General features: G+C 37.9%; 50 protein-coding genes and 16 tRNA genes (1 of these 66 running past the window's edge). 52 read left to right on the forward strand and 14 right to left on the reverse strand.

The window, feature by feature from the left end:
* The first annotated feature begins 7 nt into the window (after window positions 1-7).
* The 20 genes from TY15_RS09065 (at window position 8) to TY15_RS09160 (ending at window position 6,380) form a co-directional block, all read left to right on the forward strand.
* Window positions 8-99, forward strand: a tRNA-Ser gene (locus tag TY15_RS09065).
* Window positions 100-115: 16 nt separating this feature from the next.
* Window positions 116-190: transfer RNA gene (locus TY15_RS09070), tRNA-Glu, on the forward strand.
* A 4-nt stretch (window positions 191-194) separates the two neighbouring features.
* Window positions 195-270, forward strand: a tRNA-Val gene (locus tag TY15_RS09075).
* Window positions 271-427: 157 nt separating this feature from the next.
* Window positions 428-501 (forward strand) — tRNA-Met (locus TY15_RS09080).
* 3 nt (window positions 502-504) lie between these two features.
* A tRNA-Asp gene (locus TY15_RS09085) sits at window positions 505-581 on the forward strand.
* Between the two features lie 144 nt (window positions 582-725).
* Window positions 726-801, forward strand: a tRNA-Phe gene (locus TY15_RS09090).
* A 16-nt stretch (window positions 802-817) separates the two neighbouring features.
* Window positions 818-890, forward strand: a tRNA-Thr gene (locus TY15_RS09095).
* Between the two features lie 30 nt (window positions 891-920).
* A tRNA-Tyr gene (locus TY15_RS09100) sits at window positions 921-1,005 on the forward strand.
* Window positions 1,006-1,010: 5 nt separating this feature from the next.
* Window positions 1,011-1,084: transfer RNA gene (locus TY15_RS09105), tRNA-Trp, on the forward strand.
* Between the two features lie 18 nt (window positions 1,085-1,102).
* Window positions 1,103-1,178: transfer RNA gene (locus TY15_RS09110), tRNA-His, on the forward strand.
* A gap of 38 nt (window positions 1,179-1,216) precedes the next feature.
* Window positions 1,217-1,291, forward strand: a tRNA-Gln gene (locus TY15_RS09115).
* A gap of 4 nt (window positions 1,292-1,295) precedes the next feature.
* Window positions 1,296-1,370 (forward strand) — tRNA-Gly (locus tag TY15_RS09120).
* Between the two features lie 6 nt (window positions 1,371-1,376).
* Window positions 1,377-1,450, forward strand: a tRNA-Cys gene (locus TY15_RS09125).
* Between the two features lie 37 nt (window positions 1,451-1,487).
* Window positions 1,488-1,573, forward strand: a tRNA-Leu gene (locus TY15_RS09130).
* Between the two features lie 23 nt (window positions 1,574-1,596).
* Window positions 1,597-1,677 (forward strand) — tRNA-Leu (locus tag TY15_RS09135).
* A gap of 150 nt (window positions 1,678-1,827) precedes the next feature.
* Window positions 1,828-2,802, forward strand: a complete 975-nt coding sequence (locus tag TY15_RS09140; protein WP_040204307.1) for a tyrosine-type recombinase/integrase — start codon at window positions 1,828-1,830, stop codon at window positions 2,800-2,802.
* A 167-nt stretch (window positions 2,803-2,969) separates the two neighbouring features.
* Window positions 2,970-3,548, forward strand: coding sequence for an HAD family hydrolase (locus TY15_RS09145; RefSeq protein WP_040204309.1), 579 nt, complete (start codon window positions 2,970-2,972; stop codon window positions 3,546-3,548).
* A gap of 183 nt (window positions 3,549-3,731) precedes the next feature.
* Window positions 3,732-4,307, forward strand: coding sequence for a recombinase family protein (locus tag TY15_RS09150; protein WP_040204310.1), 576 nt, complete (start codon window positions 3,732-3,734; stop codon window positions 4,305-4,307).
* 123 nt (window positions 4,308-4,430) lie between these two features.
* Window positions 4,431-4,667, forward strand: a complete 237-nt coding sequence (locus TY15_RS09155) for a DUF3977 family protein (protein ID WP_040204311.1) — start codon at window positions 4,431-4,433, stop codon at window positions 4,665-4,667.
* Between the two features lie 546 nt (window positions 4,668-5,213).
* The gene (locus TY15_RS09160; RefSeq protein WP_040204313.1) at window positions 5,214-6,380 is read left to right on the forward strand and encodes a hypothetical protein; all 1,167 of its coding nucleotides are present in this window, start codon (window positions 5,214-5,216) and stop codon (window positions 6,378-6,380) included.
* A 696-nt stretch (window positions 6,381-7,076) separates the two neighbouring features.
* On the opposite strand, the gene TY15_RS09165 is transcribed toward TY15_RS09160, so the two are convergent.
* Window positions 7,077-10,430, reverse strand: a complete 3,354-nt coding sequence (locus TY15_RS09165) for a DUF5107 domain-containing protein (RefSeq protein WP_040204315.1) — start codon at window positions 10,428-10,430, stop codon at window positions 7,077-7,079.
* Between the two features lie 32 nt (window positions 10,431-10,462).
* Window positions 10,463-11,707, reverse strand: coding sequence for an ROK family transcriptional regulator (locus tag TY15_RS09170; protein WP_040204316.1), 1,245 nt, complete (start codon window positions 11,705-11,707; stop codon window positions 10,463-10,465).
* A 313-nt stretch (window positions 11,708-12,020) separates the two neighbouring features.
* Here TY15_RS09170 and TY15_RS09175 point away from each other — a divergent pair, with 313 nt between their 5' ends.
* The 7 genes from TY15_RS09175 (at window position 12,021) to TY15_RS09205 (ending at window position 22,036) form a co-directional block, all read left to right on the forward strand.
* Complete coding sequence (locus TY15_RS09175) at window positions 12,021-13,316, forward strand: ABC transporter substrate-binding protein (protein ID WP_040204317.1); 1,296 nt, start codon at window positions 12,021-12,023, stop codon at window positions 13,314-13,316.
* 69 nt (window positions 13,317-13,385) lie between these two features.
* Window positions 13,386-14,342 (forward strand): carbohydrate ABC transporter permease, encoded by a 957-nt coding sequence (locus TY15_RS09180; protein WP_052353735.1) that lies wholly within the window; start codon window positions 13,386-13,388, stop codon window positions 14,340-14,342.
* 16 nt (window positions 14,343-14,358) lie between these two features.
* Window positions 14,359-15,195, forward strand: coding sequence for a carbohydrate ABC transporter permease (locus TY15_RS09185; RefSeq protein WP_040204318.1), 837 nt, complete (start codon window positions 14,359-14,361; stop codon window positions 15,193-15,195).
* Between the two features lie 96 nt (window positions 15,196-15,291).
* Complete coding sequence (locus tag TY15_RS09190) at window positions 15,292-18,111, forward strand: glycoside hydrolase family 2 protein (protein ID WP_040204320.1); 2,820 nt, start codon at window positions 15,292-15,294, stop codon at window positions 18,109-18,111.
* Window positions 18,112-18,215: 104 nt separating this feature from the next.
* Window positions 18,216-19,091, forward strand: a complete 876-nt coding sequence (locus tag TY15_RS09195; protein WP_040204321.1) for an N-acetylneuraminate lyase — start codon at window positions 18,216-18,218, stop codon at window positions 19,089-19,091.
* Window positions 19,092-19,331: 240 nt separating this feature from the next.
* Entirely contained in the window at window positions 19,332-20,078 is a 747-nt protein-coding gene (locus tag TY15_RS09200; RefSeq protein ID WP_040204322.1) for an ABC transporter ATP-binding protein, read from the forward strand.
* Window positions 20,075-22,036: an ABC transporter permease gene (locus TY15_RS09205; RefSeq protein ID WP_040204323.1), complete on the forward strand. Its 1,962-nt coding sequence runs from the start codon at window positions 20,075-20,077 to the stop codon at window positions 22,034-22,036. Before TY15_RS09200 ends, TY15_RS09205 begins: the two co-directional genes overlap by 4 nt.
* Window positions 22,037-22,046: 10 nt before the next feature.
* On the opposite strand, the gene TY15_RS09210 is transcribed toward TY15_RS09205, so the two are convergent.
* Together TY15_RS09210 and TY15_RS09215 are read right to left on the reverse strand one after the other, a co-directional pair.
* A complete protein-coding gene (locus TY15_RS09210) occupies window positions 22,047-23,039 on the reverse strand; it encodes a sensor histidine kinase (protein ID WP_040204325.1) in 993 nt (330 codons plus the stop codon).
* The gene (locus TY15_RS09215; protein ID WP_040204326.1) at window positions 23,036-23,710 is read right to left on the reverse strand and encodes a response regulator transcription factor; all 675 of its coding nucleotides are present in this window, start codon (window positions 23,708-23,710) and stop codon (window positions 23,036-23,038) included. The genes TY15_RS09210 and TY15_RS09215 overlap by 4 nt, the downstream gene beginning before the upstream one ends.
* A 241-nt stretch (window positions 23,711-23,951) precedes the next feature.
* Here TY15_RS09215 and TY15_RS09220 point away from each other — a divergent pair.
* Window positions 23,952-24,025, forward strand: a tRNA-Gly gene (locus TY15_RS09220).
* A gap of 118 nt (window positions 24,026-24,143) precedes the next feature.
* On the opposite strand, the gene TY15_RS09225 is transcribed toward TY15_RS09220, so the two are convergent.
* Window positions 24,144-24,809 (reverse strand): B3/B4 domain-containing protein, encoded by a 666-nt coding sequence (locus tag TY15_RS09225; protein ID WP_040204328.1) that lies wholly within the window; start codon window positions 24,807-24,809, stop codon window positions 24,144-24,146.
* Between the two features lie 108 nt (window positions 24,810-24,917).
* Here TY15_RS09225 and queG point away from each other — a divergent pair, with 108 nt between their 5' ends.
* The 10 genes from queG (at window position 24,918) to TY15_RS09275 (ending at window position 36,236) form a co-directional block, all read left to right on the forward strand.
* Window positions 24,918-26,051, forward strand: a complete 1,134-nt coding sequence (queG, locus tag TY15_RS09230; RefSeq protein WP_040204329.1) for a tRNA epoxyqueuosine(34) reductase QueG — start codon at window positions 24,918-24,920, stop codon at window positions 26,049-26,051.
* An 85-nt stretch (window positions 26,052-26,136) separates the two neighbouring features.
* The gene (locus TY15_RS09235) at window positions 26,137-27,015 is read left to right on the forward strand and encodes an amidase domain-containing protein (RefSeq protein ID WP_040204330.1); all 879 of its coding nucleotides are present in this window, start codon (window positions 26,137-26,139) and stop codon (window positions 27,013-27,015) included.
* A gap of 71 nt (window positions 27,016-27,086) precedes the next feature.
* The gene (trmL, locus tag TY15_RS09240) at window positions 27,087-27,560 is read left to right on the forward strand and encodes a tRNA (uridine(34)/cytosine(34)/5-carboxymethylaminomethyluridine(34)-2'-O)-methyltransferase TrmL (RefSeq protein WP_040204331.1); all 474 of its coding nucleotides are present in this window, start codon (window positions 27,087-27,089) and stop codon (window positions 27,558-27,560) included.
* Between the two features lie 54 nt (window positions 27,561-27,614).
* Window positions 27,615-28,364: an oxygen-insensitive NADPH nitroreductase gene (gene nfsA / locus TY15_RS09245; RefSeq protein WP_040204332.1), complete on the forward strand. Its 750-nt coding sequence runs from the start codon at window positions 27,615-27,617 to the stop codon at window positions 28,362-28,364.
* Window positions 28,365-28,726: 362 nt separating this feature from the next.
* A complete protein-coding gene (locus tag TY15_RS09250) occupies window positions 28,727-30,622 on the forward strand; it encodes a PrkA family serine protein kinase (RefSeq protein WP_040204333.1) in 1,896 nt (631 codons plus the stop codon).
* Window positions 30,623-30,916: 294 nt separating this feature from the next.
* On the forward strand, window positions 30,917-32,083 hold the full coding sequence (yhbH, locus tag TY15_RS09255) for a sporulation protein YhbH (protein ID WP_187373550.1): 1,167 nt from the start codon (window positions 30,917-30,919) through the stop codon (window positions 32,081-32,083).
* A gap of 236 nt (window positions 32,084-32,319) precedes the next feature.
* On the forward strand, window positions 32,320-33,513 hold the full coding sequence (gene nagA, locus TY15_RS09260) for an N-acetylglucosamine-6-phosphate deacetylase (RefSeq protein ID WP_040204335.1): 1,194 nt from the start codon (window positions 32,320-32,322) through the stop codon (window positions 33,511-33,513).
* Window position 33,514: 1 nt separating this feature from the next.
* Window positions 33,515-34,252 carry a glucosamine-6-phosphate deaminase gene (nagB, locus tag TY15_RS09265; protein WP_040204336.1) on the forward strand — a complete coding sequence of 246 codons (738 nt, stop codon included), beginning with the start codon at window positions 33,515-33,517 and terminating at the stop codon, window positions 34,250-34,252.
* A gap of 160 nt (window positions 34,253-34,412) precedes the next feature.
* Window positions 34,413-35,135, forward strand: coding sequence for a GntR family transcriptional regulator (locus tag TY15_RS09270; RefSeq protein ID WP_040204399.1), 723 nt, complete (start codon window positions 34,413-34,415; stop codon window positions 35,133-35,135).
* A gap of 165 nt (window positions 35,136-35,300) precedes the next feature.
* Window positions 35,301-36,236: a CAP domain-containing protein gene (locus TY15_RS09275; RefSeq protein ID WP_392391393.1), complete on the forward strand. Its 936-nt coding sequence runs from the start codon at window positions 35,301-35,303 to the stop codon at window positions 36,234-36,236.
* 54 nt (window positions 36,237-36,290) lie between these two features.
* Here the strand turns inward: TY15_RS09275 and TY15_RS09280 are convergent, their stop codons facing one another.
* Window positions 36,291-37,565, reverse strand: coding sequence for a sensor histidine kinase (locus TY15_RS09280; protein WP_040204337.1), 1,275 nt, complete (start codon window positions 37,563-37,565; stop codon window positions 36,291-36,293).
* A gap of 207 nt (window positions 37,566-37,772) precedes the next feature.
* Window positions 37,773-39,278, reverse strand: coding sequence for a sensor domain-containing diguanylate cyclase (locus TY15_RS23130; protein ID WP_052353736.1), 1,506 nt, complete (start codon window positions 39,276-39,278; stop codon window positions 37,773-37,775).
* Between the two features lie 383 nt (window positions 39,279-39,661).
* Here TY15_RS23130 and gndA point away from each other — a divergent pair, with 383 nt between their 5' ends.
* Window positions 39,662-41,074, forward strand: a complete 1,413-nt coding sequence (gndA, locus tag TY15_RS09290) for an NADP-dependent phosphogluconate dehydrogenase (protein ID WP_040204339.1) — start codon at window positions 39,662-39,664, stop codon at window positions 41,072-41,074.
* A gap of 106 nt (window positions 41,075-41,180) precedes the next feature.
* Here gndA and TY15_RS09295 read toward each other — a convergent pair whose 3' ends face one another.
* The 3 genes from TY15_RS09295 to TY15_RS09305 form a co-directional block, all read right to left on the reverse strand.
* Window positions 41,181-41,459, reverse strand: coding sequence for a hypothetical protein (locus TY15_RS09295; RefSeq protein WP_040204340.1), 279 nt, complete (start codon window positions 41,457-41,459; stop codon window positions 41,181-41,183).
* 11 nt (window positions 41,460-41,470) lie between these two features.
* A complete protein-coding gene (locus tag TY15_RS09300) occupies window positions 41,471-42,751 on the reverse strand; it encodes an ArsB/NhaD family transporter (protein WP_040204342.1) in 1,281 nt (426 codons plus the stop codon).
* Between the two features lie 157 nt (window positions 42,752-42,908).
* Window positions 42,909-44,021, reverse strand: a complete 1,113-nt coding sequence (locus tag TY15_RS09305; protein WP_052353737.1) for a metallophosphoesterase — start codon at window positions 44,019-44,021, stop codon at window positions 42,909-42,911.
* Between the two features lie 248 nt (window positions 44,022-44,269).
* Here TY15_RS09305 and TY15_RS09310 point away from each other — a divergent pair, with 248 nt between their 5' ends.
* From TY15_RS09310 to proC, 9 genes are all read left to right on the forward strand, one after another.
* Entirely contained in the window at window positions 44,270-44,983 is a 714-nt protein-coding gene (locus tag TY15_RS09310; RefSeq protein ID WP_042374353.1) for a CpaE/TadZ family protein, read from the forward strand.
* Window positions 44,961-45,191: a 4Fe-4S binding protein gene (locus TY15_RS09315; protein WP_040204343.1), complete on the forward strand. Its 231-nt coding sequence runs from the start codon at window positions 44,961-44,963 to the stop codon at window positions 45,189-45,191. The genes TY15_RS09310 and TY15_RS09315 overlap by 23 nt, the downstream gene beginning before the upstream one ends.
* Window positions 45,192-45,210: 19 nt before the next feature.
* On the forward strand, window positions 45,211-46,275 hold the full coding sequence (locus TY15_RS09320; RefSeq protein WP_040204344.1) for a 3-methyl-2-oxobutanoate dehydrogenase subunit VorB: 1,065 nt from the start codon (window positions 45,211-45,213) through the stop codon (window positions 46,273-46,275).
* Entirely contained in the window at window positions 46,272-47,024 is a 753-nt protein-coding gene (locus tag TY15_RS09325; RefSeq protein ID WP_040204346.1) for a thiamine pyrophosphate-dependent enzyme, read from the forward strand. The genes TY15_RS09320 and TY15_RS09325 overlap by 4 nt, the downstream gene beginning before the upstream one ends.
* 2 nt (window positions 47,025-47,026) lie before the next feature.
* Window positions 47,027-47,575: a 2-oxoacid:acceptor oxidoreductase family protein gene (locus TY15_RS09330; protein WP_040204347.1), complete on the forward strand. Its 549-nt coding sequence runs from the start codon at window positions 47,027-47,029 to the stop codon at window positions 47,573-47,575.
* Between the two features lie 216 nt (window positions 47,576-47,791).
* Window positions 47,792-48,736, forward strand: coding sequence for a sugar-binding transcriptional regulator (locus TY15_RS09335; protein WP_179301713.1), 945 nt, complete (start codon window positions 47,792-47,794; stop codon window positions 48,734-48,736).
* Between the two features lie 143 nt (window positions 48,737-48,879).
* Complete coding sequence (deoC, locus tag TY15_RS09340) at window positions 48,880-49,554, forward strand: deoxyribose-phosphate aldolase (RefSeq protein ID WP_040204349.1); 675 nt, start codon at window positions 48,880-48,882, stop codon at window positions 49,552-49,554.
* A gap of 42 nt (window positions 49,555-49,596) precedes the next feature.
* Complete coding sequence (locus TY15_RS09345; protein ID WP_040204350.1) at window positions 49,597-49,992, forward strand: cytidine deaminase; 396 nt, start codon at window positions 49,597-49,599, stop codon at window positions 49,990-49,992.
* A gap of 130 nt (window positions 49,993-50,122) precedes the next feature.
* Window positions 50,123-50,926: a pyrroline-5-carboxylate reductase gene (proC, locus tag TY15_RS09350; RefSeq protein ID WP_040204351.1), complete on the forward strand. Its 804-nt coding sequence runs from the start codon at window positions 50,123-50,125 to the stop codon at window positions 50,924-50,926.
* A 113-nt stretch (window positions 50,927-51,039) separates the two neighbouring features.
* On the opposite strand, the gene TY15_RS09355 is transcribed toward proC, so the two are convergent.
* Both TY15_RS09355 and TY15_RS09360 read right to left on the reverse strand, forming a co-directional pair.
* Window positions 51,040-52,041: an inorganic phosphate transporter gene (locus TY15_RS09355; RefSeq protein ID WP_040204352.1), complete on the reverse strand. Its 1,002-nt coding sequence runs from the start codon at window positions 52,039-52,041 to the stop codon at window positions 51,040-51,042.
* A gap of 11 nt (window positions 52,042-52,052) precedes the next feature.
* Window positions 52,053-52,670, reverse strand: coding sequence for a DUF47 domain-containing protein (locus TY15_RS09360; RefSeq protein ID WP_040204353.1), 618 nt, complete (start codon window positions 52,668-52,670; stop codon window positions 52,053-52,055).
* A gap of 432 nt (window positions 52,671-53,102) precedes the next feature.
* Here TY15_RS09360 and TY15_RS09365 point away from each other — a divergent pair, with 432 nt between their 5' ends.
* On the forward strand, window positions 53,103-53,357 hold the full coding sequence (locus tag TY15_RS09365) for a GlsB/YeaQ/YmgE family stress response membrane protein (protein ID WP_040204354.1): 255 nt from the start codon (window positions 53,103-53,105) through the stop codon (window positions 53,355-53,357).
* Between the two features lie 171 nt (window positions 53,358-53,528).
* Here TY15_RS09365 and TY15_RS09370 read toward each other — a convergent pair whose 3' ends face one another.
* Window positions 53,529-54,446 (reverse strand): RluA family pseudouridine synthase, encoded by a 918-nt coding sequence (locus TY15_RS09370; RefSeq protein WP_040204355.1) that lies wholly within the window; start codon window positions 54,444-54,446, stop codon window positions 53,529-53,531.
* Between the two features lie 119 nt (window positions 54,447-54,565).
* Between TY15_RS09370 and TY15_RS09375 the strand changes: the two genes are divergently transcribed.
* Window positions 54,566-54,952 carry a YhcU family protein gene (locus tag TY15_RS09375; protein WP_040204356.1) on the forward strand — a complete coding sequence of 129 codons (387 nt, stop codon included), beginning with the start codon at window positions 54,566-54,568 and terminating at the stop codon, window positions 54,950-54,952.
* Window positions 54,953-55,147: 195 nt separating this feature from the next.
* On the forward strand, window positions 55,148-56,896 hold the full coding sequence (locus TY15_RS09380) for a phospho-sugar mutase (protein WP_040204357.1): 1,749 nt from the start codon (window positions 55,148-55,150) through the stop codon (window positions 56,894-56,896).
* 105 nt (window positions 56,897-57,001) lie between these two features.
* On the opposite strand, the gene TY15_RS09385 is transcribed toward TY15_RS09380, so the two are convergent.
* Window positions 57,002-57,256 carry a YhdB family protein gene (locus tag TY15_RS09385; RefSeq protein WP_040204358.1) on the reverse strand — a complete coding sequence of 85 codons (255 nt, stop codon included), beginning with the start codon at window positions 57,254-57,256 and terminating at the stop codon, window positions 57,002-57,004.
* A 147-nt stretch (window positions 57,257-57,403) separates the two neighbouring features.
* Between TY15_RS09385 and TY15_RS09390 the strand changes: the two genes are divergently transcribed.
* On the forward strand, window positions 57,404-57,671 hold the 5' end (the start) of the coding sequence (locus tag TY15_RS09390) for a M14 family zinc carboxypeptidase (RefSeq protein WP_040204359.1). It continues 752 nt past the right edge of the window; 268 of the gene's 1,020 nt are visible here — the first part of the coding sequence; the start codon lies at window positions 57,404-57,406; its stop codon lies off the right edge, out of view.

Consider the following 57,671-nt stretch of genomic DNA (forward strand, 5'->3'; position numbering starts at 1 on the left):
TTTATATGGAGAGCTGTCCGAGTGGCCGAAGGAGCACGATTGGAAATCGTGTAGGCGGGTAACCCTGTCTCAAGGGTTCAAATCCCTTGCTCTCCGCCATTATTTTATACAATATGGCCCCTTGGTCAAGCGGTTAAGACACCTCCCTTTCACGGAGGTAACACGGGTTCGAGTCCCGTAGGGGTCACCATTTTGGAGGATTAGCTCAGCTGGGAGAGCATCTGCCTTACAAGCAGAGGGTCGGCGGTTCGATCCCGTCATCCTCCACCATTATAATGTTTTTATTGTCGCGGGGTGGAGCAACGAGCGTTGCTACAAAGAATTATCTGCGAGTTGTACCGACTGAGCTGCTACTTGAGTAAGCTTTCTGAAGTCGGGACAGTCCTTAGAAACTAAGGGCATCGTTAAATTTTATATTTCTTATTGTCGCGGGGTGGAGCAGTCCGGTAGCTCGTCGGGCTCATAACCCGAAGGTCGCAGGTTCAAATCCTGTCCCCGCAATATGGTCTGGTAGTTCAGTTGGTTAGAATGCCTGCCTGTCACGCAGGAGGTCGCGGGTTCGAGTCCCGTCCAGACCGCCATTTAAATATGGCTCAGTAGCTCAGTCGGTAGAGCAGATTGCTCACATCACTGAATAGCTTCTGCGGCAATCTGCGAGAAAGAACGAAGTTCTTTTGAGCAAAGGACTTGTCGCAATTTATTTGTAGGGTACAATTTTATTTTTTGGCTCAGTAGCTCAGTCGGTAGAGCAAAGGACTGAAAATCCTTGTGTCGGCGGTTCGATTCCGTCCTGAGCCACCATTTATTCAAAGCTTTTGCCGATGTAGCTCAATTGGTAGAGCAACTGAATCGTAATCAGTAGGTTGGGGGTTCGATTCCTCTCGTCGGCACTTGTTGCTGGCAAAATGAATAATATATGTGGAGGGGTAGCGAAGTGGCTAAACGCGGCGGACTGTAAATCCGCTCCCTCCGGGTTCGGCGGTTCGAATCCGTCCCCCTCCACCATTTTTAGGGGTATAGTTTAAAGGTAGAACGAAGGTCTCCAAAACCTTTGGTGTGGGTTCAATTCCTACTACCCCTGCCAATTTATTTTATTATTATGGCGGTTGTGGCGAAGTGGTTAACGCACCTGATTGTGGTTCAGGCATTCGTGGGTTCGATTCCCATCAGCCGCCCCATAAATTTAACTTGAATAAAAGTCTAATTCAAAATACATTGGGCTATAGCCAAGCGGTAAGGCATCGCACTTTGACTGCGACATGCGTTGGTTCAAATCCAGCTAGCCCAGCCAATTTGCGGAAGTAGTTCAGTGGTAGAACACCACCTTGCCAAGGTGGGGGTCGCGGGTTCGAATCCCGTCTTCCGCTCCAATATATGGCGGCATAGCCAAGTGGTAAGGCAGAGGTCTGCAAAACCTTTACCACCGGTTCGAATCCGGTTGCCGCCTCCATAAATTACTTTTAATGAATTAGAAATAGTATTATTTTGCCGGGGTGGCGGAACTGGCAGACGCACAGGACTTAAAATCCTGCGGTAGGTGACTACCGTACCGGTTCGATTCCGGTCCTCGGCATTGCTCTAAAAAAATATTAATACGCCGGTGTGGCGGAATTGGCAGACGCGCACGACTCAAAATCGTGTTCCTCTGGAGTGTCGGTTCGACCCCGACCACCGGTATCATTTCATCGATTGTCAAAGCGATGAAGAAAACGTCTCTTACACATAGTAAGAAACGTTTTTTATTTATCTAAAATACGATTATTTGAAAAATATCGTGTACATAAAATCGTGTGCGTACCTTGTCATTAAACAGGGAGGAATTAATAAATGGCAAGACGTACAAACGAATTATCTATTGAGGAATTATCAATTATTAACACAACAAAGGTTGTAAAGGAAATTGATTTTAAAACAGCTTTATCCTTATTTATTGACGATTGTGAAATAAGAAATCTTAGACCACAAACAATCCAATATTATAAAAATGAGATGTCTGTATTTTATAAGATGCTAAGGGAAAAAGAGTATAATCCTGCTCCTGCAAACATAACGAAAGACCAAGTAAAAAGTATAATCCTGTACATGAAAGAAAAAGGATTAAAAACAGTAACCATTAACACACGGTTAAGAGCCATTAGAGCATTTTTCAATTTCCTCCATCGTGAACGGCACATTAAAGATAATCCATTAAGTGATATTAAACTACTAAAAGACCGTAGAAAGGTTGTTGAAACTTTTACTAATGAACAGCTTCAAACGCTTTTTAATCAGCCAAATTTACGCTCTTTTGTCGGAGTAAGGGATTATACTTTTATGCTATTACTGCTTGAAACAGGCGTGCGTGTGAGCGAATTAGAAGGAATTTGTGTTCAAGATATTTTATGGAATGAATCTAAACTTCATATTAGAAATACTAAGACGTATAAAGAACGGATCGTTCCTATACAATCAAAAATGAAAAATCAGTTACAGAAGTATATTCAAATACGAGGGGTAATGGAAACGGATGCTTTGTTTGTCACGCTAGACGGTGAGAAGATGTCAAAAAGGCAATTCCAGAACAGAGTGACATTTTACGGTAAACTAGCAGATATAAAAGGGGTTAGATGCTCCTGCCATACTTTTAGACATACCTTTGCAAAATTGAGCGTAAAGAACGGTGCAGGGATTTTTGAATTACAACAGATATTAGGTCATACAAGCATGGAAATGGTAAGAGTATATGTTAATTTGTTTAGTGACGATGTTTTAGATAAGCATAAAACTTTTTCACCATTAGTTAATCTTAAAATCAGAATGTAGACACTATAATTATTTTCTATTTGAATAAACAGACGGCTTTACTTCAAAAGGAGTAAAGCTTTTTCTTCTTTCTTTAAGTATCGGTCAGTTTCATTTAAAAAGCAGGAAATCTATTTAAGATAACGAAAATAATTAAGAAAATATATTTTGGAAAGGTGCAAAAAATAATGTCTACAAAACCTGATTTAGTTTTAGATATTGCAGGAGTGATTGCAACTAACTTTTCACCAATGTTCTGGAATGATTTATCCTCAAAATTTGAGATATCTTATGGAAATCTAATTAAGTTTAAAAAAGTAGTTCGGGAGGAACTATGGACAGGAAAGATAGAAGAAAAGGAATTTTGGTTTAGGTTAAAAAAAGAGTTCCCAACTATTGATATTGAATATGCAAAGTCTAAATTACAATTTTTAATACAACCTCTACCAGCCATCGAAGAAATACCTAAATGGAGTAAATATGCAAATATTCATTTATTGAGTAATCATCGTATTGAATGGGTGAAACACATAATTGCTCCTTTTCGACACTATATAAAAAGTATTACTATTTCTGGGGAGGTAGGGTGTTGTAAACCGGAAGGTGATATTTATTTAATAGTGAAATCACATATTGATAACGAGAAAAATGTTTTATTTGTTGATGACCAAGAGAAAAATCATAAGGAAGCAATTAATTTGGGTTGGAAAACGCTACTTGCAGATGAAAAAGGAGAATGGACTAAAAAGGTTGTTCAATATTTATAGTCCTTGTTTTGTTTAACTAATTGTAAATATAGACCATGACCTAAATGAACGTTTTAGCAACTCCTTATTCATGTTTAAATAGAATTATTTTTCTACTTTATGAACAATTTGTTCACTACATTATAGACTTCAAATGAACAATTTGGTAATATATAGTTAATACCAAATAAGGAGCGTTTAAAAATGAGTAAGGGGAAATTTTTAAGTTATGTTAGGGTATCAACAGTTGACCAGAACGAGCAAAGACAGGTAAAAGCTATTGAAGAAAGAGCGAGCATTGACAAATGGTTTATTGAGAAAGTAAGTGGAAAAGATACGAAAAGACCACAATTACAAGCCATGCTTGAGTATATGCGTGAAGGCGATACAGTTATCATCAATGACTTCTCACGGCTGGCTAGAAGTACAAAGGATTTACTTGAATTAGTGGAGTTAATGCAAGAAAAAAACGTTACTTTGATTTCTCTAAAAGAAAACATCGATACTTCAACGCCACAGGGAAAACTAATGCTTACAATGTTAGGGGCAATAAACGAATTTGAAAGAATGAACATGCTAGAACGACAGCGTGAAGGAATCGCAATCGCCAAAGCAAATGGCAAGTACAAGGGAAGAAAGGCGATTGAAATAGACGAGAAATTCAAAGAATTATATCAAAAATATATGGCACGTAAAATCAACAAAACCCAATTTTCCGATGAACTTGGAGTAAGCAGAACAACCTTGTACAAGCTGATTGAAGAATATGAAGCAAGTTAAATAATTTTTTATAAAAGTTTTCTTTTATCAAGGTTGTTTTCGTATGTTTATTGCTTTCTTGACCAAAAAATATTGAGTATTGATATAATGTTGGTCAGAAGGCAAGAAAAAGGGGATGTAGATTTGAAATTCATTGAACTTGGTATTGGAAACAGATGGTTAATAAGAACGGAAACAGAATTAAGTGATGGTACTGAATTTGAAGAAAAAGGAATAATATACCCAATTAAATTTCAATCTTTATATTTAAGGTTTTGGATTGGAAAAACAGTTTTAATCTTGGATTCAAAGGATGGTTTTAAAAGGACAACAAAGAACCGAAACGAAGTCAAAATAATATTAGGAATTAAGAGTCTATGATTTACATAATGAAAAACAACAAAGTGTACGAAAACAGTCTTTATCAAAGAATAAATAAAAGTCGCTCTAATGACATACTTTTGAAGGGTTCTAATTAAAAAAGACCAATCGAAAAATATCCTTTATAGAGCGATTTTTTTGATACCACATTTTATTTAATAAGTCAATAATATCGTAAGAGGAAAATTCGACAAATTCACTAAAAAGTGCTATAATATAAGAGTAATTAGTTGACAGATTGATATTTTTAGTATCAATCTGTTTGTTTTTTGAGAGGTGAGGGATGGCATAGAATAAAGGTTAATAATGAAATAATGAAATACATACATAATAAATTGTTGGTTATGTACTTTGACCAGCAATGCAAAACTGCTGTCGCAGATTTCGCATTGTTGCGACCAAAGTACCAAAGTCGCTGAACATACTTTGATGTTGTTGGAGTTTTAGGGGAATGTCTTAGGATAGGAACTTGGGTATTAATATATATTTCTTTTTATACTACCCTAGTTCCTATCCTAAATGAAATAAGAAAGGGTAATTGGAAAAATGACAAGTTATAACGATGAAATGATTTTAACAGTTGCAGAATTTGCAGAAATGTTTGGAACAGAAAAATGTAAGGAATACTTTGCAAAATATAAAAAGCTAGGGGGTCATAAAGATACAACTATAACAACAGCTAAACAGAAATGGCATATTGTTGAAGTTGTGAAGATTGATAAGAAAAATTTGTACAGACTAGCAGGTGAAAGAGATGAAGAAGTTGAAAGGAAACATTTACAAAACTATTCTAATTGTGGTCAAGAGCAGATGCCATATAAGGAAATTCTACAAAATATAATCTTGATTTATTTGAAAAATCCTAATAGGAAACCATCGACAACTTATAGGGTGCTTGCCCGTGATTTAGAAGTCATGAGTGATGTATTATTTTTTGCATCTGAAAAAATAACTATTGATGAACAGAAAGGTTATTATAAAAATCTTGACGATAAATATAAAAAATATGGATATGTGATGTTTTGGGATGCAGTTAATAAAGAAACACAAAGAATTAGGAAACATATAGAATCAGTGGTGAAAGACATGAAAGAAAAAGGAATCATAAGACATATGGATGTTGTAAATGCTGTCAGTCTAGATAAATTCGGTAGGGAAATCCATGACCCTATAATTGTTAGTGAAGTTTGTAAGATTGACAAAATGCTAAAAAGTTTACGTGAAAAACATGAGGTTACAGCTACAGATATTAGATATAAACCTAAAAACTTATCTGTATTAGCTTATAAAGAAGATGAATACAAGTATTTGCAATCACTTGGATATGAGTATGTTTATGATGCTGTTTACATTGATTTAATTGCAACAGATAAAGAGATTCAGAACTATATGAAAGATTCACTTGTGATGGATTTTAAAAAGGAACATTTAGCATTTGCTTACCAAAAAGCCGTGGCAAGAGAAAATTCATTTTTTAATGATGTTGTTAGAGTAAAAGACAATCATAAACTTCAAAAGATACTAGGAGGTAAAAAGAAATCGGAAGTTATAAAGGGAACATTAACAGCGTATGATTCCATTCTTATAGATGATTTATTGAATGATGGTATCAAACAAGAAAAATTGAGTAAAACATATGCAACCAACTACAAAGAATCACTAAAAACAATACAAGATGTTTCTGACGAGAAAGAAAACGCAAGCAATAATTAAGGTTTTTGGAATTTTTGATTAACCTTATATAAACACAAAAACATAAAAACATATAACGTTAATCAAGTATTTCAAACACAAGGCAAGGTGTCGGGGTGCTTATAACCAAAGGTAGTAAGTCAATATTAGTAAATGGTTATAGCACTCCTAATCCTGCAATCAGAGTTAAAAATACAGCCGTATGAAACATAAGAAAATGTCCTTATTAGACAGTATTTTACGTGTGATTTTCTTGCTATATTTGCTATAATAGGAACATAAATTGACAGGTCGTATGACATGATTTTAAGAAATAGTTGATAAATAGCTTAATACAAGTGGTTCAAGGGTTCAGACGTTCAAGCACGACTCAAAATCGTGTTCCTTCTGGAGTGTCGGTTCGACCCCGACCACCGGTATCTTTAAAAAAACGAATACATATTTTTAAAAAAAAGTACTTCCAGGTGTTGTTAAATCAATGTCTTGGAGGTGCTTTTTGTTTTGATAATAGAGTAGAGCAGGCCGGGATAATATTTATATATTTTTCACAGAAGTTCGGCTAGCGCTGCCAACAGTTCAAATACTGTCTGCCCTTCCAACCTTCCCTTTTAATGACGATGAATAATGTTTACCTGTTAGGGTGATGAATATTTTGTAATGAATAAAAAGACATCCCATTTCAAAGTGAGAAAAGAAATGGAATGCCAATTTTATTCATTAGATTTGTACAAATTCATTATAGTATTTACATAATCTTTTATGAAGAAGAGCACCTTGATGATTAGTATCTTGGACTAATACCTCATCGAAAAAATTCAGAGCCTTTTTATATTGGGATAGCCCTAGATGTCCAAGTCCCATCATATATTTGCAATGAATTCTGTTTCTTCTACTCAGATCATCTTCGAAAACAAGGAAATCAGGTAGTGACACTGCAAAATAATCTATTTTTATCTTATCAAAAATATGAGATTCACCATAATCAATTAGCTTATTAAATCTTCTCTTGGCTTCTTTCTCATTATTTAATTTGATCCAAGCGAGTCCTTGATAGAAAATCATTTCAGGTGGTTGGTCGTTATAATACATAGCACTTTTTGGTTCATGTAACCCCAATGATGCAATCTGGAAGCATTCTTTTGCTTGCAATGATTGACTTGCTTTTTCATATGCACAACCAAGGTAGTAAAAAATATCATTTTCTTGGGCACCGGCAAGCTTTCCTTCTCCCAGATTTAAGGGATACTTAAGGGCTGACGTTAAATAATCTATGGCTTTATCATAATCGCCTGCTTTGAGGTGTTCTTTACCCAATTCCACATTGGCAAAAACGTATTGTCTTGTAACCTTCCCTTCGCCGCCTTCCCAGGGGTGGAATATCCGTGATTGTAAAGCGATCAAAGCATTTTCATATCTTCCAAGGATATTTAGAAGAGATACGTATTCAATATAAAGATCATCCCTTGTTAGAACTAATTCCATATAGTTTTCTAAATTTACTAATCGCTGTTCCGGCTTGTAATTTAGCCTTTTACATAATTGGTCTAATTCATAAAAGACTCTTGCATCTTTTAAATTAAGTTGAAAAGCAACTTCTAATTCTTGTAGTGCTTGTTTTGCGTTGCCGAGTTTATTATAGTATCCAAGAGCCAAATTTCTGTGGACTGTTGGAAATTCATGATAAATATCTCTTGATATTTCCCAATGTTCAATGGCTTCAGTATGTCTTTTCTTATCATAAAGCAGATTGCCTAAATAATAGTGTGCACGATGATCTTTCGGGTTTTCTCTTATTATGTCTTCCAATACAAGTAATTCAAAAAGGCAATTAGGGAAGCAGTAGTCTGGTTTTGCCCTCATACCGGATGCTCGATGAGCTTCTGCTCTCTCTGATTGTCTAAGTTGACTAAATAAGTAGCTTAAGGCATAATGCAGCATTGGGTAGCCTTCCACAGTTTCATCTGGAACCAAACGTAAAAGGACATCAATTGCTTCTTCAAGAAGTCCAGAGCTTTGATAATCATCAGCTAGTGCTAAATGGTTGAATACGTCCTTTCTCATTAAAGAATTGATCTCAGATTGTGACTGTTTGGCTTGTTCTACTTCTCCGCTTTCTCTTTCTAATAATAATACTTCATTATGTGAACCAAAGTCCAAACGGTCAAATTGGAGGGTTTCTTTAGCAAAAACTTTAGCCTCTTCAATGTAGCCTAGCCTTCTCAAAATTGCAGTCTTTAATACCCGTGCTCTAAAGTTATGATTATTGCGGATCAAGGATCGATTGATAAGCTCCAAAGCTTCCTCATAATCACCTTTTCTAGTAGCAATTTGTGCAAGGGAGAAGTACCCGCTTTCTTGCCACGCGGCCGACCATGTCGCTTTATAAAAGGCGGCAAAAGCTTCATTAAGCTTGCCTTGCATTTTTAAAGCAACGCCTAATTGATAAAAAGCTTCTCCATCGTATGGATTTGGATTCCTAGTTTTCAATGATCTGATGGCCGTTAAAAAGTACGATTCACTTTCTTTGAATTTCCCCCTTCTTAACCATAATTTTCCGTAAGCCACATTGATTCTTATATCATTTGGGTTACGTTTTAGCCCTTCTAAATAATAGTTTTCTGGTTCAAATGTAGCATGGCGATATTGCTCAAGATGTAGGCCCGCCAAATATAGCTCTTCAATAGTCTTTAACTCTTCAGGGGTAGGGATGGCTTCCGCCGCCTCGGGTACCTTTTCGATATCAGGCTTTTTAGGCTGATAGGAAACAAGTACCTTTCCTTTATCATTTTTTACAGTAAGCCTTAAATCATGTGCCTTTTCAAGATCCTCTATTTTTATGACAGATGTATACGTATTGTTAGGGGATAAATTGATAGTTTCATTGATATAATTATTCTGTTTCCCCTTTAATTCGACAACTGCTCCTTTAAAATCAGATGTTGCATAAACCTGGACGTTTGCCTTTTGCGTTTTTTCATCCACTTCCAAGTTCACTGCAGCATCGATCGTAGCATTTTTGACGATACCGATCTCTTTATAAGGCATAAAATATTGCTTGAAAGATTTTTCTTCATAAGGCTGAAGCCAAGTGAAATCGGGTTGGTTATCTGTATACACCCCAGTCATCAATTCAATATATGGACCATCTACATCCGTAAGCTGTCGGTCCCATGCCTGACCAAAATCTCCATTTCCCCAAGTCCATTGTTTTTTGCCAGGTGATACATGGTGGTTGGCCACATGTAATAAGCCAGCTTCCACTTTATTGTCATAGGCCCCCACAAAATTATAGTCTGATCTATAAGCCATATAGGATGTAGGTACAGGGATATTTTTATATCTGGAAATATCTACGCCTTCAGAATAATCTATTTTGTAATAAGTTCCAGTTGCAATTGGAAATTTAGAAACATCCCGTTTTCCATGGTCGAAAACGGCATTAACATCAGGAGGGAAGACAGATTGGGTGTAGTCGTTTGCTGGAATAGCAGGGTTTGCCCACCATAAAAAGGTTTGGGTTTCTGCTGTTCTATTGTACAAGATCACTTCAATTTCTAGGTAGGCTCTTTCTGGAAACAGCCGGAATCCGGTTGTCACTTTCGTTCCATACATCCGATCGATTTCGCCTACCCAAACTGTGCAGCTTCCATCTAGATCTGTTTCCATCCTGTATTCGACAGGACCAAAGGTGTTTGGGCGATGGTGCTGCGGCCAGTTAAACTCTATGCCACCAGAAATCCAAGGTCCTGTGAGTCCAACCAGTGCAGGTTTAATAACTTGGTTATGGTAGACAAAATCATAATCATTGGTTTTATCCAATGCTCTGTAAATTCTCCCACCTAACTCCGGTAAAACTTCAATCCGAATGTAATCGTTTTCTAAAATGATCAGCTTGTAGGGCTGTGATTTTTTGTCATTCTCTATTTTGTCAATAACAGGATGAGGGTAAACTCGTCCAGAGCTTCCTTGGTAAACACGTTTTTCAAGAAACATCGGATTTTTATCTGGTTCACCAACTCCATAGGTTGGAATATCTCTTATTTCTTCCCAAACCTTTACGTGATCCTTCATGTTTATCACTCCTCATTGAGTTTGTATCAATTTTAGTTATTAATGCTAGCAAGATTTAATAAATCGGTCAGAGTCGTGTCTCCTTTGAATATTTCATTGATCCATAATGTTCCTGCACCTAGTACATCTGCTTTTTGGCCTAATTTAGATGTAACAAGCTCAAAATGTTTAACATTAGTTTTTAATGCATGCATATTAAATGTTTCATTTAAAGTGTCTAAAACAATATCTTTGGATCTTATTACACCGCCAGTCACAATTACCTTTTCAGGATTGAACAAATTAACGAGCATCGAGATACCGATACCTAAATAATGAGCGGCATGATTTAAAGTGTTTAAGGTTAGTTCATCACCTGTAGCAGCTGCTTTATAGATGTGATGAATATTGATTTTATCGGGATCAGATTCAATATGGGTGATAGAAGAATGGTATCCTTGTTTGACTTTCCTTTGGATATTCTCCACAATAGAATTTTCACTCGACATAGCCTCCAAGCACCCATACTTACCACAAGAACATAATGGACCATTATCTGAAACCACTGTATGTCCTATCTGTCCGGCACCGAAGTCTCTTCCATGAAAAATATTTCCATCCACAATGATACCAGCACCAATTCCATAATCTACATTCAATGTAATAAAGGAATTTAGGCTCCTGCCACCTCCGTACCAGTATTCAGCAAGTGCCAACGTGTTACAATCGTTATCTACCAAGACAGGAAAATGAATCCGTTCTTCAAGCAAATCCCTAATGGCAACATTTTCCCATTTCAAATGAGGAGGGTAGATAGATATTCCATTGACTGCATCTACAATGCCATGCATTCCCAAACCGATTCCACGCACCTCATGTCTTTGTGTCTTTGTTTCATGCAAGACACGATCCACTATTGATGAAACTGCATCTGCCATGACTTCTGGTTTTGTATTGGATGACTGGTATTGTTCCTCGTAGTAGAGAATATCTCCTACTAAATTAATAAGACCGACTCTTATAGAATGAGAGCGGATGGTTACCCCGATTACCTTAAAGGCATCACCATTTAATTGATACATGGATGGGAATCTTCCACGAGTTATTCGCGTTTCCCCAATGTTGTTAATTAAATAGAGGGACTCAAGCTCTTTTGTAATTTCTGAAATGGCTGGGAGCGTAAGACCTGTTATTTTAGAAAGATCAGATCTTGAAATAGGTCCTTTCTCTTTAATAATTCTTAAGAGCAATTTTTGATTATATAGTTTCATTAAATCTTTACTGATTTTTTGTTTCATAGATGTTCCTCCTGAATTATAAATCCAATTTTCACACTATCGACATAGTTGTTCTTTAACAGATTGCTTCACCACCAATTAGAGAATGAGAATAGCTGGTATCGATTAATCCAGTTTTATTTTATTAACTGAGTTTAGTATATATAAAGAATTCAGATAAGTCAAAATGGTTTTTGCTTGAATTTACTAATAAAACGTATGAGTATTGGTTGAAATAAATTAAAAGTTCTGAAAAATAAATTGACTATGTAAAGTGAGTTTAATATAATAAGGGCAAATGAAAGCAAGCGCTTTCAAGAAGGGGGAGGTATTTTTGAAAAAGTATGTTTCTAGTTTTCTAGTTTTAATGATCGTTTTGTTCTTATTTACAGCGTGTTCAACTAACCAGAAATCTGGGGGAGAAGCTAAGGGGAAAGATGGGAAAACGGAAATTACGGTGTGGACTTGGCCAAACAATGATCAAACTTTTGAAGAAATCACAATTCCTTTATTTGAGAAAAAATATCCAGATATTAAAGTTACTGTACAGGCATTTTCACAAGACAAATATCATGATAAATTAGCTACTGCTGCTGTTTCTGGTAAAGGGCCAGATGTGGCTATGGTTGAAATTAATAATGTTATTAAGTTTAAAGAATTGGGAGCATTTGAAGATTTAAGTAAAGATCCATATAACGCAGATGAATTTGATGGTAAATATGTTGACTTTTTTTGGAATTATGTAAAGGGGAAGGATGGTTACATATTTGCTCTGCCAAAGAATTCAGCCCCCGCTGCGATGTTCTATAATAAAACTCTATTTAAGGAAGCTGGACTACCATCTGAACCAGCAGAGGTCCATGAGCTGTTGAAAACTTGGGATGATTATGTTGAAGTGGCAAAACAACTATCTAAATCAGGAAAGCAGTGGATGATAGATACTCCTGGAGGAATCGTAGATACGATTATGCAGCAAGGAGGTACTTCTTATTTTGATAAAAATGGAAAATTGCTGATCGGTAATGAGCATTTCAAGTTTGGGTATGATTTAGTGGACAAATTAAATGATATAGAAGCTGTTTCTCCATATGAAGCATGGTCTCCAGAATGGAATGCTTCCATGCAAAATGGTACAGTCGCTACCTTCTTCTCAGGTAATTGGTTTGGGAAATATTTGAAAAATAACGCAGTTGGTACAGAAGGTGAATGGGGTGTAACGTATGCTCCTGAATATAATGGACAAAGTTCCTTCAATAACGGTGGAGACTTCATTGGTATTTTGAAGGATAGTAAAAACAAAGAAGCTGCGTGGAAATTTACTCAATTCGTTTCTCAAGATATGGAAAACTTAAAAGGGATGTACGAAAAAGATGAATTATACCCTGCCTTTTTAGCGGGAATGGAAGCGGATTGGATGAATCAAGAAAATGAATTCTTTGGTGGTCAAGTAACGAATGAAATCTTCAAAAACGTCCAAGAAAAAATGGGGATTCCATACCCTACTAAAAATGACCAAATTGCAAAAGATGCTGTAGGTAAAATGTTGACAAATATTACTTTTGGCGGTAAGACGATAAACGATTCTTTGGAGCAGGCAATCAAAGAGGTAGAATCTAGGGTGAAAAAATAATAGATTTTAGTATTAAGTGTGGAGGGCCCAATAATAATGCTCTCCGCACATTTATAGGGGGTGGATAAAATGGACAGAAATGTAATTGTCGACAAAAATGTGATAACTCAAGCTAGTACAATTGACACGACGAAAAAAATATCCCTTCTCAGAAGAATGAAAAAGTATAAAATGTTTTATTTTTTTATTGCTCCATTTTTTATTCTTTTTGCGATATTCAGTCTTTTTCCGATTATCGCCTCCTTTTTCATAGGGTTTACGGAATGGAATGGGATGGGGACGCCAGAATGGGTAGGGTTCGAAAATTATATACGTTTGTATCATGACCCCGTTTTTATAAAGTCACTCCTCAACACCCTTTATATTTGGTTTTTCTCCACTGTGTTGACACTTGGTCTAGCTTTTATTTTAGCATTCATGGTGAATTACTATATTCGACGTGCTAAAGGGTTTTATCGTGTTGTATTTTTATTTCCATTACTAGTTGCTCCCGCACTTACTGCTGTCATGATCAGTGTTATTTTTTCTACAAACTCAGGGATCATGAATATGTTTTTGAGCTTTTTTGTAGAAGGTACTGTAAAAATAGAATGGTTGCGCTCCGAAACATGGATTAAACCCTTAATTGTATTAATCATAATTTGGAGATGGACTGGTTACCATTTTATTCTTTTCTTGGCAGGATTACAGACCATCTCTAGTGATGTATATGAAGCTGCAAAGATTGATGGGGCAAGTGGAGGACAAATCATACGAAAAATTACGTTGCCTCTTATGTTGCCAATCATTATGGTGAGCGTTTTAACGGCGACCGTTGGAGGAATCCAAATATTTGACGAACCTTACGTATTGACTCAAGGCAGTGGTGGAACGAATGATGCAGGATTAAGCATGGCGATGTATCTTTATCAAAATGCCTTCGAATATTTTGATTTTGGTATTGCTTCAGCGCAGTCCTACATATTATTTGCTCTCATCTTGATCTTTACATTGATCAATTCGAGATTTTTACGAAATAGAACATGATAAGGGAGGTAAAGGGATGATGAAAAAAGCATCAATGAACATTCGTAAACTAATTCCTCAGATTTTCATGGTAATCTTATCGGTCATTTTTGTATTCCCGATTATTTGGATGTTTATTTTATCCACAAACTCTCGGGAAGATGTTTTTCGATTTCCTCCTCCTCTATTGCCGGGAGATGAATTACTAAATAATTTTAATAGATTGCTTGAAACTATTCCATATTTCTCCAACCTTTGGAATAGTGTTTATGTATCCATTCTATCAACCTTGCTCATATTATTTGTGTGTTCCTTTGCAGCATATGGATTTGCAAGGTTCACTGATGCACCGGGTTATAAATGGTTCTTTTATATTGTAGTTGGATCCATCATGGTCCCGCCTCTGGCTGGTATTGTCCCTTGGTTTATGGAAATAAAATCGCTTGGCTGGATCGATACCCACTGGGCTCTGATTATTCCTGCTGCGGCTTATCCTTTTGGGGTGTTTTGGATGATTCAATATTCAAAGCAGGCCGTTCCGGCGGAATTGTATGAATCAGCCAAATTAGATGGGGCATCCGAATTGAGAATTTATTGGCAAATTGTCATTCCTTTGATTCGCCCAGGGTTGGGTGCGCTGGCAATTTTATCCTTTTTAAATTCATGGCAAAGCTTCCAAACTCCGTTGATTGTTTTGAATAGTGAAGAGAAATTCACAGTTCCCTTGGGGTTGACAAATCTTACAACCCAGTTTGGGACCGATGTATCGGGGGTCATGTTAGGAACATCAATTAGTATTTTACCAATATTCATAGCATTCATTTTTGCAAGTAAGCATTTTATCGAGGGTTTAACAAATGGATCTGTTAAATAAATATGTGATCCTACTCCGTTTGGTCATTATATATGAAGTTAACTTTCTTACATTAAATAAATTAATTTTTTATAAAAATGGAAATGGGTGAAATGAATGGATATTCGAACCTTGAAAGAGAATAAAGTGGTTGAGAGTCTGAATGGGAAATGGTTATTTTCTATAGACCATGAGGATAATCAAGATTGGCACAATCGATTAGCAGAAGCGCCAGAAAATATCATTCAAGTTCCTGGTTCCTGGGAGGAACAAGGGTATGGTACCAATTCTTCCCATTACCCAATTGGAACATGGAAGAAAGATTTGGAGTATGAAGGAGCTGCTTGGTATATCAATGACATCCTTATTCCGGATTCTTTGAAAGGACTTAAAACGAAACTTATTTTAAAAGGTGTCAGATGGCATACTGAATTATGGATTGATGGAAAATTAGTTGGCAAGGGTGAGAGCTTGGTTGCTCCGCATTCCTTTGATATCACCTCGCATGTTGAATCTGGGAAGAAGCACCATTTTGCCATCAAAGTGGATAACAGGATGGATTTAGCTTTGCATGAAAGTCATATTCATTCCTATCACACGGCAACAAATTGGGGTGGAATAACAGGAGGCATAGAAATTGAGGGTGTGATCCCTCATACGATTACTGATATTAAAATTCAATCCAATACGGTGGACAAAAGCATCGATTTACAAGTCCAACTCAATCATGAAGGACTTAAGCAATGTAAACGATCCTTATCAGTAAAAGTAATAAGTGCAGAGGGTCATGTCGTTACAGTAGAAGAAAGAGAGATCCTAAATCATTCAACATTATTAGATGAATTATTCTTGCTGCGATTGGGAGAGAATGCACAAGTTTGGTCACCTGAAAATCCATATTTGTATCAACTAGAGTTAACGACTTATCATGATGGTGAAATCTATGATACAAGAACAGAATCATTCGGTTTAAGAACATTTAAAGCTGACAAAAATCAATTTCTGCTGAATGAAGAACCAGTCTTTTTGTCTGGTTATGTAGATTGTTGTATCTTTCCTCAAACAGGCTATCCGGTATGGGATAAAGAGTATTACCAAGAGAATTTTAAAATTGTCAAAAGCTATGGGTTTAACCATGTGCGCTTACACGGTTGGACTGCTCCTGAACCATTTTGGCAAGCGGCGGATGAGGAAGGGATGCTTGTCCAAACAGAATTGCCTCATTGGAGCGTTTTTTATAGAGAAAGAGAAAATGATGCACCTGAAGAAGTAAATTTATTCTTGAAACGTGAATTGGAGCGGATCATACATAACCTGCATCTGCATCCATCATTTGTATTATTGTCGATGGGAAATGAGTTGACCAATCAAGAAGGCCATCCGCAATTAAATCAATTTGTGCAATTTGCAAGGGAATTGGATTCCACTCGTCTTTTTACAGATAATACTGGGTTTGGTGAATTGCCAGCGAATGATCGTGCAGGTGACTTTTATATACCTACATTAAATTGGCATCCGCCATACCATATCAATCAGGCAGCATTACCAGATACAACATCTGATTTTAGAGAAGTTACTAGATTGGAAGAAAAACCTCTAATTGCACACGAGCATGGCCAATTTACGATGTACGTTAGACCGCAAGAAGCTGAACTATACAAAGGAGTCATCAAACCAAGTTGGTTGGATTCTATTCAAGAAACGTTACAAATAAAAGGACTGGAACATCGTGTGGATGAATTTATTGAAGCTACCGGGGTTCATATGGTACGTACGTTAAAAGAGGGAATGGAAAAAGCGAGACGTACTCCAAACTTGGCTGGCATTCAACTCCTGGATATTCGTGACTTCCCTGGGCAAGGTCATGCGACGGTAGGGATCTTGGATGTTTTTTGGAACTCGAAACGGGTCATCACTCCCGAAGTTTTTAGCCAATTTAACAGTCAAACTATCCTGTTGATGAGAAGTTGCAAACGCACTTACTTCGTTGGTGAAACATTGAAGGCAAGTCTCGAAGTATCCCATTTTGGCAAACCAGCTACAAGTGCGAAGCTAAAATGGACCTTATCATCAGAGGATACGACGATAGCTGAAGGAATTCAAACTATTCATAATCTAGTGAGCGGTCATAACACGGAACTAACCCAGCTTGAGGTTATACTTCCTGAAGGGAGTTCCCGAAAATTGCAATTAGCTGCAGCCATTGAAATTGATGGAACGATTTATCAAAATCAATGGGATTTCTGGTCAATGAGCCGTGGAAAGCTGCCGGACAATCAGTCGCGCATCTGGTCTAATGAAAATTCACTTAGATCAATTATGTATGGAGCTAAATTCGAAAAGCTGATCGGGATTAAACAACACAGTCATGTACAGGTGAATGGAGTCGACCTTGCCATTACCAACCGAATCTCAAGAGATGTGCTTCAATATTTAATTGACGGTGGATCGGTATGGCTGATGGCTCAACCGAATGAGGCATATGATGAAATTCCTACGAAATACTTGCCGATCTTCTGGAACTATCTCTGGTTCTCAGGCCAGGCAGGAACAACAATGGGGATGATTATTGATGAACATCCTGCATTAAAGCACTTCCCACATGATCGTTTTACAGATTGGCAATGGTATCATATCGTGAACGATACAGTGGCATTGAACCTTGATTCCCTGCCACAAGTAAAACCAATTGTGGAAGTAATTGATAACTTCAATCGTGCAAAACGATTAGCCTATGCTTTTGAAACGAAGGTTGGAAACGGAAAACTGTTTGTCTCTACATTTAACTTTTTGGAGAAAAATACAATGAAACAACCGGAAATTCATACACTATACTTAGAATTATTAAATTATCTAAACAGCGAAGAATTCAATCCAACTAGTTCAATAAGCGTTGGGGAATTACTTAATGTCTTTAAGCTTCGTTCCTTATATTAAATTTACTATTATTTTTCTTATAGTAGGAGAATCATATAGAGGCTGTATAAATGAATCCGGCCTCTCATTCCCTTCCATCCTATTGCAGAAAAGGAGATTTAGTTATGGATAAGTATAAAGGAATATTTCCAGCATTGGTCACTCCTTACACTAATAAGGGTGAAATCCATGAGGCTTCATTAAGAAAAATTGTTAGAATGAATCTTGAAAAAGGTGTAAAGGGTTTCTATGTGAACGGAAGTACTGCTGAAACCTTTCTTTTACATATGGAGGAAAGAAAAAGATTGATTGACATTGTTACTGATGAGGCGAAAGGAAAGGCCACTATCATTTATCATGTTGGATCCATTCGGACAGATGACTCAGTAGAAATGGCGCAATATGGTGAAAAAGTAGGAGTGGATGCCATTTCAGCCATTCCGCCTTTTTACTATCAATTTGGTTTTGAGGAAATTACAAAATATTATCAGACGATTATCGAAAGTGTAAAAGTGCCAATGATCTTATACAATTTTCCTACTAATTCTGGTGTTAAAATTTCAATGGATCATTTTTATCAATTGTTAGAAAACGAGAGAATTATCGGGGTCAAACACACATCCATGAACCTGTTTGAATTAGAACGATTTAAGAATAAAGGGAAAATTTTGTTTAATGGTCATGATGAAATATTTTTAGCCGGGTTAACCATGGGAGCTGATGGAGGTATCGGTAGTACGTATAATTTAATGTCTGAAAAGTTCATTCAAATCTATAACCTATATTACGAAAATAAATTAAAAGAAGCGAGAAAAATTCAAATTGAAGCCAATAATGTGATTGAAGCACTCATCAAAGTAGGGGTAAATCAAGGAATTAAATATGGCCTTGAAAAAATGGGGATTAGTTGTAATGGGTGCAGGGAGCCTTTTAAAAGATTGAATGAGGATGATATGCGATATCTTGATCAAATTTTTAAAGAGAATCATTTAAACCTTTAGGTGGAGTGTAAAAGATGAAACTTGAATAAGGAACAAAAACACCCGTTAAATCAGCGTTTAAGGGTGTTTTTTTGTTTTCAAAACTAATAAGGAAAAAGATATGATTTCATTATACACATTTTTATAAAACCATCGATATAACAATCTCAACATGACAAAAATGTCACATTAAAGATTGTTATATCGATGGTTTGCGGGCAAATTAGTCGGTATAGTAAGGTTGTGAAGGAGGACGAAACAATGACTAAAATTATACAAACAAAGAACTTATCGAAATCTTACGGAAATACACAATTGTTAAAAAATATTGATTTAACAATTGAACAAGGTGAATTCACCGCGATTATGGGGCCGTCTGGCTCTGGGAAAACAACCTTAATGAATACCCTATCAACAATTGACGCTTTTAGCGGCGGTGAAGTTTGGATAGAGGGAAAATCGTTATTAGATTTAAAAAAGAAATCGTTACGAGAATTCCGCCAAAAACGAATGGGATTTATATTTCAAGATTACAATCTATTAGATACCTTAACGGTGAAAGAAAATATCCTCCTGCCGCTGGCATTACAAAAAAAACCTCTTTCCCTAATGGAGCAGCGCTTAGCGAAATTGAGTGAAGCATTAAATATTGAATCGATTTTACATCAATATCCATCTGAAATTTCCGGCGGCCAAAAACAGCGCACGGCAGCCGCTCGAGCGCTCATTACTGATCCTGCGATTGTATTTGCCGATGAACCAACCGGCGCACTTGATTCAAGGTCGGCTACCCTGCTGCTAGAACAAATGCAATCACTCAATAAAACGTTCGATACTACGGTATTGATGATTACCCATGATCCATATGCAGCGAGCTATTGTCAGCGTGTGATCTTCTTGCGTGATGGAAAAATCGTCAATGAAATGTTTAAAGGGGAACAATCGGAAAAAGAATTCTTTGATCGAATTCTGACGATTCAAAGTGCCTTAGGAGGCGACCGGCGATGAGCTTAGTTGATTTATCATGGAGGAATATGAAGCGGAATTTCCGTTTGTATACCATCTATTTCATTTCCATGCTTGTCGGGGTTGTCATTTACTTTACTTTTTCTGGTTTAATGTTCAACGAGGATGTTGTTGAGGCCATTCAGAATAAAGAAAACTACAAAACAGTTATTTTCATTGCCTCGATGATCGTCTTTTTATTTATTGTTTTCTTTATCTTGTACGCTAACTCATTTTTCATGAAGCAGCGAAAAAAAGAATTTGGCATGTATTTACTTTACGGAATGAAAGAAAGACAAATTGCCACAATGGTCTTTTTTGAAACGTTTTTCTTGAGTGCCATTTCTGTTGCCAGTGGGATCTTAATCGGTGGACTACTATCAAAATTTTTCGGTGCGGTATTAATGAACCTAATGCACTATAACGAGGACATTTCTTTTGCTTTTCCACTTGAAGCGATCGCCTCCACAATTCTGTTATTCGCCTTATTAATCGTCATCATTACGATTCAAAGTTATTTTAATGTCCGCCGTGTCCAGCTAGTGGAATTGTTTCATGCAAAAGAAAAAATGGACAAACCCTTTAAATTCTCATTTGTCTTGGCGATAGTATCGATCATTTTAATAGTGGGATCTTATTACACGATTACGCTATCGGGAGACACAGATTTATGGAAAGATCATTTTAATGAAACATTAATGGCTACAACAGTGGCATTGATAGTCGGAACGTATTTATTTTTCCGCCAGTTTTCCGGGTGGATTTTACAAAAAATGAGTCAGAATAAAAATTATTTTAAAGGGAATAAAATGTTATGGATTTCCTCACTGCGTTTTTCTATAAGAGGAAATACAATCAACTTTACGTTTAATTCACTGATTAGCGCGATTGTCATCTTTGGGGTTGGATTTATTGCAGTCGATTACGCTGTGAAAGCTGACGTTGTAAAAAAAGAATTTCCCAATCATCTAGCCTTTTCCACACAAGATAATGAAACACAAAAACAAATCGAACAAATCATCAATGACTCGCATCCGATTATGGCCCATGAAACGATCACGGGAATTCGGACAGATAAAATCTCAGATAGAAAAAGATATTATAGCTATCCTGAATATTACACAGAGGAGTTTACCTTATTCCCTGAATCGCAATTAAATGCCATTGTGGATTTGCGCGAAGTTGGCAGCAAGATCAATATCAAAGGGGAAGAGGCTGTTCTTCTAACACGAGGAATTGATGACCCGACAAAATATAAAAGTAATCAGCCTGAGATGACAGTTTTAGGTGAAAACACTTTTCATATAGTTGAAAAAATAAGATATCCGTTGTTAAGTATTCCGACAGCACCTAATGGGGAAACAAATAAGCCACAACCTTCTGTACTCATTATTTCGGATGAGGCTTTTGAAAAATTGAAAGATCAGCATACTCTCTCTACTTATGAAATTTATCAAATCGAAGATGCTAAGACATCTAATGAAGTATCACGTAAAGTATACGATATCGTCATGAAGACTGATGGTGCCTATTACTCTGCCTTTGTGGATCAGTATTCTTCTAATACGGAGTCTTCGTCATTAATATTGTTTTCCGTTGCCTTTTTTGCCGTCATTGCGCTGTTTGCTTTAGGAAGTGTCATCTACTTTAAACAGCTGCGTGAAGCGACGGAGGAACGGGAACACTACACTATTTTACGAAAAATAGGTGTGGGCGACAAAGAGATAAAAAAGATTATTCGGAAGCAATTGCTGTTTGTATTTTTACCACCTCTCATACTTGGATTATTGCACAGCTGGTTTCTTTTATATTACTCGGTCATCCTAGTGATAAAAGATTTATCTTCCTTAACGACGATTATCTTTTCTGTGATGGGATTGTATGTGTTAACATATTTTATTTTTTACGTATCATCTATCTCTATTTACTACAAAATTATCAGCGAAAAAAATACACGGTGAGTGATTTTACTCATCGTGTATTTTTTTTCATGATGAAATACGGATCGCTATCGAGCGGGAAGTGAATAATAAATTGGGTGAACTTCCCTACTTCTGATGTACAACTAATGTAATGTCCTAATTTGTTACATAACTGTTGAGCTAAATATAACCCCATTCCAGTCGACTTCGTAAAGGAGCGTCCTGTTTCTCCGGTAAAACCACGTTTAAAAATACGCGGCAGGTCTTTTTGGCTGATGCCAATTCCACTGTCCCGAATGACCAGCTGTTTTTCTTTTGGTGTTTCGAATGCGGAAATGGTAATCTCTCCGTCAGATTCTGTATATTTTAAACTATTTGTCACTAACTGATTGACGATAAATTGCAGCCATTTAGGATCACTTTGAACCTCAAGTAAATCTGTCTGGATGGTAATGCGGATTTTTTTTGAAAAAAAGGTTTTTGAATGTGACTTAACAATCTCCTTTGAAACTTTGATAATATCACATTTTTGAATATCGTAATCTTGATTAAAGCTGTCGAGCTTGGCGTAATAGAGAGCTTGATCGACGTAATTTTCAATTTTTGAGATTTCTTCTCTTAAACTTGCCGTATCCATATCGGTTTGCTGCAGTAAGCGAAGGACCGCAATCGGTGTTTTTATCTCATGGAACCAGGAGACGATAAAATCATAGTGCTCATTTTTTCTTTCTTGAATTCGATTCATTTCACGGATATGCCTCCGATTAAGCTCCTCGATATGCACTTTAGCGAATTCTCCTTCCAGAGACAAACTGTCATAATCCTCACTTTTCATTTGTCGGATCACACGGACATTTTGCTGGTAGCGAAATAATAAAAATCCCAGTAATACAAGCGATGATAGCGTGAAGGCATAGAAGAAAGTCCCCCATGCCCAGCCGCCATTGCTATCGGTAAAAAATACCGCGGCTGAGATCAAGAAAACAGTTAGAAAAAGATAAATATAAGGCTTTTCATAGGTTAGATAGCGGAGGAAGGTCATTCAATCATATACCCCATTCCTTTCCGGGTGACAATAAAGTCCGCCAGCCCAAGTGCAGCGATTTTCCGGCGCATCCGGTTCACATTCACGGTCAATGTGTTTTCATCGACGAACTGATCTTCATTCCATAGTGCCTGCATTAAGTCCTCGCGTGAAACAATTTTCTCGATATTCCGCATCATCAATTGTAAAAGGATAAATTCATTCCGAGTTAACTCCGTGCATTGGCCTTTATATTCAATCGTTGAATTGGTGACGTTTAATTGCAAATCCCGATGGATAAATCGGCTGCCCTCATCCTCTTGATACGTATATTTTCGGCGGATGAGTGCACTTATTTTCGCTACAAGAATATCTAAATCAAATGGCTTTTGAATGAAATCATCCCCACCCATATTAATCGCCATAATGATATCCATATTTTGATTTCTGGATGAAAGGAATATAATCGGCACCTTGGAAACCGAACGTATTTGCTGGCACCAGTAGTATCCATCAAAAACCGGTAGATTGATATCTAATAGAACGAGATGCGGATCTGTCTTCTCAAACTCCGATATCACTTGGTCAAACTGGGTCACTTCCACTACATCATACTGCCACTTTTTCAACGTATCAGCGACAATCTGTCTAATTTTTTCATCGTCTTCAATCATCATTATTCTATACATATGAAATCCCTCATCATTGTTAAAATAGTCATCACATTTATTTTAGCATAATTAGAATTAATACTTTCATTATCAGCTAATTGGCAATGGTTTTATAGTTTCGGTAGGTTCTTATGGAGCAGAACTAAATGAGGAAGAAAAGTAAGAAAAATCGACATAATTCGCAATAATCCCTTGACGGTCCTAAAAAAACTGTGTATTATATAAAAGTCAGCTGGTGTTCATACTTTGTTCATAAAATGCGGGTGTAGTTTACTGGTAAAACCTCAGCCTTCCAAGCTGATGTAGTGGGTTCGATTCCCATCACCCGCTCCATACATATTAACTAACGCAGTGTATCGTTACATAGGAGAACGATGCATTGCGTTTTTTTATATTTGTTTATTAGAGAGAGCTTTGCCTCTTTTTATGAAAAAAAAGAGGCGGTTAATGGTTAAGAAATAATTTGGTAAGAAGCTTCGCCACCATGAATTTGGGTAAACATGTTCATTAATGATTCAGTGAGTTTTCTTGCTTGATCAAAATCAGTGGCAGGGCGGAGATAGATGATTTGTAAGGCATTTGTTGTCCCAATCGTGACGGGGGTTTTTTCAGAATCAACAAAAGGACTTCCAAATGGTCCATTTTGGTCGGCAGTTAGGATAAGATCGGTTAAGGAATTTTTTCTCCCATTTAAACCTCTGTAATCCTCTCCATCTTTACCAATCCGAATGATGACAGGTCCTTTTAGTAAATCAAGGTCGTAGATTCCAATGGGTACTTGATATTGCAACGAGAAAAAATTATTGATATCAATGGCACTTTGAACGGAAGTAAGATAGTTTTGCTTTTGCACCCTTCGATACAGAGCCTCAGCAGCGTGTCGATATCTATTAGGATCCTTACCTGTGGTTTTAAAAATACTCCGCCATTCACGAATTCCAGGAAGGTCTGACACCTGTTTATCTTGTAATTCAAAGTAAATGGATTCTTGAAAAAGCTGAAGTCTTCCTTTAATCATTTGTGGCGAATCCCCGACTGTAATATTTTTATATTCGATCATTCCTACCTTGAAATTAGGAATTTTCTCGATTATTTCCGATGAAAGTTGAATTTCCAACCATTCCACCTCCAAATTTTAATGTAGATAGTTTATCATAAATAGATGTGCTACTTATAATGTTAACAACTTTCATAGATGATCTATGTTGGAAAGGGGGTGTCGACAATGGATGTCAATGGGTTAAAAGAAGAGATCAAAGTTTATTGCCAAGAAATCGGAATTGATAAGGTTGGCTTTACAACGGCAGATCCCTTCATAGAATTGAAAAATCGCTTAGAAAGGCAACAGCAACTTGGCTATCAGTCAGGATTTGAAGAGCCTGATATTGATAAACGGGTCACGCCTTCATTACTTCTTGAGGAACCACGTTCCATTATTTCTATCGCCCTAGCCTATCCTTCTAAAATGAACACTCGTGTCGAGAGTAAAAAGGGTGAACGAAGAGGAATTTTCAGCCGAGCTTCATGGGGGCTTGACTATCATCATATACTTAGAGACAGGCTAAAAAAGCTAGAAGACTTTATTATTACTAAATTTCCAGACGCTCGACTGAAATCGATGGTCGACACAGGGGAGCTCTCTGACCGAGCCGTAGCTGAAAGAGCTGGGATTGGTTGGAGTGGAAAAAACTGCGCGATAATCACTCCGGAATTTGGCTCATATGTTTATATTGGTGAAATGATTACGAGTATCCCGTTTGAACCGGATACGCCGATAGAAGATCAGTGTGGAACCTGTACAAAGTGCTTAGAGGCATGTCCGACAGGTGCCTTAGTCCAAGGGGGGCAGATTAATGCCCAGCGCTGCATTTCTTTTTTAACACAAACAAAGGAATTTATTCCTGATGAATTTAGAGAAAAGATTGGAAACCGTGTCTATGGCTGTGATTCCTGTCAAACAGCTTGTCCGGTCAATAAGGGAAAGAATTTTCATTTTCATGAAGAAATGGAACCTGATCCCGAGGTAGCTAAGCCATTATTAAAGCCCATTTTGAAATTAAGTAATCGGGAATTTAAACACGCTTTTGGAACTGTTTCAGGATCTTGGCGTGGGAAAAAGCCCATTCAACGAAATGTGATCATTGCCCTGGCTCATTTTAAAGATGAAAGTGCGGTCCCAGAATTAATTGATGTATTAGAGAAAGAGGCAAGTCCCGTATCAAGAGGAACAGCAGCCTGGGCCCTTGGAAAAATAGGCGGAAAAGCGGCCTTATTAGCTCTAGAAAAGGCAAAAGATCAAGAGATGGATAAAGAAGTTCAAACTGAAATAGAAAAGGGCCTCCACTTTATTAAAAGATAACAGAGCAAACCACCTAGGTTAGCTCTTTTTTTAATAGTTAAATCCTTCATTCTTTCATATGTATGAAAAGAAAGGGGGAAAGTATATGCAAGAATTACTTCAAGATTTATTTGAACAGCGGGTCAATCAATTTGTCTCAAATAAAAGGAGTCATAAATTATTTTTTCCAAAGGCAGAAAATAAACAAGCAGCTTTAGCAAAAAGGGCAGCTGAAATGGTAAAAGTAAAGGTGTCAGGCAAGATTATCGAGGAGTCTACTGAAGATGACTTTCAAGTAATAAAATACCAAGCCCATTATCAATATTTAATAAAGCAAAAAGGGATTCTATATATGGAAGAAGAAATGGAAGCTAGATTAGCAAAGTTTTATAAAGGTGCTTTGGTAATGGATGAAGAAATCCAATGTTTAGGTGAACAGGATTTACTTCATGAAACTACGATAGTTGACCAAACAGTAGAAGAGGATGAACGACTGAGCTATCAGTATGACCGTTTAAAGGCTGTTCAATATGCGGAACGCTGGTGGAATAGCTACAATCCTGCGTATAAAAAGTTCGAGGTGGATTGCACCAACTTTATCTCGCAATGTCTGCATACTGGAGGGGCACCGATGAGAGGTTATCCAAACCGTGGAAGTGGGTGGTGGCTGCAAAAAAATAACTGGAGTTATAGCTGGGCCGTGGCACACTCACTCCGATTGTATTTATCCAATTCAAAAAGCGGTTTAAGGGCCAAGGAACTGAACAGTCCTGAGCAATTATTATTGGGGGATGTCATTTGCTACGATTTTGAAGGAGATGGACGGTTCAACCATAACACGATTGTTACCGGAAAGGATGCCAATGGGATGCCACTCGTCAATGCTCATACGTACAATAGCAGAATGCGGTACTGGGCATATGAGGATTCATCCGCCTATACCCCAAGGATTAAATACAAATTTTATTCGATTATCGAATCATGATGGTTCTTTCTTGAAAGGACGTTTGAGAGTGGTATAATTGCAGATAGAGTTTTTTAAATGAGGTGAGCTTCATGGCAATAAACGTCGTATTATATCAACCACAAATACCTTCTAATACTGGGAACATTGCGCGGACTTGTGCAGGCACAGATACTAATTTGCACTTAATCCGACCGTTAGGCTTTTCGACAGATGACAAGATGTTAAAAAGAGCAGGATTGGATTATTGGCAATACGTAAATATTATTTATTACGATTCATTAGAAGATTTTTATGAAAAGAATGCTGGTGGGGCATTCTTTTATATAACGAAATTTGGAAAAAAGCAGTATAGCAGCTTTGATTACAGTGATCCAAGCAAGGAGTACTATTTCATTTTTGGAAGGGAAACAACGGGTCTACCAGCTGAAGTCATTGAAAATAATAAAGAAACAGCTTTGAGAATCCCAATGACCGATAATATTCGTTCTTTGAATTTATCTAATACGGCTGCAATTCTTATTTATGAAGCGCTACGACAACAGGCATTTGCCCATCTTAAATAAAGGAAAGGAGGCCCGTTTATCGGGTCTCTTTTTGCAAAAGAAAGGAAGATACCTATGAATCAAGTGATTTCGACGATTCTCAATCATCGTACTATCCGCTACTTTGAGGACAAGCAACTAACGGATGAACAAATTAAAACGATCGTTTCTTGTGCGCAAGCAGCAGCAACCTCAAGTTTTATTCAGGCCTATTCTATTATTGGCATTAAGGATAAAGAGAAGAAGAAAAGGCTGGCTGAACTGACTGGTAATCAAGAATACGTTGAAAAAAATGGCCACTTTTTTATTTTTTGTGCGGACCTTTATCGGCATACGGTCATTGGGGAAAAGGAGCAACGTAATGTCACTCCAGCACTTGAAAGTACTGAGAAATTTATGGTTGCTCTTATCGATACTTCTTTAGCGGCGCAAAATGCAGCCCTTGCAGCAGAATCGATGGGGCTAGGTATTTGTTACATAGGTGGAATCCGCAATCATTTGGAAGAGGTTAAGAAGATAGTAAAAATACCAGACCGTGTAATCCCTTTGTTTGGCTTAGCTGTCGGCTATCCAACTAAAATAACGGACCAAAAACCAAGGCTTCCATTAGAACATGTCTATCATGAGGATGAATATGAGCAGGATCAGCAGAAATTCATTCGTCAACTTGATGAATATGATGCGTTGATATCTAGCTACTATGAAAAAAGAACAGAGGGGCAAAGAACCGATCGCTGGAGTGAACAAATAGCCCAAATGCTCTCCAAGCAAAATAGAATGTATATGAAAGAATTTATCCAAAAAAATAAGCTAGATTTGCAATGAAAAAATGGCTGCCATCGTGGCAGCCATTTTTTCAGATTGTTCAGTTCTACTGTCCAACTACTATCTTACTTTGTACCTGGTTTGTCGTTATACCCTGATGTGAAGATTGCTGCTAAGAATGCAACCATTACTAAAATGACGATAAACGTATTCATATTATGTATGGCCCCCTTTGAAACGAAAATAATTAAAAATCTCCATTTAGTCTTATTATAGCCTAACTTTATAAAATGAAAAGACCATTATTCCTATTATTGAAATAAAAAAGATAGACAGTAACTCGCACAGGTTACGCATGTTCAAGTTCTTTGATGCATAGAGTATATTAATCGTCTCTGATAAAGCTACAGGGGGAGGTCCTTATGGATATTTTAAAAAAAATCGAGATGTATCGAGAAGAAGAGGAAAAATTGCGTTGGGAAGGTTCATTCGCTGATTATTTACTGCTGTTAAAGGAAAAGCCATGGGTAGCACAATCTGCACATTCTCGAGTTTATAATATGATCAAGGATGCCGGGATTGAAGAAGTAAAAGGGACGAAAAAGTATAATTTCTTTAGCAATCAATTATTTGGACTAGAAGAATCACTGGAGAGGCTTGTGGAGGAATACTTTCATCCGGCAGCAAAGAGATTGGATGTAAGAAAGCGTATTTTACTCTTAATGGGCCCGGTAAGCGGTGGTAAATCGACGCTGGTTACTATGTTAAAACGGGGCTTAGAATCCTATTCACATACGGATAGAGGCTCTGTTTTTGCTATCAAAGGATGCCCCATGCATGAGGATCCACTTCATTTAATCCCACATCATTTGCGAGCGGATTTCCAAGAGGAATATGGAATTCGCATAGAAGGTAATCTTTCACCATTGAATATGATGCGTCTTGAGCAAGAATATGGTGGTAGAATTGAAGATGTTTTGGTCGAGAGAATCTTCTTCTCAGAAGATAAACGGACCGGGATTGGAACCTTCAGTCCCTCCGATCCGAAATCACAAGACATCGCTGATTTAACAGGTAGTATTGACTTTTCAACCATCGCCGAATTCGGCTCTGAATCAGATCCGCGTGCCTACCGCTTTGATGGCGAGCTAAATAAAGCTAACCGTGGGATGATGGAATTCCAAGAAATGTTGAAATGTGATGAGAAATTCCTTTGGCATTTGCTGTCCTTAACACAAGAGGGCAACTTTAAAGCAGGCAGGTTTGCTTTAATTAGTGCAGATGAGCTAATTGTCGCACACACGAATGAAACAGAATATCGCTCTTTTATTTCTAATAAGAAAAATGAAGCTCTGCATTCTCGTATTATCGTCATGCCGATTCCGTACAATTTAAAGGCGTCACAGGAAGAAAGAATATATGAAAAAATGATTAATGAAAGTGATGTTTCGAATGTTCACATTGCACCGCATACTTTAAAGGTTGCTGCGATGTTTACGATTCTTACCCGCTTAAAGGAGCCGAAAAAAGGAGATATTGATCTTCTGAAGAAAATGCGCCTATATGATGGTGAAAGCGTCGAAGGATTTAATTCGGCGGATGTAGAGGAGTTAAAACGCGAATATCCAGATGAAGGGATGAGCGGAATTGATCCTCGTTATGTGATCAATCGTATCTCGTCCACCATTATTCGAAAAGAAGTACCGTCGATAAATGCCCTTGATGTACTGAGATCATTAAAAGACGGGTTGGATCAACATCCATCCATTACGGCTGAGCTCCGTGACCGCTATATGAATTATATCTCTTTAGCGCGAAAAGAGTATGATAATATTGCTAAGAAGGAAGTCCAAAAAGCATTTGTTTATTCCTATGAAGAGTCAGCTAAGACCCTTATGGACAATTATCTTGATAATGTGGAAGCCTATTGCAACAAAGCAAAGCTTCGTGATCCACTAACTGGTGAAGAGATTAATCCAGATGAAAAGCTCATGCGGTCCATTGAAGAACAAATTGGTATTTCTGAAAATGCCAAAAAGGCGTTCAGAGAAGAGGTATTAATCAGAATTTCAGCCTTTGCGAGAAAAGGAAAACGGTTTGATTATAATTCACATGATCGCTTACGAGAAGCCATTCAAAAGAAACTGTTTGCTGATCTAAAGGATGTTGTTAAGATTACGACTTCTTCGAAAACCCCAGATGAGCAGCAACTGAAGAAAATTAATGATGTCGTCGCGCGATTAGTGGATGAACATGGCTATAATTCATCATCAGCTAATGAACTATTAAGGTATGTAGGCAGCTTATTGAATAGATAACTGAGGAGTAAAATAGGGGGCTGGCAGAAGGAATCTGTCAGTCTCTTTTTTTCCAATAGGAAAGTATGCGGGCACATTAAGTATTTCTAATCCGGACAGTCTCACTACTTTTGGGTTGTCCAAATCATAGGCAAAAGCCTAATTGTCAAAATTATTTGTAAATTATTCGCGAATGCTGCATAGGATAAAGTAATCCATCTTTTAGGTTTATTTTTACACTCGCGTTATAGTATGTAAATCTTAAAAAATGTGTGCAGTATGGATGTAAAAAAATTTCATAAGGAGGGGTATATAATGTCTGACGATAACCATCAATTTGTGATTTCTAGAGAAGATTGGTCCCTCCACCGTAAAGGCCACGATGATCAGCAGCGGCATCAAGAAAAAGTCCAGGAGGCGATTCGAAACAATCTTCCTGACTTAATTACAGAAGAGAGCATTATCATGTCTAATGGTCGAGATGTAGTGAAAATTCCAATCCGTTCATTAGACGAATATAAAATTCGCTATAATTATGACAAAAACAAACACGTGGGCCAAGGGGACGGTGACAGTCAAGTCGGTGATGTAGTAGCACGTGATGGATCCAGTGCACAAAAAGGACCTGGTAAAGGGCAAGGCGCAGGTGATCAAGCAGGTGAAGATTACTTTGAAGCAGAAGTTTCTTTAATGGAGCTTGAAGAAGCCTTGTTTAAACAACTAGAGCTGCCTAATTTAAAGAAAAAAGAAGAACCAGAACATCTAATCGAAAATATTGAGTTCAACGATATTCGGAAAACAGGCTTAATGGGGAATATTGATAAGAAACGAACGATGATGTCTGCTTTTAAACGAAATGCGATGAGTGGTAAGCCAGCCTTTCACCCGATTTACAAGGATGATTTGAAATTTAAGACCTGGAATGAAGTGATTAAACCAGATTCTAAAGCGGTCGTCATTGCGATGATGGATACAAGTGGGTCAATGGGAATATGGGAAAAGTATATGGCACGTAGCTTTTTCTTCTGGATGACTCGTTTTTTACGAACGAAATATGAAACAGTTGAAATTGAGTTTATCGCTCATCATACGGAAGCAAAGGTTGTTTCGGAAGAGGATTTCTTCTCGAAAGGAGAAAGCGGTGGAACGATTTGTTCATCCGCATACCGCAAAGCCCTGGAGATCATTGATTCTAAGTATAATCCACGAAAGTTCAACATCTATCCATTCCATTTTTCAGACGGTGACAATCTCACATCGGATAACGCCCGCTGTGTGAAGCTTGTAGAAGAACTAATGAAGTTGTCTAACATGTTCGGGTACGGAGAGGTGAATCAGTACAATCGTCATTCCACATTAATGTCAGCATACAAGAACATTAAGGATGAGCAGTTCCGATATTTTATCCTAAAGCAAAAAGCAGATGTATTCCACGCAATGAAGAGCTTTTTCCAAGCAGAAGAATCAAAATTGTATGCATAAAAAGATCGACAGGACGATGTGCCTGTCGATTTTTTTATGGCCAGGGTTCATTGACAAGTAAATATAGATGTCTATACCAATATCCGGACCCGTCTATATGCTAAAGTCAATTCATTAGTTATGTGGATAAAAAGTGAATTTTTTTTGTATACCATTTAGAAACATCAAATTGGTATAGACAACTAGAACTTGGTGATGCTAAACTAAAGCTATAACCTGAAAGGAAGTTTTTAAAAATGACTCCAAAGGATACTTCTATTTTACTTAAAGGAATTCGAATTTATTCAGAAGACCATGTGATTGAAAATGGATATATAAAAATAATGAATCAAAAAATAGCTGAACTTGGCTCATTAGCGGAACCTGTTAATGAAGATGGGGTTGAGGTAATAGAAGTTCCAAGTCAATTTCATGCGGTTCCCGGTTTTATTGATGTTCATATTCATGGCGTTAATGGTGCAGACACAATGGACGGAACAAAGGATGCATTGGATACAATGGTTACGGCATTGCCTAGAGAAGGAACGACGAGTTTTTTAGCGACAACTATGACCCAAGATGGTAAACAAATTGAAAAAGCACTCGTCAATGCTGGAGAATATATCGAAACACAGGCTTCCGAAGGGAAAGCAGAGGTACTAGGGCTTCATCTTGAGGGGCCGTTTGTGAACGCAAATAAAGCAGGAGCACAGCCCGTTCAGCATATTATTGATCCAGATCTGGCCTTATTTAAAGAGTGGAAAAAGCTGTCCAAAGGAAAGATTAAACTTGTCACCTTAGCACCAGAACGGCCAGGTGGACTTGAAATGATTCACTATTTAAAGGAAAACGGCATCGTTGCCTCCATTGGTCATACAGATGCCACTTATGAAGAAGTAAATGATGCCATTGTTGCAGGGGCAAATCATGTCACTCATCTTTTTAATCAAATGAGAGGACTGCACCATCGTGAACCAGGAGTTGTGGGGGCCGCCTTTTTACGTAAAGAATTAACAGCGGAAATCATAGTGGACGGCGTCCATGTTCACCCAGAGATGGTCAATCTTGCTTTCAAAACGAAGCAGAGTGAAGGATTAATATTAATAACCGATTCAATGCGGGCAAAGTGTTTGAAGAATGGCATGTATGAACTCGGTGGACAAGAGGTAATTGTTCAAGATGGAAAAGCAGTTCTAGCTGATGGGACTCTTGCTGGGAGTATTTTAAAATTAGGGCATGCAGTAAAAAATATATTAGCCTATACCGGATGTTCACTAGCGGAAGCCATCGTCATGGCGTCAGTCAATCCAGCCAAACAGTTAAATGTTTATGATAGGAAGGGCAGCATAGCAGTTGGTAAGGACGCAGACATCGTCATCCTTGATGATAATATGGATGTTTTTATGACATTTTGCCGGGGAACACTAGCTTATAAACGGGAGGAAAAATAATATGAATATTATTGAAGTAAAAGATTACGCAGAAATGAGCCAAAAGGCCGCCGAATATATCATTGAAAAAGTTTGTAAAAGTCCAACACTGAATATGGGCCTTGCCACTGGTGGAACGCCAATTGGAACGTATGAAAATTTAATCGCGGATTTCAAAAAGAACAGTACCTCCTATCGAGACGTAACAACCTTTAACTTAGATGAGTATGTTGGACTTTCCGGTGATAATGAGAATAGCTATCGCTATTTCATGGATGATCACTTTTTTAATCATATTGATATTAAGAAAGATAATACGAATGTCCCATGTGGAGATGGTAACGATTTAGAAGAGGAATGCAGTCGCTATGAGCAATTAATTGCTAAACACGGTGGAATCGATCTTCAAGTTCTAGGCATTGGCAGCAACGGCCATATAGGTTTCAATGAACCAGGAACATCCTTTAACACGAAAACCCATGTAATTGATTTAGCACCGTCTACGATTAAAGCTAATGCCAGGTTTTTTAATCGAGTAGAGGACGTGCCTACAAAGGCGATTACAATGGGAATAGCAACGATCATGAAAAGTAAAGAAATTCTTCTTCTCGTGTCTGGTGCCAGTAAAAAAGAGGCAATGAGCAAGCTTTTAACAGAAAATGTATCGGAAAGTTTTCCTGCATCCGTGTTGAAAAATCATCCATGTGTTACAATTATTGCGGATAAAGCAGCCGTTTCAGGGTTAAAGATACACAGTTAATATACTTAAAGTACTATTAATTATTTTTATGAAAGCTATATAAATGCTCATTGTTGATTTTTGCTTACTAGTTGATTGGGGCGGAAATCAACAGGCATTTTAACAAAACCTTATGAAGCCTGAATGGGTCCAGTTTAATGAGAAGGGTGAAAAAAGGAGAATGATAAACAAAAATTCCCCCATTCCACTTTACTATCAGCTTGAAGAGCATATAAAAGAGTTAATTGAAGAGGGTGTGTTAAAGCCTGGTGATGCACTTCCTCCAGAAAGAGAGTATGCCGAAAAGTATCAAATTAGCCGAATGACAGTCAGGCAGGCCTTTACCGAGCTCGTGAACGCTGGTTTTTTGTATCGGTTGCAAGGGAAGGGGACCTTTGTTGCCGAGCGGAAGATTGAACAGCCGCTACAAGGACTAACTAGCTTTACGGAAGATATGAAAGCAAGAGGACTCACACCAGGAAGCCAGCTGATTAACTTTGAAATTATTCCAGCTTCCAATCAGGTTGCTGGCCAACTGAAAATTCCAGAGTATGGTCCTGTTTATGAAATTACCCGGATTCGTATGGCAGACGATGTCCCAATGGCATTGGAAAAAAATTATATTTCGGCAAATCTCATCAAGGGTCTTACAGAAGAAATCGTGAATCATTCTCTTTATGCCTATGTCGAAGGGAAATTAAATTTAACTATTGATAGTGCTTCACAGCTTATTGAGTCTGCAATTGCCAGTCAAAATGAAGCGAAATTGTTACACATTGCAAAAGGGGCGCCAGTCATGCTAATTCAAAGAAATACCTATCTTCATGATGGTACTCCTGTTGAATTTGTTAAATCTGTTTATCGTGCAGATCGATATAAATTTATGATACACATGAAACGATAAATTTTATCAAAAAGCCAAATAGGTGCGCTCGCATCTATTTGGCTTTTTTAGCATTCATACGCATTCTTTATGTTTCACCTACAGACGTTTATTACCATTAATACTTTCCTTGAAAAAATCAAAAATAAGAAGGCAAGAAAATTTTCTTCAAAGGGGGTATTTCAATTGATAAAAAAAACCATGGGAATCCTATTAACGGGATTTTTAACGATGGGGTTAGCGGCATGTAATAACAATGACAGCAATGACGTTAATGATCAGACGACAAATCGGGTAGGAATGAATACAAATAATAACGATAACGATTTTGTAAATGTTCGGAATGGTCGAGATGATGGAATTGATCATAATGGACCATTAACTGAGGATTACACCAATCGTGACAATAATGATAGTGATTGGGATCGGAACATGTTTGATAATACGAATAAAGTCAAACGGAATAACGATGACATGATTTCTGCTTACCAAACAAACTTGAATAGCAGTCAGTATCCACATACACGGGCAGTAGTCATCCGCGATGCAAAATATCAATTTATTCGCATCGATCCTAGAAGTGGAGCCATCCAACAAGGACAGCCGAATACACAGGCGCAAATTCAAAATCCTAAAGCTATAGCACCGGCACCAGTTCCAAAGCAAACACAGCCGGCGCCAAAACAGACGCCCCCAACGACTCCAAAGACAACAACACAAACTCCAGCATCAACAGCTGGAAACGTTAGTCAATACGTTCAACAAGTGATTGACTTAACGAATGCCCAAAGAAGTAAAAATGGTCTGCCAGCTTTAAAGGCCGATTCACAATTAAATGGTGTAGCTCAGAAGAAGTCAGTGGATATGCAGCAAAATAATTATTTTTCTCATACGAGCCCGACCTATGGTTCCCCATTTGACATGATGAGAGATTTTGGAGTGACCTACAAATCTGCTGGTGAGAATATCGCACAAGGGCAACGGACACCGCAGGAAGTTGTTACAGCATGGATGAACAGTGAAGGGCATCGCAAAAATATTTTAAGCGCAAATTTCACTCATATTGGCGTGGGATTTGAAGACTCCGGCAAACATTGGACGCAAATGTTTATTGGGAAATAATAGTATTAGTTAACTCGAAGGGATCTTTTTCAATGAAAAAAAACCGGTAGCAGCTTAGGCTCTACCGGTTTGTTCATTCATTAGAATGGAAGGAATTGTAGGGAATTCAAAAAGAAAGGTTGTTCCTTTTTCCATTTCACTTTCAACGCTGATTGAACCATCCATTGCACGGACGATGCTATAAACGACCATCATCCCTAAGCCGGTCCCATTTTTTCCTTTAGTGGAATAAAAGGGTTCTCCTAAGCGCTCCAGTTGTTTGCTACTCATACCTACCCCTGTATCTTTCACCTTAATCGTTACATAACTTTGGCTAAATTCAGTAGAAATGCTTAGATATCCGCCATTAGGCATGGATTCAATCGCATTTTTGAGGACATTTACAAAGCACTGGCGAAATTTTTGACCGTCTCCTTTAATAAAACCTATAACAGAAAAATCAGTGATTATCTCAACTGAATTTTGATTGGCTAATGGTTGTAGGATATTGATAATTTGGCGGAGTTCACTTTTTACATTCAATTCTTCAAACTGCTCTAAAGAAGGCTTAGCAAATGTCAAATAATCTTGTATGACCCGTTCAGCAGAGAATAATTCCTCTTTTACGATGGATAAGTATTCTCTTCTTTTATGCCTTGAAAGGTAATCATCCTCGAGAAGCTGGACAAAGCCACTAGCAGCCGTAAGTGGATTTCTAATTTCATGTGAGATCGCAGCCCCCATTTGTTCGACGGCTTTAAGTTTCTCGGCTTTAATCAGTTGTTGTTGCATTTCATTAATCTTTCTTACAAATTCAATTCCATAGGAAATGATCCCGATACCAAGCGATGGGATGACAAGGTAGGCAAACCAAGCATCGAATAAGTTGGCATGGGTATTAGCAAAAGTCATTCCGATGACTGTCAGCACCCCGAGGCACATCCCTATACATACAGTAACGAGGATCCGCCGAACAGGGACTTGTTTCAAAAACCAAGGATATAATTTCCAAAGAATAATGGAAAGCGGTAGATAAAGGATAATGGTTTGATAGAAACCCAAATGTAACCCGTAAAAGGAACGTAGGATGATCAGGGCTACAACTAGTATGGGACCTATTCCAACATAAAGTCCACCGAGCACGATTGGAATAAGCCGTAAATCATACCTGACGGATGGGATGGGATTATAAGAAAATTGAATACAAAGCCATAAAATGACGATAAACAAGCATGTAATTCCAAATCTAGATAGGGAAAATTGTTGCCTTTTCTCAAGAATAATTAAACAAATGAATAAGACAATAATTAATAAGGAGAGATTTAAGAAAAGGTGTTGCGTAATTTCCATTTTCTTCACCATCCATAAATGCTAATAGGGAAATTTTACATTTATTTATCGAAAGTTACAAGAAAATTTGCGAAATATTTAGATAAATATCGAATTTTAGGAAAGAGTGGGGAAAGGTAGGATGCAAATTCATCTTCCTTTCCCCCTCAAGAGTGATAGTATGAAAATTGACTTCGAGACGTGGCCAGTCCGAATCCTGTGTATTTCTTAGTTTGTTGAAATTGTATTTCTGCCATTTTCTTTGGATAAGTATAAGGCAGTGTCCGCCGCTTCAATTAGCTTTTCCGGTTCTGATGGTGAAGTAGGAATCTTTGTTGCAAGTCCTATACTTAAGGTGATCTGATTGGATATTTCTGATCCTTCATGTGGAATGTGAAGTGATCGAATGGAATTTTGTAAGTGCTGTGCCACCTTTATTCCTTCTTGCAACCCTTTGGATGTTAAAATGAGTGCAAACTCTTCACCACCATAGCGGCAAAAAGTATAATCAGAGGGAACGACGATTGCGTTATTAATGGTTTGAGCAATGGTTTGTAAGCATAGATCTCCTGCTGGATGGCCGTACGTATCATTGTATTTTTTAAAGTAATCAATATCAAACATGATCAAGGTGAGCGGTGTGTTGGTTGAATAGGCATTAACCCATTCTTTCTCAAGCGTTTCATCAAAGTATCTCCTATTGGAAATCCCTGTCAACCCATCCATATAGGATAACCGATTTAGCAGCTCGTTTGCTTCTTGTAATTTATGTTCTGTTAATTTTCGATCGGTAATATTTCTAGACACATTAATCACTCTTACTTTTCCATCCACTTGAAACGGTACTCTTTTAAGCGTCGATTCAATCCAAACATAGTCACCCATTTTGGAAAGGTAACGATAGGTTGAATTAGCTGTCCCTTCTAACAGTGCCAGTTTGAACATTTCATTGGTTCGCTCCACATCCTCCGGGTGAATGAACATCTCCATTTTTTTTCCGAGAAGCTCAGGATATTCAAAATGAATCACTTCACTTACAGCGGGAGAAATATAAATGTACTCTGTATTTTCATTATGCATGGTAATCATATCACTGGAGTATTCAGCGATTAGCCGAAACCGTTCTTCGGTTTCTTGTAACCTGATAATATTTTGCTTTAATTCATTTTGGGCCTGATTAGATTCTGTGATAAACACAAAACAATGGTAACCAAAAAAACCACCAATTAAAGAAATAAGAAAATGTAGAGGTAAGACATGTTTGAGGATAATAAGATCATCAATTTTAATAAGGTAAATGATAGTTAATATTAGCAAGCCGCACAGATTCATAAGAAATGCCTTTAAGGTACGAGAGCATCTTAAATTGAAGAGAACCCCACATATAATACCGATTAATAGCATGCCAATAGAAGGAATAATGGCCGATTCACTAAACCCGAATAAAACAATTCTTCCAATTGCAATAAGACCAGCAGCAATAATAGCAGGAAAAGCACCACCAAAGGCAGCTGCAATAACAATGGCTACGTGTCGTAAATCAGCAAAACTATTGGCACTTATTTGAATTGTAAATGACATTAATATATTCCCAAGGATGCCAAAGCAAAGTCCCCAGTATAGTTTAGTCTGGAAGGAGGAATGGGAGGATAATGGTTTATCCTTAAATAATGCTCCAATAATAGAGAACGAAGCGATTAACAGTGTCGCATTTGTGATAAAATCTTTTAGCATGAATAATCTCCTGTATGATTAGTAGCGGCTGGCAATGTTATTTGCCAAAGTATAACAAATGAATTCAAACGGTCCTATTATACTATACCTTGATTAGCATTTCATAGAAAGAATATTTCATGTACAAGTATATCTTTACACCTTATCAAGATTTAGTTAATTCATCACCTTAATTATAAGGAAAATTTATATCGGCAATATTGCATAATGAGTGAAGTTCTTGAACATTACGTGGCTACTTTGAAAAAGGATCCTCTTCTTTTTCAAAACTTATCATTAAATAGATTGATTAAATAAGTGTTATACTTCTTTAATGGAGCAAACTATATAATAGATAGTTGCCTCATATGTAAAATGAATAAAGATAGAAAGAGGGATACGGAATGTCTAAACAACAAATTGGTGTGATTGGATTAGCTGTCATGGGTAAAAATCTGGCTTTAAATATCGAAAGCCGTGGTTATTCTGTTGCGGTCTTTAATCGTTCCTACGATAAAACAGAGGCCTTTTTAAAGAATGAAGCGGAGGGAAAAAATTTCGTTGGAGCCCATACTGTTGAAGAATTTGTCAATTCTTTAGAGAAACCGCGAAAAATTTTATTAATGGTTAAAGCAGGTTCTGCCACTGATGCTACGATTGAATCGTTAAAACCATTCTTAGAAGAAGGCGATATTCTTATCGACGGTGGCAATACATTCTTCCAAGATACGATTCGCAGAAATAAAGAACTCGAAACAGCGGGTTATCATTTTATTGGTACTGGGGTATCCGGTGGGGAAGAAGGGGCTTTAAAAGGACCTGCGATTATGCCTGGTGGTAAAAAGGAAGCCTATGACCTTGTCAAGCCGATTCTAGAAGCCATTTCTGCTAAAGTTGAGGGAGATCCATGCTGTACTTATATTGGTCCAAACGGTGCGGGTCATTATGTGAAAATGGTACATAACGGGATTGAATATGGAGATATGCAATTAATTTCTGAAGCCTATTTTATTTTGAAAAATGTGCTTGGATTAAATGCTGATGAATTACATAACGTCTTTGCAGACTGGAATAAAGGGGAACTGGATAGCTATTTAATCGAAATTACTGCTGATATTTTTACGAAGATAGATGACGAGACTGGCAAACCAATGGTGGATGTGATTCTAGACACGGCTGGTCAAAAAGGAACTGGTAAGTGGACAAGCCAAAATGCCTTAGATTTAGGTGTACCGTTACCGATCATTACCGAATCCGTTTTTGCCCGCTTTATTTCTGCCATGAAGGACGAACGGGTAAAAGCAAGTAAGGTCCTAACTGGTCCTGAAGTAAAGCCATTTGAAGGCAGCAAGGAAGACCTAATTGAAGCTGTCCGCAAAGCATTATATATGAGTAAAATTTGCTCGTATGCCCAAGGTTTTGCGCAAATGCGTGCGGCATCTGAGGAATATGATTGGAATCTTCGCTATGGTGATATTGCGATGATCTTCCGAGGCGGTTGTATTATTCGTGCACAATTCCTTCAAAAAATTAAGGATGCATACGATCGTGATGCAGAACTAGCTAACTTGTTGTTAGATCCATATTTCAAAGAAATTGTTGAGAACTATCAATCTGCGTTGCGCCAAGTGCTTTCGATCGCAATCGAGCGTGGCATTCCTGTCCCATCGTTCGCGAGTGCTGTTGCTTACTATGACAGCTATCGTACGGAAACATTGCCAGCGAATCTATTACAGGCACAACGTGATTATTTTGGTGCCCATACGTATCAACGTATCGATAAGGATGGAGTTTTCCATACAAACTGGATGGAATAAAAAGAAAAGCTCCAGGCGCCTGGAGCTGGACAATTCTCAAAGTCGAAACAAATAAATTTTGATACTATAAAAAATACGGCAGCCGTAAATGGGCAGCCGTATTTTTTTACGACCATCGGATAGCTTGTATGAGTTGAAAGCGAAATAACTGGATAATAAATTCGTTGTAAAAGTCCTTTTTGACAATTACTTGATACTTATTCTGTGGATGAATGTAGTAAAGAAGATCTGTTAATACATCATTGTCATCGAAATATTCACGGACTTTTTGTAGTCTGTTTTTTAACTCTGGCTCAAGCAACTTTATTGAGAATTCAATATCATTCTCGTTAGCTGCTTCTTTTAAAGATAGAAGTTTTTTATCATAGACATACTCTAGCTTCATTGTTAACCCCCCTAGATTAAATAGCGTAAATAAATGTAGATCGTACAAATCACGATGGAAAGAATCATGAGTGGAAAAGAAATGAATAAAAACTTTCCAAATGAGATCGGATATCCTTCTTTAGCAGCGAGTCCTGCAACAATAACGTTCGCACTAGCTCCAATTAATGTGCCATTTCCCCCTAAACATGCCCCTAATGAAAGGCTCCACCAAAGTGGTTCTAAATTATTTACACCAAGCTCTCCCATATCCTTGATCATTGGGATCATCGTGGCAACAAAAGGGATGTTATCAATAAAAGCCGATGCAATGGCACTAATCCAGAGAATTAAAATTGATGTAGAAGTTACATTTCCTCCCGTTAGATGTACGGAATAATCTGCTAAAAGGGAGATAACTCCTGTTTCTATTAAGCCTGAAACGAGTACAAATAAGCCGATAAAAAAGAAAATAGTTGTCCACTCAACCTTAGAAAAAGACTTATCTAAATGTTTTTCTCCAGTTAATAGAAGCAAAAGAAAGGCCCCCGCCAAAGCAACTGTCGCAGATTCAATATGTAGGAGCTGATGAAGGAAAAAGCCTATAATCGTAAACGACAGGGCGAATAACGACTTTATTAATAACTTTTTATCCGTTATTTCCTCTTTCTCATCTAAGTCTAGAAGGTTCGCCTTTAATTCTTCGGACGTATGAAGCTGTTTCCGATAAATAAAAGCAAGGATAGCAATATTAACAAATAAGATAAAAAATGAAATGGCCGTTAAGTTATTGATAAACGCCATAAAGGTTAACTCTTTTACGGCACTTCCCAACATGATATTAGGTGGATCGCCAATTAAGGTGGCAGTCCCACCGATATTGGACGCGATAATTTCTGTAATTAAAAATGGGATTGGATTTACTCGTAATTGTCTTGTGATACTAAAGGTAACCGGAACCATTAAAAGGACGGTTGTAACATTATCTAGAAAGGCGGATCCTAATGCGGTAATGATTCCAAGAACGAGTAATATTTTGAGAGGATCTCCCTTCACTTTTTTTGCTGCCCAAATGGCGATGAATTTGAATAGTCCTGTTTCAGAAGTGATGGCCACGATAATCATCATTCCTGTGAGTAAGCCAAGGGTATTAAAATCAATATGATGGAGGGCCGTTTCCTGACCGACTATCCCTAGTAATACCATCATGATCCCACCCGCCATTGCAATAATGGTGCGGTGAATCTTTTCTGTCACTATAAAGGCGTAAGTAATAAGAAATACGCCTATAGCAACGATTGCTTGCGTTGACATGTATCGACCTCTTCTCTCGTATGTATTTTACAAACATTGAAAAATGCAAAAAGGAGCCTGTATTGACAGACTCCACCCTTAAATTCAATATATGTATTATAGGCTTTATTTTATTACTCTATACTCTGGTTGTAAAGCATGATACTTATTTATCTTCTTACAAGCCTAATTTTTTAATAAAATCAACGGTCTCTTCATGTTCTCGCTTCACCAACCTAAAAAGTCCTTTATCTGTTTTTACAAGGGCCTTTCCATTTTCATCCGCAATCGGTCTAGTCAAGGCCTTCCCCGTTACGATTTCCCACTTTCCAGCATGATTCCATAACTGTAAATCAATAATTCCAAGTCGACTGCCAAATGCACCTGCCATGACGACAGGCTTTCCATTGATTTGACCTGTCTTCAAGTTTGTATTTTTAATATCCTGAAAGACAGGACCTGGAAATACACTATGAGAATGGCCAGATAAAATCGCATCAATACCAGGAATTATTGTCAAATAATAGGCATCGTTTTCCGAATCAGGGCGATATGGCTCGCTGCTGATGCCGGTATGGGCTAGGGCAACGATAATATCGGCGCCCTTTGCTTTCATAATCGGAACAAATTCTTTTGCTGTTTCTACAATAGGCTTGGCGATGACCTTTCCTTCTAGATTTGCTTTGTCCCACTTCATTATTTGTGTAGGCATAAAGGCTATCACGCCAATATTCAACTGATACTGTTTGCCATTTTCGTCAACGACATTTCTTTTTAAAATAGTATAGGGTGTAAATAGGGGTTTGTTTGTTTTAACGGAAAATACATTTGCGTTTAAAGCAGGCATTTTTGCCCCCTTCAACGCAGTCATTAAAAATCCTAAACCGTAATTGAATTCATGATTTCCAATCGCGATGGCATCATAATTCAAATAATTAAACGCCCGATATACTGGATGTGTTTTTCCCTTATGCATTCCTCTGATTCTAGCTAGATACTCTCCCAGTGGATTTCCCTTTAAATGATCACCATCATCAAACAATAAGGTATTTTTTGCTTCATTCCGGGCCTCATTGATAAGAGTAGCCGTCTTGACGAGACCAATTCGATTGTCAACTTTTGTTTGATAATAATCATAATTGACCAATTCAGCATGTAAATCAGTCGTTTCAAGGATCCGCAACTCCACCATAGTTTGAGGAGTTGAATCCGCTGCAAATGAAAGAGAAGAGCAAGAAAGCCAAAAAAGGAAGCATCCAATTAACAGGTATGGAATCTTTTTTTTGTCCACTCAGAAAACCTCCCATTTCATGTTTTGTGTAGTCATAGTATTAGTTTATTTGACTAATTTATCCGACCTTAACGAGGTCCTCCTTTCTAGCCAGAGAAGTTCACTTTATGACAATCCGGTGAAGTGTGACATTATTCAAAGCGATAGATATCTTGTTTGACTTATAATAGAAGCAGAAATGAACTTGGAATACTTTCCTATACGCTTATTTGTAAACGTTTTCTTTTTTGTGGAAGGGTGTGATTTGATTGTTAAGGACAGATAAGAGAATTACCATTTTAGCTGGTCACTTTGGAAGTGGTAAAACGGAGATTTCCATTAATTTGGCATTAGCAAAAAGACAAAAATATGAAAAAGTAGCTATAAATGATTTAGATATCATTAATCCTTACTTCCGCTCACGAGATGTAGCCGCGATTCTTCAACAGCAAAACATTGAATTACTTGCCCCAAGCAATCGTTTGGCAACAGCCGATCTCCCAATTGTCACGGGGGAAATTTATCGGGTTCTCCATGACTTTCGGTATCAATTAATCGTCGATGCCGGTGGGGACGAAGACGGGGCAAAAGCATTAGGGCAATATTATCTTGAATGGAAGGATCTTAGCCCAGAATTACTTTTTGTCTTAAATGGGAATCGTCCATTTGTTAGTTCGCTTGAAGGCGCGGCATTTACGATTAAACAAATAGAGAAATCCTCTCGGCTAAAGGTTACAGGTATTATTAATAATTCTAATATTGGCTCCGAAACCACAATAAAGGATGTTGAAAAGGGGTTTGCTCTAAGCAGTAGATTGTCGGAAGAATTGGAGATACCATTTTTATATTCCACTATTTCAGTTGCTTTAAAACAAGAGGCAGAGGATTTTCAGAAAACACATGATGTTGTTTTTATCAAACGGTTTATGAAATTACCTTGGGAAAAGGAGGAGACTTTCCTTGGAGAAAAAAGTCGTTTTTAATGAGAAGATTTGTAAATCATGCAGCCTATGTGTCCAGGTCTGTCCAACAAATGTCATTTTTCTAGCCGACTATTTAAATGGAAGTGGGTACCGACCAGCAACGGTTGTGAATCAAGAGAATTGCATAAGTTGTGCAAAGTGTGCCCATGTTTGTCCGGATTCGGTCATTTCTGTTTATCGCCCGGTAAAGCTATTACAAACTGTTTAATTTGAAAGGAGTATTACACATGGGGAAAGTGTTAATGAAAGGAAATGAAGTGATTGCTGAAGCAGCTGTTCATGCTGGATGCAAGTACTTTTTTGGCTACCCAATTACTCCACAAAGTGAACTGGTAGCCTATATGGCAAGGAGATTACCTGAGGTAGGAGGGTTGTTCTTACAAGCAGAAAGTGAAATTGCCGCCATAAATATGGTCTGCGGTGCGGCAAGTACGGGAGTCAGAGTAATGACCTCTTCATCAAGCCCGGGATTCAGCTTAAAGCAGGAAGGGATTTCGTATTTAGTCGGATCTGAGCTTCCAGCCGTTATTTGTAATATCGTCCGCGGTGGTCCTGGGTTAGGGAATATACAACCGGCACAGTCTGATTACTTTCAAGTAACAAAGGGCGGAGGACATGGAGATTATAATATTCCCGTTTTAGCACCTGCGAGTTTACAGGAAATTGTTGAGTTAATTCAGGATGCCTTTGATATCGCTGATCGCTATCGTACGCCTGTTATTATTATGGGCGATGGAATGCTTGGGCAAATGATGGAGCCAGTTGAGTTTGGCGAATATTCTGAGCCAATTGGGCAAACAAAGGATTGGGCGACAACTGGAACGCGCGGCGATGGCGCTCCTAAAATAATTTCTTCACTTGAGCTTGATGCCGAAAGTCTAGAAAAGCGAAATGAGCAGCTCCAGGAGAAATTTGCTCTCATTAAGGAACAGGAAGTTCGCTATGAAACATACGAAATTGCTGATGCTGAATATATTTTGGTTGCTTTCGGAACAGTCGCAAGAATTACCATGAATGCCATCCAAAAAGCAAGAAAGCATGGGGTAAAGGTTGGCTTAATTAGGCCTATTTCTCTCTGGCCTTTCCCAGATAAACCATTTATCGAAACGAGGAACAAGGTAAACGGTTATCTTGCTGTTGAAATGAGTGCTGGACAAATGATTGAGGACGTTAGATTGGCTGTAAATGGATGTGCACCGGTAGGCTTTTTTGGACGAACTGGAGGGGTTGTCCCAAGCCAAGAAGAAATCTACGAAAAAATTATGTCGTTTGCCGGGGGGCTACCTGTATGACAATGAAGACAGTCTTTAAAAAAACAAGCGGCTTGACAGAGAAGCCTACCCATTATTGTCCTGGCTGCACGCACGGTGTTATTCACAGGCTTGTCGGTGAAGTGTTAGAAGAAATGGATATTTTAGAAGATACCATTGGAGTCGCATCGGTAGGATGTTCAGTACTATCGTATGAATATTTTAATTGTGATATGACCCAGGCTGCCCATGGTCGGGCGCCTGCTGTGGCAACTGGGGTGAAACGTGTCTTACCTGATAGATTTGTTTTCACCTATCAAGGTGATGGTGATTTGGCATCAATTGGGATAAGCGAGGTGATTCATGCTGCAGCAAGAGGTGAGAATATTACGGTTATTTTCGTTAATAACGCTATTTATGGCATGACGGGGGGACAAATGGCCCCAACGACGTTGGTTGGTCAAAAAACAGCTACTACCCCTTTTGGTCGTGATATTCATATTCAAGGCTCGCCCATTAAAGTGTGTGAAATGATGGCTACTTTGGATGGTGCCGCCTATATAGAGCGAGTTTCAACCCATGATGTTCCACATATCCAAAAGGCGAAGAAAGCGATTAGGAGAGCATTTGAAACACAAAAAGAGGGAAAAGGTTTCTCAATGGTAGAAGTCCTGTCAACGTGTCCAACCAACTGGGGACTTGATCCGAGCGAATCCCTTGAATGGGTGAAGGAAAATATGATACCAATCTATCCGCTTGGGGTCTATAAAAACAAAGTGGGAGGGAAGTAGCCATGCTTGAGGAAATTATTATTGCCGGCTTCGGGGGTCAGGGAGTGATGTCGATGGGGCAACTTATTGCCTATGCGGGGATGCTCGAAGGAAAAAGCGTTTCATGGCTTCCCTCTTACGGACCGGAACAACGGGGGGGAACAGCCAATTGTGCAATTGTGGTAAGCGATGAACTGGTTGGGTCACCACTTGTGACAAGACCAACAACAGCTATTGTCTTAAATAATCCATCCTTCGATAAATTTGAGCCTCGTGTTCGTCCGGGAGGGCTGCTATTATTGAACTCTTCACTAGTGGTAAGAGCTTCAGGCCGTAAGGACATTAAGGTAATTGAAATAAATGCTACGGATTTAGCGAATGACCTCGGGAATTCTCGGGTGACCAATATGATCCTATTAGGGGCATTTTTAGAGTACCGAAAAATTGTTTCGATTGAATCGATTGTGGAGTCATTAAAAAAGGTTCTTTCACCAGATAAACATCATTTAATTGACGTCAACAAGCAAGCCCTGAAAAAAGGAGCTTCCCTTGTTAATATAGCTAGAATCTAAAAGAAAGTCAGCCGTTCAAGGCTGGCTGTTTGCTACTTGTTAGTATTTCGTTTCATCCATTTTCCCATATTGTAAGGTTCCATTCATTGCAACAAACTCATATAAGTATGATAAAACGTTCAGATGTTATTTTACAATTGTAAAGATATTATGAGTTGCTTCTCTTTTTTTGATACAATCAAGAGAAGAAAAAATATAACAATATGGGTGATACATGTGGATCAAGAAAAATTGACTAAGGTTATTGAGGCAGCAAAATTATATTATTTATTGGATTATAACCAAAACGAGATTGCCAAGGTTTTGGGGGTTTCTCGGCCCACTGTATCTCGGTTATTACAGCAAGCAAAAAGTGATGGTATTGTTCAGATTAAAATTATGGATCCGACAGAGGATATTGAAAATATAGCCGTACAACTAGAAAAAAAGTTCGGTTTAAAAAAAGCAGTGATTGCCTCCATTCCCCAATATGAAAACCATATCATCAAGAATTATCTTGGAGAAAAAGCTGCAAACTATCTAGATGAGATCGTTAAGGATGATGATATAATCGGAGTGACATGGGGAACGACACTTTATCATATTGCTATTGAGTTAAAACAAAAGTTTGTTAAAAATGTGAAGGTGGTTCAATTAAAAGGCGGTGTAAGTCATGCGGAAACAAATACTTATGCTTCTGAAATTTTATACCTATTTGGCAAGACCTATAATACAACACCGCTTCATTTGCCTTTACCTGCAATCGTGGACCATGTGGTCGTAAAACAGGCCATGGAAGCAGACCGTCATATTCGAAAAATTTTAGAACTTGGAAAGCAGGCAAATATTGCATTATTCACAATAGGTTCTATTAAAACAGACTCTCTTTTATTTCAGTTAGGTTATTTTACCGAAAGTGACTTGGAATCCCTAAATGGAAAAGCAGTCGGTGATATCAGCTCACGTTTTTTTGATAAAAATGGCGAAATATGCAACGAAAGTTTGAATCAACGCACACTTGGGATCAATTTGGATGAATTGAGAAAGAAGGAGTACTCAATTGTAGTAGCAGGAGGACCAAATAAAATTGAGGGACTATACGGAGCGCTAAAAGGAAAATATGCCAACGTCCTCATCACCGATCAATTTACCGCGAAGTTTTTACTGGATAAACAGGAATAAAGAAACTGCGTTCAAGCTGTTTTAGAAACATTTTTTACATTTGTTCATCACGATATTTACAAATGTTCATTTAGTTGTTATAGTTAGGTTGTAAATGAAGAGATATTTATATCGAGAATTTAAAAACTAGGGAGGATTTCCAAATGACTAAAAATGTTGTCAATATGATAGATCATACAATATTAAAAGCTGATGCCACGAAAGCAGAAATCGTAAAGATTGTAGAAGAAGCGAAAGAATATTTATTTGCTTCCGTATGTGTGAATCCTACTTGGGTTAAAACAGCGGCAGAAATGCTTGCATCTACTCCAGAAGTGAAGGTATGTACAGTAATTGGCTTTCCTCTAGGTGCTTCAACTTCAGAAACGAAAGCATACGAAACAAAAAATGCGATTGAAAATGGGGCAAATGAAATTGATATGGTCATCAACATTGCAGCCCTTAAAGATCAACAGGATGAAGTGGTTGAAAATGATATCCGTGCAGTAGTAGAAGCAGCCAAAGGTAAAGCAATCGTGAAGGTCATTATCGAAACTTGCTTGTTAACAATGGAAGAAAAGGTTAGAGCATGTGAGCTTTCCGTGAAGGCTGGGGCAGATTTTGTAAAAACATCTACTGGTTTTTCAACAGGCGGGGCAACAGTCGAAGATATTCGCCTTATGCGTCAAACAGTTGGTCCAGAAATCGGCGTAAAGGCATCTGGTGGTGTTCGCAGTCGTGAAGATGCATTAGCAATGGTAGAAGCTGGAGCGACGCGAATTGGAGCAAGTTCAGGAGTGTCAATTGCTAAAGGTGAGCAGTCTTCTAGCAGCTATTAATTAGATAAATGTGAGGATAATCGAATGCGGGGGGTGAATAGTATGGAAGAAAAAATACTGATCAAAGAAGCAAATCATGCAAGAAAATTTGCCTATGTTCCCTATTCAAAATTCAAGGTGGGGGCTGCCCTTGTATCCAAGGATGGCCAAGTCTTTCATGGTTGTAACATCGAAAATGCTTCGTACGGTATGACCAACTGTGCAGAGCGTACAGCATTGTTTAAAGCTTATTCAGAGGGAATAACCCAATTTGATGCACTAGTGGTTGTTGCTGATACCGAAGGTCCTGTATCACCTTGTGGTGCCTGCCGTCAGGTGATTTCAGAGCTTTGTGATGAAGAAATGGAAGTCGTGCTTACTAATTTAAAGGGTAGTGTTCAAAGGATCAAAGTGAAGGATCTTCTTCCTGGTGCATTTTCCCCTAAAGATTTAAAATAGAATTATTATAAAAAAGAAGTTAATCAACCTGATTATCTTCTTTTTTTATTTTCTTCATGATCACTGATAGGATGGTATGAAAATTGTGTGAGCAGACTAATAGAAATTATTAAGATAGGTGTTGAAACAGATGAATAAAAAGATTGGTTTTATTGGGGCAGGGAAGATGGCTCAAGCAATGATAGCTGGAATGGTAAAATCAAATGTCATTCCTCGGGAAAATATCATAGCAAGTGCGGCAACAGAGTATACATTACAACAAATTGAGCAAATTTATGGGATTTCTACAACCCTCGATAACAAAGAAGTTGCGAAGATAGCAGATATCGTGATTTTGGCGGTGAAGCCAGACATCCATGAATCAGTTATCAATGAGATAAAAAACGAAATGAAGAATACTGCCATTATTGTTACCATTGCAGCGGGAATTACCCTGCAAGAACTCATCCGCTATTTTGGCCGACCGATAAAAGCTATTCGGACAATGCCAAATACGCCCGCCCTTGTTGAGGAAGGTATGAGCGTAATTTGTGCAAATGAACAGTTAAGTGAGGAAGAGATTGCTGAGGTGGAAGAACTATTTCAGTGTTTTGGTAAAACGGAACGCATGTCTGAAAAGCTAATGGATGCCGTCCCGGCCATAAGCGGCTCCTCCCCAGCCTATGTTTACTTGCTCCTCGAAGCAATGGCAGATGGAGGAGTTCGACAAGGCATTCCACGGGATCAAGCTTATCGTCTCGCCGCACAAGCAGTTCTTGGTGCTGCTAAGATGGTGCTTGAAACAGGTAAACATCCTGGTGAATTGAAGGATCAAGTATGTACCCCAGGTGGAGCAACAATTGAGGCAATAGCAACTCTCGAGAGAGAACAATTTCGCGGTGCAATACTAGCGGCAATGGAAAGCTGTACAAATAAAGTAACAACATTAAGTTAGACAAACTTTAATCAACTAAGCCACCGGACTGATTAAACGGGCGGTGTTTTTATGTGGTTATGAATCTTTTCCCTAATAACAAAACCCCAGAGACAGTGTCCCTGGGGTTTTGTTTAAAAGAAAATATTTAGGATGTAGTAACAGATTGCTGCAAAGAGCGCTGTAATCGGAAGGGTGATGACCCATGTTACGAGCATACGTTGAGCTGTATCCCATTTAACCCCTTTTAGACGATGGGCAGAACCAACCCCTAAAATTCCAGAAGAGATAACATGCGTCGTACTTACTGGAAGATGAATTAAGCTCGCTCCGAAGATAATCCCTGCTCCAGTTAAGTCTGCAGCGACTCCATTAATAGGGCGGATCTTCATAATTTTACCACCGACTGTTTTAATGATTTTCCAGCCGCCAATCGAGGTACCTAATCCCATCGCAATGGCACATGAGATTTGAACCCATAATGGGACATCGGCATTTTTTGGAAGAAACTCATTGGCAATTAAAGCCATCGTGATAATCCCCATCGATTTTTGGGCATCATTTGTCCCATGTGAATAGGATTGTAATGCGGCAGTAGCAATTTGAATAAATCTGAAGTTTCGATTTGTCTTTGTTAAATTGTTATTCTTAAAGACCACTTTAAAAATACTGTAAATAATATAACCGACCACAAACGCTAAAATCGGAGAAAGAATAAGTGCCTCAATAATTTTGATAAACCCACTATAGTTCAACACATGTAACCCTTGTGCCGCAATCGCAGCACCCGCAATCGATCCAATTATGGCATGTGACGAACTACTTGGAATTCCGAAATACCATGTAATCAAGTTCCAGGCAACAGCCGAAATCAATGCGGCAAGGATGACAACAGAGCCATTAGAAAGATCAAAGGGGTCGACAATATCCTTTGAAATGGTTTTAGCGACGCCAGTAAATGTCATTGCCCCAACAAAGTTCATGACGGCAGCTAACATGATCGCCTGGCGGGGTTTTAATGCTTTAGTTGAAACAGCTGTAGCGATTGCATTGGCAGTATCATGGAAACCATTAATAAAGTCAAATGCAAGGGCACCAATTACGATTAATATCGTTAGTATTAATACAATGCTCATATTTTTACTCCTTAGGCATTTTTCATGATAATCGTTTCAAGAGTATTTGCAACGGACTGGCAGTAATCAGCAATATCCTCAAGATTCTCATAAATTTCCTTATATTGAATAATGCGAATCGGGTCCTTTTCAACCGTAAATAGATTTTTAATGGATTGACGTAAAATATTATCGCAGTTTGATTCATAGTCCTTAATTTTAATCGCATGCTCGCGAATTTGCTGTAACTTTTTCGAAGATAGAAGTTCAACTGCATGATCGATTTCATGAACACTACCTTGTATAGCATCCACAAATTTGGTCATAAACTCGTCCGCGTGTGTGATCGAATACATTTCAAATAATGCGGCACATCCTTCAAGGCCATCAAGTACATCATCCATGCTCATGGCGAGGTGGAGAATGTCTTCACGTTCAATTGGAGTAATGAAGGCATCATTTAATTCTTTAATAACTTCATGAACGTAGGTATCTCCTTTTGTTTCGAGTTCCTTCATCTTTTCAGAGAAAATTTTCAAATCACTAACGTTTTTTAATTTATACTCTGTAAAGAAATTAGCACTTTCTTTAAGGTTAGTTGAAATATTTTTTAGCAGAGCAGAAAATTTATCTACTTTTTTAAATGCCATTTGATTTAACCCCCGTTTTTCTTTAAAAAATTATATACGAAACGAACTAATTTTAGCTGAAAAAGTCGAAAAATGAAACAAAAGCTGTGAAATTTACAAAAACTTAACATTAGAATTTTCAAAAAATAACTATGGGGTAGTTTTATTGTTTTACTTTTACCTAGAAATAGTAATTTATGTGTCGTCACTGAATTTTTATCAGTACCATCAACATACATTTGGCATTTTATTCGTTTAATGAGTATTAAAAAGATATTTGGGTACTTTATAGGTACAGGCAGTAGAGAATTCTTTGAAAGAGGGCCAAAATTGCGGTTGAGAGGCTTAGTTGTATGTAAATAGAAGGTTCAGCCATCTGATCCTCTCTGTTTCTAACTCACCTTTCAACTACTGTCTGATTATTAGAAGAGATACTAAAAAGGAGTGTTCTAAATGAGTTTCATTTGGGCATTAATTGTAGGTGGAATTATTGGCTGGTTAGCAGGACTAATCGTCGGAAGAAATATTCCTGGTGGCATTATTGGTAATATCATTGCAGGTTTTATTGGTGCATGGCTTGGGACTGCAATTTTAGGCAATTGGGGACCGCATGTTGCTGATTTTGCGATCATTCCGGCCATTATCGGTTCTGCCGTATTAGTTCTACTATTAAGTTTCATTTTGCGTGCCTTTAGAAAAGCTGATTAAGCATTGGCTATAAGATAGTAGCAAAAATAAAAAGGATGTCTCATCGGTCTTCATAATGGCCGGTGAGACATCCTTTTTTAGCAGATAGGAAAGGATAAACTTTCCTATTATGCATAAGTCCACTACGCCTCTGTCTTCGCCCTTAGGGGCTCGCTAATCGGCGAGGTTTCTTTATATGGAAAATACATCAATAGGCTGAAAAATCTCTTTTAAATCGGTAAATGGAGCATGACAAATGATTGATTCCATGGTGAAAGGATGGATAAATTCAAGCCTAGCGGCATGGAGTGCCTGTCTATTTATGGTGGGTTGTCCACCATATAATGTATCTCCCACAATGGGATGCCCAAGGTGGCTTAAATGAACTCTTATTTGATGTGTCCTTCCTGTTTCAAGCCAACACTTTACATATGATATCTGTCTATTTTTATCTTCTTTTACTAACTGATAATGGGTGATCGCAGCTTGGCCGGAAGGTGAAACCCTTCTTCTTGTGGCATGATGACGATCACGACCAATCGGTTTGTTGATGATTCCTTTTTTTTGTGAGAAAAAACCATGAACGGCGGCAATATATGTCCTTTTGATGCCCCGTTGCTCGAGCATTCTATCTAAAATGGAACCTGCTAAGGCATGTTTAGCAAAGAGAATTGCGCCTGAAGTGTCCCGATCTAATCGATGAATTTGATGGATGTTTCTTGATTCTCCTTGAGCTTGCAAATAAAAGACTGCTGCATTCATTAAAGTATCTGTATCCCTATCATTTGGATGAGTGTTCATAAATGGTGGCTTATTTATAATTAACACATGGTCATCTTCGAATAAGATGTCAATTTCTTGAGCATTCGGTCTAACTCGAAGCTCTTCTTCTTCAAATAGGTGTAATAGTAACTTGGAGCCTGCTGCCAACGGCATATTCCAATTCACACGACTTCCGTCTAGAAGAACTTTATTTTCCATCCGGAATTGATGGGTTGTTTTTTTAGGTGCTTCCCATATATGACGGAAAATCTCGTCAACCGTTTTCCCTTCCCATTCTGTCGGGATGTTGATTTGTAACCATTCTCCCATTCGTTTCGGATTTAGCATGGTATACTCCTTTTATAACGGACTGTGGTGATAATTACCACCCAAAATGCGCCCGAATTTATGTTATTCTTATGATATATTTTACGACAGAAATATAGGAAGGCAAAGGTGGGTTAAAAGTGAAAATAGTATTTGCCTCAACACCGAGTCAAGAGGAAGAGATTAATGATCTGGTGGGGTACATTTATTCTAATATTTTTCCTGTTTATTTTACTGATGAAGAGATTTGTCAATTTGAGAAATTAAGGGTTTTGCAACCGACTGAGGATTTTAACACATTAAAAGATGCTTTTCAGGTAATGACCAGTATGCGGACGTTAATATCTATTTTGGAGTCAACACAACTAGATGAACAATACGCAGCCGTTTTTAATAAAAATGTAACCATATTGCAGGAATTTGGTTTGTTTTTCCCATTTGAATATGAACAATTTCTCGAGACAAAATGCATGAGAAGCATGATGCTCAGTGTTTATTCTAAAGCAGATAATGAGTTGATTATATAGGATAACAATGGCCTGCATTTTTTTTGCAGGCTTTTTTATATTCCAATTGACTGTAATTTTGAGGTATTATAATATTTGATGGCGTTTTCTAACACATCCTGAAAAAAATGTCGGTTGACTTACGCGGATTTTTGCAGGAGTAACGAACTAGAATTTAGAAACAATAACAATAGCCAGAAACAGGAGGGACATCATATGAATTGGAAAGCAATAGCAAACAGTTGGATGGAATTTAACGAGTTGGATCATGAATTAAAAAATGAATTAGCAGAAATGAGAAATGATCAAAAGCTGCTTGAAGACTCCTTTTATAAGAATTTAGAATTTGGAACGGGTGGAATGCGCGGGGAGATTGGTGCTGGGACAAACCGGATGAATCTTTATACTGTCCGTAAAGCATCTGCAGGCCTTGCAGAATACATAAAAGAACATGGTGAAGAAGCGAAGCAACGAGGGGTAGTCATTGCTTATGACTCACGCCACAAATCTCCTGAATTCGCATTGGAGGCAGCAAAAACTCTTGCTACAGAGGGAATTCAAACATATGTTTTCGATGAACTAAGGCCAACTCCAGAACTTTCATTTGCCTTACGATTCTTACATGCTTTTTCCGGTATTGTGATTACTGCCAGCCATAATCCGCCAGAATATAACGGTTATAAGGTGTATGGTTCTGATGGTGGTCAATTGCCACCAGATGCAGCAGATACCGTTATTGCTAAGGTGAATGCAATTGAGAATGAATTGTTAATTGAAGTCGATAGTGAAGAAAAATTGAGGGAAGCAGGATTAATAAAGACGATTGGTTCAGAAATTGACGCGGCTTATATTGAAAAATTAAAAACGATCTCAGAAAATCCCGACCTTGCAGAAGAATCAGATATAAAAATTGTGTTTACTCCACTACACGGAACAGCGAATAAACCGGTTCGTGCAGCACTAGCAGCGTTAGGCTATAAAAATGTTACAATCGTAAAAGAACAGGAACTGCCAGATCCTGAATTTTCAACAGTCAAGAGTCCAAATCCAGAAGAGCACGCTGCTTTTGAATTAGCCATTCGTGATGGGAAAAAAGTAGGAGCTGATATTTTAATTGCAACGGATCCCGATGCCGACCGACTTGGTATTGCTGTCCTCAATCACGAAGGAGAATATGTTGTTCTAACAGGCAATCAAACGGGTGCGTTACTTGTGGATTATATCCTTACCCAAAAGAAGCAAAAAGGTACATTACCAAACAATGGGGTTGTGTTAAAAACAATTGTTACTTCTGAAATAGGACGGAAAATTGCCGAGTCTTACCAATTAGAAACCGTCGATGTTCTAACTGGCTTTAAATTTATTGCTGAAAAAATTAAGGAATATGAAACGACAGGTGACCATACATTCCTATTTGGATATGAGGAATCATATGGCTATCTTATCGGTGATTTTGCGCGTGATAAGGACGCTGTTCAGGCAGTGTTAATGGCTGCAGAGGTTTGTGCTTATTATAAAAAACAAGGAATGACCTTGTATGATGGCTTATTGCAAGTTTTTGAAAAATACGGTTTTTATCAAGAAGGACTTCGCTCCTTAACCCTTAAAGGCAAAGAAGGGGCAGAGATGATCCAACGTCTTCTTTCCTCCTTCCGTAGTGAGCCATTATCAAATCTTGGCACCTTTAAAACACTAGCGACGGAAGACTATTTGACAAGTGTTCGCGTCACTAGAAATGGTGAGGAAAAAATCAACTTACCAAAATCCAATGTTTTAAAATATACTTTTGAGGATGGATCATGGGTGTGCCTGAGACCATCAGGAACTGAACCAAAAGTGAAATTTTACTTTGGTGTAAACAGTGACAGCCTAACTGAAAGTAAAACGAAACTCCAAACGATTGAAAAGGACTTTATGGATTTGGTCGATCAAAAAGTGAAAATGGTTCAAGGAATATCCAAGTAAATGAACAGATTAAAGCGGCTCCCATTAAGGGAGCCGTTTTTTGGTGGAATTCTTTGGTCCGGTTATTAAAAATTTCTTCACTAAAAATTGTATCCACTTGTTTTTTCAGGAAAGACTATACAACGGTATCCCATTTTCATCAGGTTCGATATTGTCATTAGCATGATCGATGTAACGAAGAAGGCTATACAGCTTTGATTCAATCACAGTGTAATCACGTTCAAAATTGTAGGCATGCAGGAATTGTTCAATCTTTTTTGATAAAAATTGGTCTTTTGTCCGTACCATTAAAATCAATAAGTTATCCCATTCAGATCGGTGCGTATAGTATAACGCTCTGTCATAATCTAATTTATTCATTTGTTTGTCTCCTCCTTATTAGGAGTTGAGATTATTGTATGTCATTCTCGCGATAACTTTCACAGAAAATGTTGGACACTCAATGTTTACGCTGTTTTCAACATTTACCTGTATAGTTACATTCCTTAATGTGAATAGGAGGGTTTGATGACTAAATATGTATGTCACCTTTTATTTGTCTTTTGTCTATTTGAACCAGTTAAAGCGCATGGAGAAATTGTCACTGGTGATAAGCTATATTCTGTTGAGCTATTAGAACATGACCTTAAGTTGATTCAAACAAAATATCAACAACAAGTGATTGTAAAATCAATTGGAACCTCCCATTTTGGCCAACCAATTTGGGCAGCAAAACTTGGAAAAGGGAAAAAGAATATCGTCATTATTGGCAGCCATCATGGTCGTGAATGGATGA

The sequence above is a fragment of the Neobacillus jeddahensis genome (assembly GCF_000612625.1).
Classification (GTDB): Bacteria; Bacillota; Bacilli; order Bacillales; family Cytobacillaceae; genus Neobacillus; species Neobacillus jeddahensis.

Excerpts from the sequence above, each read along its gene's own strand:
- TY15_RS09140 (WP_040204307.1), top strand. The coding sequence starts at position 1,828 with ATGGCAAGACGTACAAACGAATTATCTATTGAGGAATTATCAATTATT.
- TY15_RS09145 (WP_040204309.1), top strand. The coding sequence starts at position 2,970 with ATGTCTACAAAACCTGATTTAGTTTTAGATATTGCAGGAGTGATTGCA.
- TY15_RS09150 (WP_040204310.1), top strand. The coding sequence starts at position 3,732 with ATGAGTAAGGGGAAATTTTTAAGTTATGTTAGGGTATCAACAGTTGAC.
- TY15_RS09160 (WP_040204313.1), top strand. The coding sequence starts at position 5,214 with ATGACAAGTTATAACGATGAAATGATTTTAACAGTTGCAGAATTTGCA.
- TY15_RS09165 (WP_040204315.1), bottom strand. The coding sequence starts at position 10,430 with ATGAAGGATCACGTAAAGGTTTGGGAAGAAATAAGAGATATTCCAACC.
- TY15_RS09170 (WP_040204316.1), bottom strand. The coding sequence starts at position 11,707 with ATGAAACAAAAAATCAGTAAAGATTTAATGAAACTATATAATCAAAAA.
- TY15_RS09180 (WP_052353735.1), top strand. The coding sequence starts at position 13,386 with ATGGACAGAAATGTAATTGTCGACAAAAATGTGATAACTCAAGCTAGT.
- TY15_RS09185 (WP_040204318.1), top strand. The coding sequence starts at position 14,359 with ATGATGAAAAAAGCATCAATGAACATTCGTAAACTAATTCCTCAGATT.
- TY15_RS09190 (WP_040204320.1), top strand. The coding sequence starts at position 15,292 with ATGGATATTCGAACCTTGAAAGAGAATAAAGTGGTTGAGAGTCTGAAT.
- TY15_RS09195 (WP_040204321.1), top strand. The coding sequence starts at position 18,216 with ATGGATAAGTATAAAGGAATATTTCCAGCATTGGTCACTCCTTACACT.
- TY15_RS09200 (WP_040204322.1), top strand. The coding sequence starts at position 19,332 with ATGACTAAAATTATACAAACAAAGAACTTATCGAAATCTTACGGAAAT.
- TY15_RS09205 (WP_040204323.1), top strand. The coding sequence starts at position 20,075 with ATGAGCTTAGTTGATTTATCATGGAGGAATATGAAGCGGAATTTCCGT.
- TY15_RS09210 (WP_040204325.1), bottom strand. The coding sequence starts at position 23,039 with ATGACCTTCCTCCGCTATCTAACCTATGAAAAGCCTTATATTTATCTT.
- TY15_RS09215 (WP_040204326.1), bottom strand. The coding sequence starts at position 23,710 with ATGTATAGAATAATGATGATTGAAGACGATGAAAAAATTAGACAGATT.
- queG (WP_040204329.1), top strand. The coding sequence starts at position 24,918 with ATGGATGTCAATGGGTTAAAAGAAGAGATCAAAGTTTATTGCCAAGAA.
- TY15_RS09235 (WP_040204330.1), top strand. The coding sequence starts at position 26,137 with ATGCAAGAATTACTTCAAGATTTATTTGAACAGCGGGTCAATCAATTT.
- trmL (WP_040204331.1), top strand. The coding sequence starts at position 27,087 with ATGGCAATAAACGTCGTATTATATCAACCACAAATACCTTCTAATACT.
- nfsA (WP_040204332.1), top strand. The coding sequence starts at position 27,615 with ATGAATCAAGTGATTTCGACGATTCTCAATCATCGTACTATCCGCTAC.
- TY15_RS09250 (WP_040204333.1), top strand. The coding sequence starts at position 28,727 with ATGGATATTTTAAAAAAAATCGAGATGTATCGAGAAGAAGAGGAAAAA.
- yhbH (WP_187373550.1), top strand. The coding sequence starts at position 30,917 with ATGTCTGACGATAACCATCAATTTGTGATTTCTAGAGAAGATTGGTCC.
- nagA (WP_040204335.1), top strand. The coding sequence starts at position 32,320 with ATGACTCCAAAGGATACTTCTATTTTACTTAAAGGAATTCGAATTTAT.
- nagB (WP_040204336.1), top strand. The coding sequence starts at position 33,515 with ATGAATATTATTGAAGTAAAAGATTACGCAGAAATGAGCCAAAAGGCC.
- TY15_RS09270 (WP_040204399.1), top strand. The coding sequence starts at position 34,413 with ATGATAAACAAAAATTCCCCCATTCCACTTTACTATCAGCTTGAAGAG.
- TY15_RS09280 (WP_040204337.1), bottom strand. The coding sequence starts at position 37,565 with ATGGAAATTACGCAACACCTTTTCTTAAATCTCTCCTTATTAATTATT.
- TY15_RS23130 (WP_052353736.1), bottom strand. The coding sequence starts at position 39,278 with ATGCTAAAAGATTTTATCACAAATGCGACACTGTTAATCGCTTCGTTC.
- gndA (WP_040204339.1), top strand. The coding sequence starts at position 39,662 with ATGTCTAAACAACAAATTGGTGTGATTGGATTAGCTGTCATGGGTAAA.
- TY15_RS09295 (WP_040204340.1), bottom strand. The coding sequence starts at position 41,459 with ATGAAGCTAGAGTATGTCTATGATAAAAAACTTCTATCTTTAAAAGAA.
- TY15_RS09300 (WP_040204342.1), bottom strand. The coding sequence starts at position 42,751 with ATGTCAACGCAAGCAATCGTTGCTATAGGCGTATTTCTTATTACTTAC.
- TY15_RS09320 (WP_040204344.1), top strand. The coding sequence starts at position 45,211 with ATGGGGAAAGTGTTAATGAAAGGAAATGAAGTGATTGCTGAAGCAGCT.
- TY15_RS09325 (WP_040204346.1), top strand. The coding sequence starts at position 46,272 with ATGACAATGAAGACAGTCTTTAAAAAAACAAGCGGCTTGACAGAGAAG.
- TY15_RS09330 (WP_040204347.1), top strand. The coding sequence starts at position 47,027 with ATGCTTGAGGAAATTATTATTGCCGGCTTCGGGGGTCAGGGAGTGATG.
- deoC (WP_040204349.1), top strand. The coding sequence starts at position 48,880 with ATGACTAAAAATGTTGTCAATATGATAGATCATACAATATTAAAAGCT.
- TY15_RS09345 (WP_040204350.1), top strand. The coding sequence starts at position 49,597 with ATGGAAGAAAAAATACTGATCAAAGAAGCAAATCATGCAAGAAAATTT.
- proC (WP_040204351.1), top strand. The coding sequence starts at position 50,123 with ATGAATAAAAAGATTGGTTTTATTGGGGCAGGGAAGATGGCTCAAGCA.
- TY15_RS09355 (WP_040204352.1), bottom strand. The coding sequence starts at position 52,041 with ATGAGCATTGTATTAATACTAACGATATTAATCGTAATTGGTGCCCTT.
- TY15_RS09360 (WP_040204353.1), bottom strand. The coding sequence starts at position 52,670 with ATGGCATTTAAAAAAGTAGATAAATTTTCTGCTCTGCTAAAAAATATT.
- TY15_RS09365 (WP_040204354.1), top strand. The coding sequence starts at position 53,103 with ATGAGTTTCATTTGGGCATTAATTGTAGGTGGAATTATTGGCTGGTTA.
- TY15_RS09370 (WP_040204355.1), bottom strand. The coding sequence starts at position 54,446 with ATGCTAAATCCGAAACGAATGGGAGAATGGTTACAAATCAACATCCCG.
- TY15_RS09380 (WP_040204357.1), top strand. The coding sequence starts at position 55,148 with ATGAATTGGAAAGCAATAGCAAACAGTTGGATGGAATTTAACGAGTTG.
- TY15_RS09385 (WP_040204358.1), bottom strand. The coding sequence starts at position 57,256 with ATGAATAAATTAGATTATGACAGAGCGTTATACTATACGCACCGATCT.